Source organism: Chitinophaga sp. Hz27, assembly GCF_042263525.1.
Taxonomy (GTDB): domain Bacteria; phylum Bacteroidota; class Bacteroidia; order Chitinophagales; family Chitinophagaceae; genus Chitinophaga.
Window position 1 is genome coordinate 1 of sequence record NZ_JBHKFJ010000009.1, and the last position, 57,671, is coordinate 57,671.

Consider the following 57,671-nt stretch of genomic DNA (forward strand, 5'->3'; position numbering starts at 1 on the left):
CAACAGGACTCTTTTCCTGATATAACTGCCTTGACTATTATTAACTTTTGCGATGAACTGTATTTTATTCTTTTATCCATAAAAGTGCCCCCAAAAAGTGTCTAACTTTTTGGGGGCACCTCAATCTATTCAGTCCCCTTTGTTATTTAAAGAAAATCGTACTACTTTATTAGAATTTCACATTCAATTTTTCAGTAATTAATTTTCCGTCTTTATAATATTCAAAATACCACTCGCCATTATGTTTGAGCACAATTCCTTTATCGGTGCCGTTATCGGCGATAAAGTATTCAGCGGCAGTTGATTTGTATAAGGTCAGTACAATTTTCGGTGAAGTATCTACCAGTTGGTAGCCATTGGCAGTAGCTTGCGCATATAATGTTTTGCCATTGGTTTCTTTGTTCGACATTTCGGCGGGAGCAGGTGCTGGCTGCATCACAGGTGACTGGGCTGCAGGAGTAGTCGGAGCCGCCACCGGAGCGGTATGCGTTGACTGGACAGCTACAGATGGCTGCGGCGCCGTATAGGTGGTACCGTTATAGTCATAATGCAGGGTGTCCAGAGAGGAAAGTGCATCTCTCAACGCCTCATTGTATGACACGCCATAATCTTTCTCTCTGCTTTTTCCTTCCTTGCTCTTGAAAAGGATGTTGCCCTGGCAGTCTTTCAGGATTACCGTCAGATTGGTCACAAATAAGGCCTTGCGCTGGATCACATCAGCAGTAAGTGCGCTACATCTGTTACCTGCCAGCTCAGCAGGCATTTGTTTGTTGTCTAGCACGGCGTTGAAGCCTTTTCCTCCCAGCACCAACTGCGTGGTAGAGTTCAGGCCATACTGATTGTCGTCTTTCTGGAAACTAAACTTCTCAGGAACGATCACGTATTTGTAGTTATTTACCGAGTTTTGGGAAAAGCCCAAAAATGGCACAAATAACAGGAACAATAATGTAAAACCTTTCATATAATAATATTACCAGGGCAAAAGATACAAAATCCTTGGGAAAACCCATTTTTTATCTGGTGCCGGCTTCCCAAAGGCGGTAGTACCTGATATACCTAATATGTACCTGGTCTTACGAAATAATACAAATAACTCCCGGACGAATTTCGTACTGGAAATCAACTATCCAATGAAAGCCGCTGCCATCGGTCATTAGCACGATTTCGAGGTGTTGTTTGTGTTTGTGCGGCAACGTTTTACGGATATTCTTGCGGAAGAAATCCGTTTTGATAAACCGGTAGGGAAGAATTTTATTATTAATCGGAATTTGTTTCTCCCTGACTGCATGGTTACTGTGAGCTTGTGCAAACTAAAATACGATCAAATGAGGATAAACAAAAAAAGCCTGCGTGTACTTTTGAGTATTTACAGGCTTTTTAATGATCCACACTTTACTACTTAAAGAAGCTCACATCCCCGGATGAATTCACTCTTAAAATCATGGTTTGACTATCCTTGGACATTTCTACAAAGTAATTATCTTCATCATCAAACTGAACACCATAGAGTAACATATCGGTATCATTATATTCGTTGTCATCAAAGAAAATGACTGTACCGATTTGATATTCCGGATATTTTTTCATGATTAATCGTTGGGCATTTTCGGGAATGACTGTAAATGATTTGATCTGAGTAGTACCGACGAGTTGACCATCTGCATCATAATAAGCTTGTTTAGCCACGCCATTTTGCTTGAAGGATACTTCATCAAAATAATTGCTTCTGCTCCAGGATACATCTGTTACATGATCGAAGTCTATATTGAATCCTTCTTTAGAGAGGTAGCTAACATGCGCACCACGCAGCTCTCTCAATTGTTTTTTCTCTTCACGTTTTTCACGTTTATATGTTTTGGCTTCCAGCTTGTCTGTGTGGATGATATTTGTGAGTGCTACGTCTGTTTGGGCGCTGGCTGCGAGTGCAGCCATCAGCGCAACAGCAGAAACCATGACAACCTTTTTCATAGCATATCTTTTTGTAGTTAACAATATCGTTTTTGCAATCCAAAGTTAGCATAGGATAGCCTCATGAAAGTGTTATCTAGCGTTAAACTCTGCTAATGCAGTGGCTGGTAAAGCCTAAAATTAACATTCCTTTAGCGTGCTGATGTTTATTCAGATTTTATGATTTTGTACAATGTATTTTATAACGTCAGTGTATAAACGTTGTTTTAATTTTCTTGACTAAAATAGTCAAATGAGATACACATATGGTGGTGCGGTATTCAGGATTGGCAAAAGCTTGCATCCCATACTGCGGTGGTGTTTCAGTGGGTTTTGTTAAAAAATATTACGCAATCGTTCCCGATTACGATTGCGTAAATATATTCTTTGAAAAGCGAGTAAGGCCATGATAAGTTTTATAATTTCTGTGAAAATCTTACGTTATGAAAAATTGTTTACTCGCAGTTTTTTGCCTACTCCTTGTTAACCTGGCAAAAAGCCAACAAGTATTGTATGTTTCACCCACAGGAAGTGCCAGCAACCCAGGCACATCTGTCAGCGCACCAACCACCCTTGATAATGCCATCGCTACTGTAGCTGCTGGTGGCACTATTTATATGCGTGGTGGTACCTACAGTTACAGTACTACTATTGTTATTGCAGACAATAACAATGGCACATCAGCTGCACGCAAAAGTATTGTTGCCTACAACAGCGAAATTCCTGTATTGGACTTCAGTGGTCAGGCTACTGCGGATGCCAACAGGGGGGTGGTGCTGGATGGCGACTATTGGACGATCAGCGGCATTACTTTTAAGGGCGCCGGCGACAATGGTATGCTACTTTCTGGGAACAGTAACATTATCTCTAATTGCATCTTCACAAAAAACCGGGACTCCGGCTTACAGTTGAGTCGCTACAAAACAAGTAATGCCACCTTGGCTACATGGCCTTCTAACAATCAGGTGCTGAACTGTGAAGCTTTCGACAACCAGGACCCCGGCAATGAAAATGCCGATGGCTTTGCAGCAAAGCTCACCTGCGGCACGGGCAACGTTTTCAGAGGTTGCGTTTCCCATAACAATATTGATGATGGCTGGGACTTTTATGCTAAAACTGATACTGGTCCTATTGGCGCAGTGACCCTTGAAAACTGTATTTCCTACAACAACGGCGTACTATCTACCGGAAGTACTTCCGGTAGTGGTGACAAGAACGGCTTTAAACTTGGTGGTTCAGGCATAGCAGTGAATCATATCGTTCGCAGGTGCATCGCCTTTGGTAATGGACACCATGGCTTTACAGACAACGATAATCCCGGCAATATTGAGGTGACTAATAACACCAGTTACAACAATGCTGAGTCCAATTTTAATTTCCGCACAGGTAGTACAGCTACGTTTAAGAATAATATTTCCCTCAGCGCTGGTGCCAGCGACAAAAGCAATGGCACTGATGTGGGTAATACCAATGTATGGTGGAAAAATAATGTAAGCACTAATAGTGGAACCCTGGTTATTAGTAGTGCAGACTTTGTAACACTAACGCCAAATGTTACACGCAGTGCTGACGGAACTCCGCAGCTGGGCAATTTCCTGGCTCTGGCAGCAGGAAGCGATATGATCGATGCCGGCGTAACCACCACTGGCATCACCTTTAATGGCGCTGCTCCTGATTTGGGCGCCAGGGAATATTCCGGAACAACTGCCACTACTTATAGTCTGAGTACAAGTGTTACACCTACAAGTGCTGGCACTATTAGTATTTCTCCTTCCGGCGGGTCTTATACTGCTGGTACGCAGGTTACAGTTACAGCTACTGCCGCTTCTGGCTTTACCTTTAATGGTTGGAGTGGTAGCAGTACGGCCACCACTGCGGCAGTTACCATCACGATGGATGCTAATAAATCGCTGGTTGCCAACTTTACTTCAAGTGGCACTAACACTTATACATTAACCACTACTCCCTCACCATCGGCAGGCGGAAGTATAACACGTAGTCCTAACGCAACGTCTTACACTGCAGGTACAGTAGTGACCTTGACCGCAGTTCCCGCGAGTGGTTATAGCTTTTCTGGCTGGAGCGGTGGTGCCAGTGGATCATCTACAAGTACAACGGTTACAATGAATAGCAACCAAAGTGTGACAGCTGCTTTCAGTAGCACTTCTACAGGAAATACATTACTGATCGATGATGCGGCCACGGCTAGTGGTGGTTATTGTAGTGCAGACGGAAGTCGGCAGAACACCTATACCGGTGCTTACGGCGGCTATTATATCAACCTGTCTAACTCCGCATCCAAAGGCGTAAACTATGCCGTTAGTGTGCCTGCTGCTGGTACATATACTTTACAGTGGCGCTATGCCAATGGTGGCAGTACTGTTTCTACCACTGCCAGGGTATTGGTGAATGGCAGCACGGTGGTCAGCAATGTACAGTTTCCTGTAACCAGCAGCTGGAGCGCCTGGAATACCACTGCGTTGGTAAATGTTAGTTTGGCTGCTGGTAACAATATTATCCGTCTTGAAACTACCGAAGCTAAAGAATTCGCGATCATAGACTGGATGCAGGTAGGCGGAACCTCACCCGACGCTGGATCCTGCACTGCCAGCTCTCTTGCAGCCATAAGCAGTGATGCTATGACAGCAAGTGGTGAATACGCTAATGCATATGGTCAGACACATAATCTTAATGCTGCTACAGCGACAATTTATCCTAATCCGGCTATCGGCGATGCTACTTTGAAGTATACCAACCCTAAAGACGGTATGGTGTGGATAGGTTTATATAGCAATACTGGCGTGTTACTAAAGCTGGTGCAAAATAAATCGCTGCCAGCTGGCAACTACCAGGTATCGTTACCTTCTGCAGCATTAACTGCGGGTAGTTATGTAGTACGTTTGGTTGTCAATAAACAGCCACAGAGTGTACAGCTGATCAAGCAATAGATTTAAGCAATTCCTTCGCAGTGCATTTTTAATACTATACGTTATGCAATTTGTTCGTATTTGAAATATTATGAAAGACTATTGAATAGCTATGGTATCACCGTTTCTTTAGCTGTAGACCCGCAAGTGGGCATCATCTATTTAATAACTATGATGCCCTTGTTTGCAGGTATAAGCAGCATTATACCACTCCAACAAGCAATAATGGGAGTTTCAATTTTGGCTGACCAGGGAACTGGTCAGCCTTTTTTAACTACTAGAGATACACTGAAGAAATTATGGAATCCTTATTTAGTTTTGGAACTTCAGGATTGCTGGGAACCAGAGGCGTAGAGCAAAACCCCCTGGCCCCAGGTCCTGGACCTTAGCGTCACAGCCTTTATTACTTTTATTTATCGGGTATGAGGTAATTATCCTGTTCCCTTTTTTATTTTTTCACCAGCGTGTAGGTGAATCTGTCTCCTTTAGTAAGCGCATTTTCTACGTAGTAGACTAGCGTTTTACAATCATAACTGGCTACAGTACCAGACAGGATACCATCACTGGTAAGGGTTTTGCCGCTCACTGTCCAGGTACCTTGTTCCGTGCCGGAAGGACTGCACACGGTTCCCATATCGTCATATTTATAGGAGCCATTGCTATTCAGGGTCAGGATGTCATCTTTTTCACAGGCATCCATGGAAGCCAGGAAGTCTACCGGGCTGGCATTGGTGGCTGATTTATATTCCAATGCGGTCAGGCGGTAACTGCCGGCCAGGCCGTTCATACTAACTTCACAGGAAGGTGTAGTTGATTCACTTTTGTCTTTCTGACAAGAGAACATGATTCCGGATGCCAAGGCTACAAATGCCCATTTAATACTAGCTGTTTTCATACTTTTCGTTTGATGGATAAAACATGTGTTTGATAGTAGTACCCCTGATAGGTAGGAGATGGTTGGGGAAAAGAGAAAAAAAATATTTTTTTCTGTTGACCCAACCTTTGGGAAAAAATTAGGGTATTGGTTAATAGACAACCTATGCCGGGTATATGGATTGTTTGCAGCGATAACTATATTTACCTCCGCAAAGGAGAAATTGAAAGGTTGCATATATATTATACCGGTGAGGATTTTAAGAGACAATTAAAGTGAACCGCTAAATGTTGAGGTTAATTAAGAACGCTACTGTAGCAGGGCTGATGACTGGAGCTGCCAGTCTGGTGAGTTGTGGGACGTCCATGAAACTGGCGATACCCGCTGCCTTTAAAGAACAAGCCACCATGGAACATGTAAATGGTGCAAGGGGGAATAAAATGCAGGTATCCGGGATCACTACCTCCAAAATTAAAAGAGGCATCCATATCAGCTCCCCAGCACGGGGCCGCACCAGGAACTTTTTCCTGGAAAACCTCTTCCTGAACCAGGTCGGTGTACAGGTCTCCGAAACCATGCAACAGGAAAAGGCTAAATTCAGGTATAGTATCTCTGATGGGCATTCCGTTCTCAATGTATTTGCGCATGAAAGAGAATTAAACCGCAAAGTGGAATATGAGGCTACCAAGCCTCGGGATATCCTCAATGGCTTCGAAATGCTCCAGTACCATTCCTATGTATTTTCCGCCATCATCACGCCGGAAAATGAGAATGGCATTAACCACTGGGAACTATTGCTGTCTAATATATACGACCGCGAAGCCCAGCACGATAATAACCCATTTGCATATGCCCGTCAGGAAGATAGTGGCATCGCCACAGATGGTTCCGATACTATTTATCTGAAACCACTTAGCATTAAGAAAACAGCCCTTTCCAACGGTAAAGAAGGTAAATTGCCATTTAAACTTTTTTCAGGATATGAACTCAGTACCAAAGATGGGGTAGTGGCCATTATAGATCTGATAGACAGAAATATCTGGTTCTACAAAGAACTCGATGCCAGCGAAAGATTAAATATCAGCGCCATCGGTACCGCCATTTTTGCCAGAAAAGTAAAGGATGCAAAATGGTAGTGATAACCCTGAACAGAGGGAATAACCTGCCAAATGAAGCTTAGCCAAAGGCTTAGCTAAGCAGACTTTACAAGTCTAATAACATAAGTTAATTATTAAAAATAATTCTCGCAATGTCGGGGAAATTACCCCCCCGGCTATTGCATAACTACTAGAACCGCAACGCACATTCATCATGGATGATTTACGTTGCCGCATAGTATTAATTTAGCTATTAACCGCTATTAACTATTCAGAGGTACTGGAACAGGAGTTATACAATATTATTGTTGAATGCCGTAAAAACAATAGGAAGGCACAAGAGCAGCTGTATCGTCAGTTGTACGGATTCGCCATGGCCATCGCCATGAGATACGCCGTCGACGAACACGAAGCAGCTGATATCCTGGCCCATGCCTTTGTTAAAATGTTCCGTAGTATCAACACCTTCGATGAATCGAAAGGTAACGTGCATGGATGGTTGAAAAGAATCGTGATTAATGAAGCCCTGGACCACATTAAACAACGCAGCAAATTCGTTAGCCTGGAACTGGAAACAGTTGAAGAACCCGCCATCAGTAACGATGTCATAGAGAAAACCGATGCCGCTGCAATTTTACACCTGGTCCGGCAACTGCCACCCGCCACCCACGCCGTCTTTGTACTATTTGCCATCGATGGGCATACACATAAAGAAATAGCCGCCCAATTGAATATCAGCGAAGGTACCAGTAAATGGCACCTCAGTGAAGCCAGGAAAATACTACAACAAAAACTAATGCCGGTCAGAACAGAAAGAAAACCACCCGGTTGAGTTGTAAAACCTGGAACTACAGTTGAATCAGAAAAGAAGGAAAGTACCAATTAATATTAAACTGAATAGCCACCCAATTGAATAGAAGCAGAAACACAATTAGATGGCGCAAGACTGAAACAAAAGTTTTTTAATCAACGAAAATTAATATCGACATAAAACAACGTGAATAGTACCACACCATACGAAAAATTATTGGCCGCCAAACTGGATCAAGTGCCTGTCCCTAATATGGAGGACAGCATATGGGCTAGTATTGCAGCCCAATTAGATGCTGTGGCCGATGCTCCTGATACTGATCCTGAGTCCACTCCGCAGTCTCCTTCCGAGGCTGCCCCTGAGTCTACTCCGGAATCAATGCCTGCGTCCCAACCGAAACCAAACCCCTGGAATTGGTACGGATTGGGAGCTATTATCGCCATCGCCATTGCAGTATGGTTCTTCTATTCTCATTCAAATATATCATCTCAACCAATAAAACCAACAGATAGCACCCAACAAATCAATCCTCCTGTAATACCTCCACCGCCCGATTCCATACAGGAAATGGATACTATGCAAATCATTCCGGTAAAACCCCAACAGAAGCCTTCCCGTATACCAATACCCGACACCATCGTCGTGAAGGATTCCATAATACCGCCGCCTGCATTCGAATCTGGACCACTACGCGTAATGCCGATATTTATCCCAGACAGTGTTCCAACAAAACCTGCACAACAACATGTACCGGAAAATCCACCCGTACAAACAAAACCAGCTCCTCCCAAACCTCGCGGCGTAAAAGGAATCTCAGATGATGACTATAAAATCTCCGTGATCAAAGACTCCACAAAAGGTAAACAGTAATGGCAGCAGCATCACGCTGATGACATACGAATTAAGTATCATGGTTATCTTCTCACATCCCGGTTGAAATCATGCCCAAGCCTCGCGACGTAAAAGGAATACATCGGATAACCATAAACTTCCATACGCTACTATGTTATTTCTATCTTAACCCAACCCGACCACCAGCACCTGCCTGCAACGCTATCTCCCTGACTGTTAACATATAGCCTTTACCGTTAGCACAATTATCGTCCTCTGCTTAATACCGTTTTAATTAATTAGTCCACTAAAATTGTAGACTTTATGAAAAATATTGTATTATTGTACCGGCAGGCTTTCTTGCGAAAAGGGTAGGCCCTTGTCATTTTCATCCTCCATGCTGGCCCCTAACATGCGAACAACCAGAATTACCATGATAAAAAATTATTCCAACTCACATCTCAACTGTCTGCTGACAGACTTCCGATGTTGAACCAACACTAATCACAAATAAAAAAGCCGGAACTGTTGGCGCAGTTCCGGCTGGCAAAAAAGGCTGTCGGACATTTTACAGTGCGGTATCGTAATACCTGCACCGGCCTTATTTTTTAATACCAAAGTAAAGATAATGAAAATTGCTATTGCATGCAGTTTAGGACTGCTATTGCCCTACATCTCCATAGGACAGCAGCCACAAAATCAAACAAAAACAAATCAGGAAGGCATCATTCAACACAACATTTCCCTCTCAGGAAAAGTGATAGACGCGAAAACTTCTCAACCGCTGGAAGGCGCTACTGTGCACATTAAAGGAACTACCCATGAAGTGCAAACCAACCAACAGGGCGACTTCTTCTTTAGAACAGGACAGAAAGTTCCCGTGATATATATTATCTCCTCCCTTGGTTATCAACTGAAAGAAATTTATGTGGACAAAGCCAACGCCGGCAATATCCCACTCTCTGAGCTTTCACAGCAACTGAATGATGTAGTGGTAGTAGGATACGGTACTCAGAAAAGACGTGATCTCACCAGTGCTATTTCTTCAGTGAAAGGCTCCGAAGTGACCAACGTTCCTGTAGCCAGCTTCGATGCGCAACTACAGGGACGTGCCGCCGGCGTACAGATTAATTCCAATACCGGCGTTCCTGGCGACGCCGTTTTCGTAAGAGTACGTGGTACCACTTCCATCAATGCTGACAACAACCCGCTGTATATCGTTGATGGCGTGTTTATCAATAACACCAGCCTGCAATCGGTAAACACTGGTGGGCGAAGCACTTCAGTTCTCGCAGATCTCAATCCTGCGGATATCGAAAATATAGAAGTACTCAAAGATGCCAGTGCCACTGCCATCTACGGTTCCCGCGGCGCAAACGGCGTAATCATCATCACCACAAAACATGGTACCTATAACACAAAGCCAAAGCTTAACGTAGATGTTTCCGGAGGAACCGCCTGGGCGCCTAAACTCTGGGATCTCACTACCGGGCCGCAACACGCTGCATTGATCAATGAGTTTTATCGTAACTCCCTCGCCGACGCTAAAGCCGCTGGCGACGCTGCTGGTATCGCTAAATATAGTAATCTACCCTTCCGCGCAAAAACAGATAATCCTACTGCAAGTCCTGCCCCGCGTGGACTCCCGGAAGAACAACAAACCTACGACCGCCTTGGGGAAGTATTCCGACATGCCAGTTTACAGAATTACAATCTCTCCATTTCCGGTGGTAATAAAGAAACGAAATATTATATGGGTGGTGGCTATTCCCGCCAGGAGTCTATATTACAGCCCATGTGGTTTGATAGAGTCAGCTTTAAACTCAACCTGGACCAACGCCTAAACGATCGTATCACCGTCGGTACCAGCAACAGCTTCTCCAGGAGTTACCGCAACGAGGGACGCTCCGGAGACGGTCCACAGGGCGGACTTTTGCAGGCTGCCCTACATACGCCAACCTATCTGCCAGAAGTAAATGCAGACGGCACACCCGCCCGCTGGGCCGGTTTTGATAACGTACAAGTACTCATCAACAATTATGATGTAAACACCACCAGCTTGCGTTATATCGGTAATATTTATGCAGATGCCAACATCTTGCCCGACCTAAAGTTTCATACAACATTCAGCCTGGATTATAATAACTACAACGAATCTGAATACTGGAATAATCTTACCCAGCTAGGATCGGCGCCCACCAATGGTTTGGCTACTTCTGCCATCACGCAGAACACAGCATGGATAAATGAACAGACGTTGTCCTATCGCAAACAGATAGCCACCGGGCATTTCCTCGGAATACTTGTAGGTAATACCATTCAAAGTAATACCATCGCTGTTACTTCCGCCCAAGGTACTGGCTTCGCCAGCAATTCCTATAAGGATATATCGTCGGCGGCTATACGAACTTCAGGGCAAACATGGACTAAAGTAAACCTGTCCTCTTTCTTTTCCCGCATCGATTACAACTATGCTAGTAAATATTATCTCGAAGCCAGCATCCGAGCAGATGGCTCTTCCAAGTTCGGACAGGATAGGCGCTGGGGCTACTTCCCGGCAGTAGGAGCCTCCTGGCGTATCAAAGAAGAGAAGTTCCTGAAAGATGATTCACGCATCAGCGACCTTAAAATCCGGGCTAGCTACGGCGTTACCGGTAATCAGGCAGGCATCGATAACTTCGCCTCCCAAGGCCTCTGGAGCGGTGGTTGGGGATACCCCGATGGTAGTACCGGCGATCAGCCAGGAACAGCACCGCAACAACTGTCTAACCAAAACCTCCAATGGGAAAAGACCAGCCAGTCCAACGCTGGTATAGATCTCGGCCTCTTCAATGGTCGTATCACCCTTACCGCAGATCTCTATTATAAATACACGACCAACGTATTACTTCGCTTGCCCGTACAAGGCTCCACTGGCTTCAGTTCCTTCAATAGCAATGCTGGCGAAATCAGTAATAAAGGATATGAAGTAGGTATTAATTCCGTCAATATCTCCAATAAAAACTTTACCTGGAATACCAATTTCAGCATCTCTGGTAATAAAAACAGGATCGAAAAATTACCCACCCCAATATATCAGTATAACCGAGATTGGGTTATCATGCAGCAAGGCGCGCCGATGTACTCTTTCTGGTTATATAAACAATTAGGGGTAGATAGTAAAACTGGTGACGTGATTTTTGCTGGTGAACAAAATGGTAAACTGCCGGTATCTGCCAGACAAGTAATGGGCAATGCCATGCCTAAATTTTTTGGTGGTATCAGTAACACCTTCTCCTATAAAGGATTTGACCTGAGTGTGTTGTTCTCATATCAGTATGGCAACAACGTATATAACCTGAATAAATTCTTTGGTGAAGGCGGCGGTACCCGTGATGCCAACCGCGTACTCTTTGCGGACCAGCTTAATCGCTGGCAGAAACCAGGCGATGTTACTAACGTACCTCGTCTCACATCATATGGCCTCAATTATACGGTGGATCAGAACAGCCGCTTCCTGGAAGATGGCTCCTTCCTGCGATTGAAAACAGTAACGTTAAGCTACACCGTTCCAAAATCGGTCAGCCAGCGCCTTCGTATACATCAACTACGTGTATACGTGATCGGTAGTAACCTCTGGTTACTCACCAAATATACCGGCCCAGACCCTGAAGCTAATGTTACTTCTATTCAAACCATTCAAGGCCTGGACCTCGGAACTCCGCCACAGCCGCGCAGTGTACAGGCTGGTGTTAATCTCACACTATAATTCAACTGCATAACTATGAAACGAATTCTTCTATATAGTATACTCTTCGCGACATCTACGTGGATGATGTCCTGCAATAAATTCCTGGAAGTAAAGCCTAAGGATGCTGTTTCTGACGAACTTACCATCGTTGACAAAACCTCCGCCCAGACAGCTTTACGCGGTACCTATCGAAAGCTGGCAGCGGATAACTACTATGGTAGCCTCTTTCAGACTTTTGGCTATCTTCCTGGTGATAATATTCAATGGACAGGCTCCCAGTCTGTCATACAGCAATTTATCACTCACCAGATTGCTGCTGATAACGGCAACCTCGCCAGTGTATGGGCTGGAATATACGCCACTATCAATAGTGCTAATCATGTGATCACAAAAGTGCCGCTGGTAACAGATGCTACTTTCTCCACTGCAGACAGGAATCAGATCATAGGAGAGGCCCTGTTTATCCGTGCGCTCAGCTATTTCGACCTGGCCAGAACCTGGGGGAATGTACAGATAACGCTTACGCCTACACTGGCAGTGACGGATAAAGTAAACGTTGAACAGAGCCCGCAGTCTGCCGTATATGATCAGGCACTTACAGACCTTAACGCTGCTGAACAACTGCTGCAACTCCCTGCTGTAGCCAATCCTGTGAGAGCTAACCTCGAAACAGTATGGGCGCTCAAAGCCAGATACTACCTTTATCGCAGCCAGTGGGACAATGCAGCGGCCTATGCATCAAAGGTCCTGGCAGATAAAAATTTCTATCAGCTGTTAAAGCCTTTCTCTTCCTTCTTTTCGCCTGCCAGTGCCATAGCTACAAAAGAGTCCGTGTTTGAGCTGTCTTTCAGTGCCACGTATACTAACGGTCACCGTAACTACTGGCAGCCACCAGCAAACGGAGGTACACGCCAATGGGCGCCTAATGATGCTTTCGTAGCATTGGTAAATGATCCGGCTGTTGGTGGCAATAGAAATGTACTGGTAGCTAAAACTTCTGCTGGCCTCTGGTATGGCAATCTATATTACAGAAGCCCCGCTACAGATCCGGCATACATCATCCGTATTGCAGAGGTATACCTTATCTATGCAGAAGCGCTGGCGAACCAGAATAAACTCACAGAAGCAATAGTGCCGCTGAATGCAGTGCGTGATAGAGCGGGGCTGCCACCAACAACTGCAACTACGCAGGCGGATATTTTGCTCGCCATTGAAAATGAGCGAAGGATAGAGTTTGCGTTAGAACCACATCGATGGTTTGATCTGGTACGCACTAACCGCGCAGGTATTGTACTGGGTGTCGCCGATCCTAAAAAATATCTCTTCCCAATACCAGCTCAAGAAATTGTGTTGTCCAATGGTAAGCTCACCCAAAATCCGCAATGATCATCAAAAATCCAGCAATATGAATTCTTTTTCTCTCTCCGCTGAAACCCGCAGCTGGAAACATTTTGAGAAGCTGCTGTTCAGAGTGGTGTTTGTATATTTTTTGTTACAGATAATTCCCCTGGATGGTAATTTCTATCAAACATTATTTAAACTTGATTGGAGTAATATTCAATATCAGGATTTCTTTAACCTCGCGCATTACTCAACGCATATAGAACCTTCACCGGCAACTTTTTCGGACTGGGGTATCCTGCTGCTGCTGTCGTTAGTGGGAGCTGCCATCTGGACATACATCGATAATAACCGTACAGAAAGCTATCACCAACTTTGGTATTGGCTGCGTGTATTTGCGCGCTACAGGCTTGCCCTCGCTGTGTTAGCCTATGGCTATATTAAGTTCTTCCCTCTGCAGTCGCCATATCCTTCTTTAAGTAATTTAAACACTGCCTATGGCGACTTTAACCGCTGGAAGCTCTTCTCGCTGAGTCTCGGCATCGTGCCTGGATACGAATCATTTCTTGGATTAGTTGAGATCCTGCTGGCATTGTTATTATTGTATAGAAGAACAGCCAGCATCGCGGCATTCCTCTTCCTGATTTTCTGTGGAAATGTATTTGTCTCCAATATCGCCTATGATGGCGGTGATACTGTGTACAGCTTGTATCTCATTACTTTGGCGCTATTGATTTTTAGTTATGATGCATTACGCATTTTCAGGTTACTGGTGTTGCAGTTGCCAACCGCTGCTGGTTCCTACCAGCCAGTGTTTACAGGAGGTTGGAGAAATGTCCGATTAGGATTGAAAGGACTTTTTATTCTGCTGTTTATTGTCGTGTATGGCGTGAAAACAAGTAACGGCGCCAGGAATGATCCATATCAATATCCCGCAACAAAGGGTTTACAGGGATTAGCTGGCATCTACAATGTGCGCACATTTATATTTAATAATGACACACTGGCTTATGCTCCTGCCGACTCCATTCGTTGGCGGGACGTGGTTTTTGAGGAATGGAATACGCTGAGTGTTCGCACAAATCTTCCTGTAAAAATTGATGAAAATAACCAGCATCGTGTACCTAAAGCAGATGAAGTACGCACCTACGAATCTGAAGGTACTAATGGCAGACGCTATTATAGCTACATCGCTGATACGCTACACGATCGTCTTTACCTGACTAACAAAAATCCTCACTATCCAGCTGACAGCTTTGCCTTGCGATTGGTAAGGACAGGAGAACACCAACTGGGGCTCTCTGGTCGCACGGCTGCTGGTGATTCCATATATGTTGTATTAGATCAACTGCCGAAGAAATATCTGCTCAAAGAGGCTGCCGGTGGTCGTGTAAAGAAATTGAAACTCTAACTTATAAATAATTGCCTTATGGCTGATTCAACAACAAGCTTTGTGCAATCGCAGGAAACCGACACTGCTAAGCTTCCTCCGTTACCAACTGCAGCAGCGCCATGGAAGCTCTATCAACGGCTGCTGTTCAGGATTGCTTTTGTTTTCTTTATTGCCATCTCCATCCCTAATACACCAGAGTGGTATACGCAGCTGGCTGGATTAAACTGGTTGCATCTCAACTACCGCGATCTCTATGATATCGCCAGGTTTGGTTCTGGTATCAACTTCTTCGGTAATACTATTTTTGGTAGTCCGCTCTTAGGCTACGCCAACTGGATCATTACCGCATTGGTGGCTACTGCTGCAGGATTATTATGGACATCGGTAGCGTATATACGAAAATCACCCAGACAGGAATATACCACCTTATACTACTGGCTACGTGTAGTCGTTAGGTATAGAGCTGGGATCGGCATCATCGGCTTTGGCTTTACCAAATTATTGCCATTGCAAATGCCTTACCCTTCACTGGGCTTGCTCAATACCAACTTTGGAGATTTTACGGCACAAAAGATTTATTGGCTCTCCATAGGCATTGTGCCCTGGTACCAGGTATTTGCCGGCGTAGTAGAAGTAGCTGCGGGTACATTATTATTTTTTAGGAAGACGACCACCGTAGGTGCGATACTGTTATTCGCAGCCCTTGGAGATATTGTGTATGTCAACTTTGCCTATGATGGCGGCGTACATGTATATAGCAGTTATTTCGTACTACTGGCGGCATTCCTGTTAATAGAAGATGTGCCAAATATCTTCAGACTATTGATACTGGAGCGCTCAATAACGCCGCATCATTTTTATCCGAGTCTGTCCCGTGCTGCGACCATTGCCAGGATCACACTGAAATCATTTACCATCTTCCTGTTTCTGTTCGTATTATTTTATCTGCAATTAGTGAACTTCCTGTATGACCCTTATAAACAGCCTTCTGTGGCGGGTATAAAAGAATTACGTGGCAACTATAACGTGACCGAGTTTCGTATAAATGGCCAGGTACTGCCTTACAATCCGCTGGATACTACCCGCTGGCAGGAGGCTACTTTTGAAGACTGGTCTACTTTTACATTCAGGGTCAACAAACCACATAAGCTGGATCTCAGCAATGGTGGCGGTGATCCGCAACGCGATGTAAACCGGACCTTTGAAATTACAGGCGTTGCTGGTGGACAAAGAGCTTTCCACTATTATGCTGATGAAGTAAACCATACCCTTTATCTGGAAGATAAATACAAGGATATACCTGATAGAAGAAATAGAACGGCAGGTGTGGGGGGAGATGGTGGCACCGACTTCAATCTCGGTACTGGCTTACCTTCCAAAGATACTGTCACCGAAAATGCACAGCAACAAAGCTGGATACCTGACAATGCCAGAAAAAATATCGGTGATGAGTCTCTTAAAATAGATCCACGTGCGCTGAGTACCCGCCGTGCCAGGGATTATGCTGCCACGCCTAAAAAAGAGAAACGTAAACGTTTCGTGGTGAGCTACCAGACAACGGATGGTAGTAAAATTATTCTCACGGGCAAGGATGAAGAAAAGAACGATATATACGTAGTACTGGAGCGTGTAGACAGGCATTATGCTTTGACCGAACCAGGACTGAAAGCAGGGAAATACTAACGTAGATGAGTAAACGCTTTTTAATCATTGCTTGCCTAAATATTGCTGCATGCCATACTGCCCCGGAAAAGCCGGAGCGGTATGGGTTCGGCCGCCCAGCCACTCAGCACGAAATCGATTCCGAAAATATTGCTATCGCGATCGATGGTAAAGGGTTACCTGCTGGCGCCGGAAATGCTACGGCTGGCAGGGTAATCTTTATTGCTAAATGTGCGCCTTGCCATGGCCCTACAGGTACGGAGGTGGCCGAAAACAGACTGGTGGCTCCATTCGGAGATACTGCCCATGTAAAAGCCATTGGCAACTATTGGCCATATGCCACCACACTTTTTGATTATATCAGAAGGGCCATGCCTTTCAATGCGCCAGGATCATTGAGCAATGAAGAAGTATATCACCTAACTGCTTTTCTGTTGTGTAGTAATAGAATAATTGACAGCGTCACTATCGTTAATGCACAAACGCTGCCAGCAATTGAAATGCCGGCAAAGAAATTTTTTGTAGATGATGACCGTAAAGGAGGACATGAAGTACGTTAAAAATAGGTTTGGTTAGAGATGGAGAAAAATAAATTACCAAGAAGAACATTATTGAGAGCTGCCGCTGTTACCGCACTGGGTGCCATTATTCCCGGTGCGGTAGCACGCCAGACAAATGATGTCACAACGTCAGATCCTACCAAAATACCAGGAACGCCAGTAGGAAAACTCGGAACAAGATCTCCCTATGAAAAACCACAAAAGAAAGCGTCTGACATCTCAGCGCGTTCGCCACTGCAGGATTTTTATAGCATGATTACGCCCGCTGACCTTCATTTCGAAAGAAGTCATAACGGCGTGCCTTTAATCGATCCTGATAAGTATGAACTACTGGTCCATGGCATGGTTGAAAGGCCAATGATCTTCACGTTACGAGACCTGAAGCGGTTTCCGGCGTTATCACGCATTGCTTTTATTGAATGTAGTGGTAACTTCAGAACAGGAAAAGAAACAATGACGCCACAGGAAATCTGTGGGCTCACCAGTCAAAGCGAATGGACAGGCGTAATGCTCAGCACCTTATTCAGGGAGGTGGGTGTAAGTCCGAAGGCTACCTGGTTCCTGGCGGAGGGCTCCGACGCCGCCGTGATGACGCGTAGCATTCCTGTAGGCAAAGGCTGGAATGATGCCATGATTGCCTATGGGCAGAACGGAGAAGCCATCAGGCCGGAACAAGGCTACCCTGCACGTCTTTTTCTACCTGGATGGGAAGGCAATACCAACGTAAAGTGGATACGACGTATAGAGCTGACCGATAAGCCTTTCATGACCCGTGAAGAAACCTCTAAGTATACCGAAACGATCAAAGGTGGCAAAATAAGGCAGTTTAGTTTCGATATGGATGCCCGCTCCATCATTACTTCTCCCTCTTATCCGCAGCAAGTAGAGAGAGGCTGGATAGAGATCAGAGGCATCGCCTGGAGTGGCCGCGGAAAAATTGTACGCGTAGAAATAAGTACAGACGCCGGAAAACATTGGCAGCCCGCCACTTTGCAGGAGCCTGTACTCGACAAAGCACATACCTATTTTCGTTATGGCTGGAGATGGGATGGACATAACACAGAAATTCTTAGTCGCGCTATAGACGATACCGGTTATGTACAACCCTTTCTGCGTGAGCTAATAGCTGCTCGTGGCAAGGATATGGGCGGTTATCACGTTAACCCGGTTACTTCGTGGTTAATCCAAAGTGATGGAAAAGTATTGTTTAAACCAGAGAAATTCAGATGAACAAAACAGCTTACGCATATGATGCAGTGATAGTAGGAGCGGGTCCTAACGGCCTGGCTGCCGCTATTACTTTGCAGCAGCACGGCCTGAAAGTATTGGTGCTGGAGGCGAAAGATACTATCGGCGGTGGCACCCGAACGGAGGAGCTTACCTTACCGGGGTTTCTTCATGATGTATGTTCCGCTATTCATCCGATGGCGGTGATGTCGCCATTCTTTAAATCTTTGCCGCTGGAGCAATACGGGCTGGAACTGATTTATCCGGAAGTGGCGGCAGCGCATCCCTTCGATGACGGCAGCGCTGCGGTATTGCTTCCCAGTCTGGATGCCACAGCTATTGGTCTCGGGATAGATGCCATGGCTTATAAAAAACTGGTACAGCCCTTAGTAAAGGATTGGCCATTGCTTGCCAATGATATCCTTTCTCCGCTTAACTTTCCTGGTCATCCCATAAAGATGGCGAAGTTCGGATTATCAGCCATGCAGTCGGCAGCAAGTATTGCCAGACGTTTTAAGACCCGCGAGGCTCGTGGCCTCTGGGCAGGTATGGCAGCGCATTCTATGCTGCCACTAACAGCTATGAGCAGCGCGGCGATAGGCATCGTGCTGGGCGCCGCCGGACATATTGCCGGCTGGCCCCTCGCAAAAAATGGCTCTCATCAAATAAGTAATGCATTATCAGCTTATTTTATTAGCTTAGGCGGCGAGATAGAGACAGGCATAACAGTGAATAATATAGATAGCCTGCCTCCCGCGCGTGTTGTGCTTTTCGACACCGGGCCCAAACAGTTGCTAGCGATTGCAGGAACACGATTTCCTGCCAGGTACGCCACTCAGTTGAGGCGTTACCGTTATGGGCCGGGCGTTTTTAAAGTAGACTGGGCACTGGAAGGCCCCGTACCTTTTGAAAATGAAAAATGCAGAAAGGCAGGCACAGTACATCTTGGAAATACCTTTGAAGAAGTAGCCGCCAGCGAGGCTTTATGCTGGCAGGGGAAAACTGCTCAAAAACCTTTTGTACTGTTAGCGCAACAGAGTGTGTTTGATGATACCCGCGCTCCTGAAGGGTATCATACGGTTTGGGCTTACTGTCATGTTCCGAATGGTTCCACTGCGGATATGACAGCGCTCATCGAAAACCAGGTAGAACGTTTTGCACCGGGATTCAAAAAAAGAATTATCGCGCGCCATACCATGGGCCCTGCGGCCATGCAAAGCTATAACCCAAACTATATAGGAGGAGACATCAACGGAGGGGCTATTGATATCCGGCAACTGTTTACCAGACCGGTTACGAGCCTCACACCTTATCGTACTGCAGCAGCCAGCATCTACCTATGCTCTGCTTCTACACCGCCAGGAGGCGGCGTTCACGGCATGTGCGGCTACAACGCCGCCCGCCAGGTACTCAAGGACCTCCACATTGTCTGATTTACATAGTGTCTTTTAAATATTAAATAAGCGATTATCCATGAGCCAACAAGAACTCACAATTCCACAACCAAAGTCCATATTGGAAAAACTGACCGAAGACTGGTGGGCCGTTATCACCGGCGGTTTCATTGTATCATTGATACTAGCCTTTGCTTTAACTGTACCAGATTTTAAATTGCAGGTGCCTGTCTATGGCTGGAGCTCAGGAGAAGAGCTACTCACAAAAGTATTGAATCCTGCCAACCTATTGCTCATACTACTTATTGGCGGCTGCTTCTTCTTACTCTCTGCTATCGCAGTAAAGTCTATGGGAGATGATATGCGTTTATACCTCCCTGGTTTCGGTGTAATCTATATCCTGGCGGTAACTTCTCTCATCATCTCAGGAAATAAAACATTATCCTATTACGGATTAGAATACGTCATCTTCGCATTGGTACTGGGCCTCATCCTTGGCAATGCCAACGCTACACCCGCCTGGATCAAAAAGGCAGCCCGTTCTGAATTCTTCATCAAAACAGGATTGGTAATACTCGGAAGCAGCATCTTGTTTACCGATATCATCAAAGCTGGATTGCCAGGCATCATACAGGCGATACTGGTAGTAGCAGCCGTATGGTTTTTCGCGTTATGGCTAAGCCGTAAACTCAAGGTAGACGATGAATTTGGCGTGATCCTCGCCTCAGCAGTTTCTATCTGCGGCGTAGCTGCTGCTATCGTAGCCAGCGGCGCTATCCAGGGCGACAAGAAAAAACTCTCTTATGTAACTACCCTGGTGCTAATAGTAGCTATTCCTATGCTGGTATTGCAACCATGGCTGATTAAAGTATTTCATATTCCTGAAATCGTTGGTGGTGCGTGGTTAGGCGGTACGCTGGATACCACAGCTTCCGTTGCAGCAGCAGCGCAGATCGTAGGACCTAGCGCCGTAAAAGCAGGGGTGATCATTAAGTTCTCCCAGAATGTTTTGATAGGCGTAGCCGCATTTTTCATCGCCATCTGGTGGAGTTACCGCCCATCTAAAGAAGGTGCTGAAGTAGCTGGTACCACTGGCACACCAGGCTTTGGTATTGTTTGGGAAAGATTTCCAAAATTCGTACTGGGCTTCCTCGCAACTTCGCTGTTATTTTCCTTTGCTGTGTCTGCAGAAACTATCGGTCAGGTGAAAGATATCCTGAAAGCACTCCAAACAATTTGGTTTGCGTTAGCCTTCGTTTCTATTGGACTGGAAGCCCGCTTCAAAGACCTGGTACAGGTAGAAGGTGGTCGTCCGGCACTGGCATTTATCGGCGCACAGATCTTTAACGTTATCTGGACCCTGCTCTGGGCCTGGATCTTGTTCGGTGGATACCTGTTCGCTGTTCCTGATATTAAGTAAGCTAATCGAAATATTTGCACTGCCCGGGGCCAATGGCTTTCCGGGCAGTTTTCATTTTATATATTCCCTTTTACTTACCGGACCTTATTTTTATTTTTGAGAGATGATGAAATCGGTTTGCTTATTTAATAGATTTTAATTTTTGTAGATGATCCGCAATTTGTTATTGTTAATACTGTCTTGCAGCTTTGGTGCCGCCACAGCTCAAAACTTTACTACGCTTAGCTCAGAGCTGTTGTATGACAAGCCACCTTTTAATAACTGTCACGCCTCTACGTTGATAGAAACAAAAGACAAACAACTACTCGTAGCCTGCTTTGGTGGAAAATATGAAGGTGCTAAAGATGTAGTCATCTGGGCGGGAGCAATCAACGCCGCCGGAAAGATTACACCAGGCCCTGTTGCCGATGGTGTACAACACGACACACTCCGTTATCCTTGCTGGAACCCTGTTTTCTACAAAACCAGGAAAGGAGAGCTGGTGCTATTTTATAAGGTAGGCCCTAACCCCCGGGAATGGTGGGGGATGATGAAACGCTCCACAGACAATGGTCGTAGCTGGAGCGCCGCACAACGCCTGCCAGAAAATATACTCGGCCCCATTAAAAATAAAGCAATACTGCTGAAGAATGGCACAGTGCTATGCCCTTCCAGCATTGAAGAGGCATCGGGCCACTGGAAAGCATTCATCGAGAAAACCGATGAGTCGTTCCGCCGCTGGACGCTCATCCCAATTGACACCACTTCGTCCATAGATGTCATCCAACCATCCGTATTGGTTTATGAAGATAGTCGTCTGCAAGTATTATGCAGAAGCAAGCAAGGAAATGTAGCACAGTCCTGGTCTGATGATAACGGCGCCACCTGGTCGCCTCTCACTAAAACAGCTCTCCTCAATCCCAACTCCGGTACGGATGCGGTAACGCTAAAAAATGGGTTACAGCTAATCGTTTATAATCCCGACGTTCCAGGAAAAGACTGGTTCAACGGTCGCGCAAAACTTCGTGTAGCCTGCTCCGTTGATGGCGAACACTGGAAAGATGTGGCGACACTGGAAGATGGTACCACTGAAGAATTTAGCTATCCTGCCATCATTCAAACACAAGATGGCCTGATTCATATTACGTATACCTACGATAGGAAAAATATTAAACACGTAGTACTGAAGCAACAGTAATGACTATACGATACTACAAATTTTGTGCTGGTAAGATGACCCGCCGGGCTCACGGCGGGTTGCCTTGTCCATAATTTCCCAGGTATCACGGAAGAGTATATACGAATCAAAGCATGTAAAAAAATCCATAGTCATCAAACTACTTCTTTAACACATCCTTGTATTGCTCAAAATATTGATGCAGGAATAATACCTCGTATTGCGCCGCCTCCGACCAGTACTTGAAATCATGTGCTCCTGGTGACTCTACATAGGTATGCGCAATATGCAGTTCATTCAGCTTAACATCCAACGCCCTGTTATAGAGAAGAAAAGGATCAGCAGTGCCACAAGATAAAATAATCTCTTGTTGTGAAAACGCCAGCAGTCCTGCATTTTGCAGTACATCATACTGTTTCCATACCGTCGAATCATTCCCAATAATTTTGTTGATGCCAAAATCCTGAATGAATGGCAGGATCTCCACCGCTCCGCAAATACTACCAATGGCGCCAAACATATGGCTGTAATGCATCCCTGTATGCAATGCACCATAGCCGCCCATGCTCCAGCCCATAATGGCACGGCCAAACCTATCGGTGCGGGTAGTATAACGATTATCTATATACGCCGGCAATTCTTTACTCAAAAAGGTTTCATACTGCGCATCCACCAGCAGTGGACTATTCAGGTACCATTTATCGAAACCGCCATCCGGCAATACAAATACCATATGGTAGTCATCTGCTAGCCGTGGCAGGCTTGGTATGTCCAAAGCCAACGTCCTGGCAGGATTACCACTATAACCATGCAAAACGTAAACCGCCGGAAGCGGGTTTTCCTGTTTGCCTTCAGGCCTTACCACCAGCGTCGTAATATTCTTTTTCATAACAGGGGAGTAGACTTGCAAGGTGTCTACTACTGCTGCTTTTACCTGCATTGCCACCATTAGCATTACCACGGCAACGGCTAACTTTTTAAACATCTTTCTAAAACTTAAATTTTGTAAAATTATTCCTGCAATAATCAGTGTACATCCAATCATCTGAAGTGAGGTAATCGCTTCTTTTAAAACAAAATGTGCCAGCCCCGCAGATACAGGAATCTCAATAGCTGCCAGTACACTACCTAGCCCCATACCCACAATAGGAAACCCTTTGCTGAAAAGTACCGGAGGTAAAATAGTGCCAAACAATGCAAGTAATACTCCCCACTTAGGTATAACGGCCCACTGAAAATCCGTGACCAGTTGCTGGTTCCAATAAATTGCAATGGCAATCAATCCTCCTGTTACCAGCATTTTTGAGCGATAAAAAATAGGATATTCCGTACCCACATGATTGGCTGCATACATGGCGCCAGTATAACAAACCGCCGCCAGCAGGCCATAGAGGATACCTGTTATATTCCAGCTGATGCTGTTACCAATAATGCCAGTGGCTAAGAGGGTGCCTGTAAGCACGATGATAATGGCTGCAAGTTGTTGTATGCCTGGGGCAGTACGATTACGAACGCAATCGACCAGAATGCCCATCCAGATGGTTTGCATCAGGAGTATGATGGTAACCGATACCGGCAGATATTGTATCGATAGATAATAGAAGGTACTGGTAAGCCCCAGTGTGGTGCCGCCGGCGATTAAACGTAAAGTTATATTGCGGTTGTTACCCGCTGGTAGCCTGGTTTTGCGGAAGAAATCCAAAATAAATAAAGCAATAACGCCTGTTAAATACTGCCCCAAGGTAATGGCGGCCGTGCTGAATCCTTGCTGACCGGCGACCTTTACATAGGTAGCGAGTACGCCATAGCTGGCCGCGCCACAGGTGACCAGTATTACTCCTTTCAACTTATCCATGTCCGAAAAATTTATCCGGACAAAGCTCCGCAGGATTCCGCGTATGCTACTTTACATATGTTGAGTGAAATGATTATTTTTTCTTTTCAGCAGCGCGGATACGACTTAGCTGTGTAGGCGTAATGCCCAGGAAGGCAGCAATATGCTGCAGCTGCAGGCGGGATGCAACCTGCGGATAATTCTTTAAGAAGGCCTCGTAGCGGACCTTCGCAGGTAATACTTTATAATTGATCTCGTTGACTTCTTTTTCTATGACCCACCTTTTTTCTAAATAATTAATCCAGAAAAATGCAAGGTCGGTATGCTGATGCATCAGGTGTTTAAATTCTTTAAAATTGATTTCCACCACAATACTGTCTTCTAATGCCTGGATGGCGAACTTGCTCGGCAGATCCGCCGCCAGGGCTGCGGTAGATGCCACAAAACTTTGCTCGGGGAAAAACCGCTTGATAACTATATCTCCATTGTCTAATGTCAGATAGTACGAAAAAAGCCCTTTAAAAATGTAAGATACGAATACAGGTGTGGCGCCAGCAGCAAGATATAGCATGCCGGCAGGAATTTCCTTAATGCGTACCAGCTTCTCCATCGCAGCAAGGGTTTCAGCGGATAAATCCTGATATGGCCGGAAGGCATTAAAATAAGCAGTTATGATTTCCTGTTGATCAATAGTTTTCAAAACAACGGTGTTGAGATACGCAGGCATAATTGCCATACAACGAAATTAACTTAATTTCAAGAGATCCATGTTAACGCATATATTATGAATCAATATCCAGTACTGTTCACGGCGCAATTAATCCTTCGTAAACTAGACCCAGACGATATTCCAGCATTAGTGAAGTATGCTAATAACAGGAATGTTTCCCGATACATTCTCAATATTCCGTATCCTTATCAGGAGCCGGATGCGGTGTTCAGACTCAGTTATATCCTGCAAGGTTTTAAATCGAAGTCCAGATATATTTTTGCGATTATTTTAAAAGAGTCTGGAGAGATGATTGGAGAGATTAGCTTTCACCTGGATAGTGTGCGACCAGTGGCGCAGCTGGCCTACTGGGTAGGTGAGCCATTCTGGGGGCAAGGCATTGCTACAGCAGCCATTGCGGCTATGCTGAAATTTGGGTTTACTGTACTAAAGCTGGACCTGATCTTCGCTACCTGCGACCAGGAAAATACAGCCTCTGGAAGAGTATTGGAGAAGAATGGTATGCAGAAGGGAACCCCAGCAGGAACGGTTGATCAGTATACCATTACCCAACTATCTTTTCTCGGGTTGGAGAGCAATACAGAAAATGTATAGTGTACCAGGATACAACGTTGTTATGGTATTGCATCCTGGCCGATTCATATTATTGTATCCGATGTGCAGGCACGCCTTGTTTTGTGATGGTAACAGGCTTTATTAATCCGTTTTCATCGAATTGTAATTCTTCTATACAGGTTTCCCTGGAATTGGCCGCAGTTTCTGTCACTGGTCTTCTATGGTAGATGATATACCATTTATTTTCTTTAGGTAGATGAATGACTGAGTGATGACCTGCGCCATTGGCAATGGCAGGATCTTGTTGCAGTATCTTGCCGATGCGTTTGAAAGGCCCTGCAGGACTGTCGCCAATGGCATAGGCAACGCAGTAGTCGGGGCCTGTCCAGCCACCTTCCGACCACATGAAATAGTATTTGCCATCTTTCTTGAACATACAAGGGCCTTCTACATAATGTTCAGGTGTAATCTCATGGAATGTCTGGCCATCTTCATAGGGAATGAAGCCAGTAAAGTCGTTTTTTAGCTTCGCAATATTACAGTGCTGCCATCCGCCATAGATCAGGTAATATTGCTTGTCGCTATCCTGGAATACAAACTGGTCGATGGGTTGAGCCTTATTATAGAATTTATCTACCAATGGTTTTCCCAACAGATCTTTAAACGGACCTTGCGGCTTATTGGCTACTGCTACGCCTATACCGCCATTTTGCTGATCATTTTGGATATCATTGGCCCCAAAAAACAGATAGTACTTTTTATCTTTCTCTATGATAGCCGGCGCCCATATCGCATATTTCGCCCACTTAACTGCAGCCGTGTCCATGATACGGGCATGCTTGGTCCAATGGACAAGGTCAGGAGAGGAGAAGGCATCGAAAAATACCTGTTTCTCATAAGCCGCAGAGTAGGTGGGGTATATCCAATACTGCTTATTGAATACTACGCCCTCGGGATCGGCGTACCATCCCGGAAATACCGGATTACCAGAATACGTTACATTAGTTTTTACCTGTGCAGATACCATCCAGGTACTGCAGGCAGCTACAAAGCATAGGATCAGTTTCTTCATAAATAATTAGCTAAATCGGTTTTGTAAAATATAATATAATTACTGATTTATCTAGTCCTTGCTTTTTTTTGATGCATGCCGAATGCACGTAACAAAAGATCACAACCTTACCAAGCAAAAAAAATAATCTCTAAATTTGCAGCCTAAAAACAATCTACCATATGGACTTCGGCGCAGCATGGAAAAGATATGACGAGATGGACATCACTCTCCCTCCAGACGATCCTATAACCAGCAAGGTTTTACGCACCGCGGCAAAAAATCATACCCTGCACATTGGCTCCTCTGGCTGGACGCGCAAAGAATTTGTAGGCACCTTGTATCCCAATAATATCAAGGATGTCAATATGCTGTCTACCTACAGCGAGTTATATGATTGTGTAGAATTAAATGCAACCCATTATAAAATCTATTCTCCTGCTGAAGTGCGCAAATGGCTGGAAAAGGTGAAGAGTAATGAGTTTATTTTCTGTCCTAAATTTCCGCAGTCTATCAGCCATGATAGTACGCTGCTCAACGCCACAGAAGAAACCAAAGCTTTCTTGGATGGTATCAGCGCCTTTGGCAAGCAACTAGGCCCTGTGTTCTTGCAGCTCAGCGAACATTTTTCTCCTGCCAGAAAACTGAATCTCTATAAATATTTGGAGCAACTCCCGGAAGAAATAGACTTCTTCGTGGAAGTTCGCCACCAGGAATGGTTTGCGAACCGCTTCGAACGCAAGGAGTTCTTCAATACTTTAAGGGAAATGGCCATAGGCGTGGTAATGACCGATACGCCCGGCCGCCGCGATTGCCTGCACATGGGGCTTACCACACCACAACTATTCCTGCGGTTTGTTACGAAAGGCGACCATCACAATGATATAAAAAGACTGGAAGAATGGCTGCCACGCCTGGAAGAATGGAAGGCCGCCGGCCTCGAAGAGACCTGGTTTTTCCTGCATGTCCACGAAGGAGAGCATGAAGCCAATTTCTACAAAGAAGTACGCAGCCTCTTCGGCTTAGAGCCCCGCGAATCACAGGAATCGCAACTTTCCCTGTTTTAATAATGACTAACGATAGAATACTTCGTACCTTTGCGGCGACAAATCAGCTGAAACATGAGTGAGATGATTCGAACAGTACTGGAAAATGAGTTGGTGCGACTGCAACCACTAACCGCAGCTGATTTTGAAGGATTATATGCCGTAGCAGCAGATCCGCTGATTTGGGAACAGCATCCCGAAAAAGACAGATGGCAGAAGGCTATCTTCCGTCGCTTTTTTGACGCAGCCATCGCCAGCAAAGGAGCCTATAGCATCATCGATAAAACAACCGGTGAGATAGCCGGCAGCACCAGGTTTTACAAAGCGCAAGGTGAAGATGATACTATCCTGATCGGCTATACGTTTTTCGCTGTGAAATACTGGGGGAGTGGATGCAACAGCATCGTGAAAAAGCTGATGCTGGACCATATATTCCAGTACGTAACACAAATAAACTTTCATGTAGGAGAAGAAAATATCCGTTCCCAACAAGCCATAGCCAAGCTGGGCGCCGTTCGTATCGGAAATGAAACTGTCACCATCGCAGGAGAAGCGCCGAAACAGCGATTGGTGTACGCATTATATAAAAGTAACTGGCATTAGTGATGAGTATACATAACCTGATAATTGTTGATCCGGAGAAAATAAAACTCGATGATGTTTTCTTCAGTGATAAAAATAAAGCGATCCTCAAACAGGTGATCAAAGAACACCAATACATTGAAGAGCTGACAGCCTATGACCTGCCGGTAGATAATAAGATCCTCCTCCATGGCCATTCTGGCTGCGGTAAAACCACCACCGCTAAAGCCATCGCACATACACTCAACAAGAATATTGTTATTCTCAATCTCAGTACACTAATCTCATCCCGCTTAGGCGAAACTGCTTCCAACCTTAAACTTGTATTCGATAAGGCTATCAAAGAAAAGGCCGTCCTCTTCCTCGATGAATTTGACCAGATAGGGAAAGCCAGGGCCAATGATGATAAAGACTCTGGCGAAATGCGCCGCCTGGTAAATACACTCATCCAGCAGCTCGACTACTTCCCTGATTATTGTCTGCTTATCTGTGCTACCAACTTCTATGATCTCATAGATCCCGCGCTGCTGCGGAGGTTCCAACTGAAACTGCAATATGAGCTCCCCGCTGCCACTATACTGGATGAATACTACGATAAAGCACTTAGCCGCTTCCCAGACCATCTCCGTAATATCGACCGTAAATACAATATCTCTTATGCAGAAGCAAAAGATTATATCAATACCGAAATGAAAGCCAGGATCATCGCTGAACTGGAAAGAAAACATACATTAGCCACCGCAAACTAATTTACTGCACCGCCATAACCGAACAGTTCATGTTCATATTTGGACACGGATTTTAAATATATAATATGTAATTTATTGATTATTAATTGTATATTTATTGGTGTTCAATTTGGTTACTGAAGTTATCTTTATAACAAGGTAAATGCATTGAATATGTTTAGGAACTATTTCCGGGTGGCGATCCGAAACTTATGGAAGAATAAAGAATTCTCCGCAATAAACATCTTCGGCCTGGCCATAGGCCTGGCTACCAGCTTGCTCATAATCGTTTATGTACTGGATGAACTGAGTTACGACAAGTACAATAAACACGCTGATAATATTTACCGCATCGATGGCGACATCAACTTCGGTGGCACACACTATATCATAGCTACAGCGCCAGCGCCAATGGCCGCCGCCATTAAAACTGAAATTCCTGAAGTGGTTGATGCCACACGTTTTCGTAGTTATGATGGCTTCCTGGTAAAAAAAGGATTACAGAACATTCATGAGGATAGGGTGGTCTACACGGATAATAACGTGTTTAATGTATTCACGTTGCCATTACTCCAGGGCGACAGCGCCACCGCGTTGAAAGAGCCTAAAACAATGGTGATAACGGAAAAGACTGCACGAAAATACTTTGGTACAACGGACGTAGTCGGAAAAACCATGATCATCAATGATTCCATACCTTTCCGTATTACTGGCGTATTAAAACCTATTCCTGCTCAATCCCAACTACAGTTCGATTTCTTTGTCACCCTGGCCGGTATCAGGGAAGCAAAAGATGATAACTGGCTGAGTAATAATTTCAGCACCTATGCACGCCTCCACGATGGTGCAAACGTAGCTACCTTCCAGGCCAAACTTAGCGCCATGGCCGAGAAATACGCCAGTGTTCAGGTGAGTACTATCCTCAATGCCTCCATGGATGAACTTAGGAAAAACGGTAACTATATCCGTTATGAGTTGATGCCATTGACAAGAATTCATCTTCATAGTAATAAAGGATTTGAACTTGGTCCTAACAGTTCCATACAATACGTATATATATTCTCCGCTATCGCTTTATTTATTTTGCTGATCGCCTGCGTCAACTTCATGAACCTTTCCACTGCACGTAGTGCCAATAGGGCCAAAGAAGTAGGCGTACGAAAAGCGATGGGCTCACAACGTTCTCAACTCATTGCGCAGTTTATTACGGAGTCAATGCTGATCAGCACCATTGCCATGTTACTGGCCTTATGTGCAGCAGCAGTAGCAATGCCTTTCTTCAATCAGCTGGCAGGAAAAGAAATGAATATCGGACTGCTCGCCACTCCACAAATTGGTATACTCCTCGTAGCATTGGTGCTGTTCGTAGGCATCCTCGCCGGAAGTTACCCTGCTTTCTTCTTGTCGGGCTTTCGGCCGGTATCTGTATTGAAAGGTACGCTGGCGGCAGGTTTTAAGAAAGGTGCTTTCAGAAATGTATTGGTAGTGGGACAATTTGCCATCTCTATATTTCTCATCATCGGCACCATCGTTATCTATGGCCAGCTAAATTATATCCGCAACAAACAACTAGGATTTAATCGTGACCAGGTAATGGTGGTTCATAATACTTCTGCGCTGCGCAGTCAGGTAAAGGCGATTCGTGAGGAAATGAACGATATCGAAGGCGTTACCGGTACTACATTAACCGGGTATCTGCCTACTTCTTCCAACAGGAATGATGGTCCTATGTTTCTTAGTGCCGCCAAAGACCCGAAAACAGCTGTTTCCATGCAGAACTGGTTTGTGGACGACCAATATATTCCAGTGTTAGGTATGCAGATGAAATCTGGGCGCAATTTCTCCAAAGACTTCGCCACTGATTCTACCGCTGTAATCATCAATGAAGCTGCAGCACGACTCCTGGGCCTGAAAGACCCTATCAATACACAGATATATGGACTCGAAGGCATGCAAAATACTAACCTGGCTGGTTATCATATCATTGGGATAGTGAAGGACTTTAATTTTAACTCGCTTCGCCAGGAAGTTACACCAGTAGCGCTTTTTCTTCAGGAAGACAGAGGCAGCCTGGCACTACGTATACACAGCAACGATATTCCGAAATTATTATCCGCAGTAGAAAAGAAATGGCAGTCATTTATGCCTGGACAACCATTTACATACAGCTTTATGGATGATGATTTTAATAAGATTTACCAGGCCGAAAACAGAATGGGGGCGATCTCCTTAACTTTTTCTGTACTGGCAGTATTCATTGCCTGTCTGGGATTATTTGGCCTGGCCGCTTATGCCGCAGAGCAGCGTACCCGCGAAATCGGTATCCGTAAGGTATTAGGAGCTACTGTTACCAATATCGTACATCTTTTATCTAAAGACTTTATGAAACTGGTGATGATAGCCTTACTGATCGCTTTCCCAGTAGGATGGTGGGCTATGCATCGCTGGTTACAGGATTTTGCTTATCGCACCGATATCGGCTGGCAGGTTTTTGTTGGTACTGCCGTACTCTCCGTATTAATAGCACTTTGTACCGTTAGTTACCAGGCCATCCGGGCCGCTTTGGCCAATCCGGTCAAAAGTCTGAAATCCTGATAGCCTTTCTTCCGCCATAGCATGCTTCCTGGTGCTGTTGTTATTATTATGAAGCGATGATATATCACTTCATAAATTTGGATATCTTACAAATAACTTTTTTAAAAAGATTTCCTATGAGTCAACAGCATCCAGGTTTGTATGCACCCATTAATGGATTGCAACTGTACTACGAATTACATGGAAAAGGAACACCCCTGGTATTACTGCATGGCGGCGGATCTACCATTCAAAGTACCTATGGTCAGGTAATATCATTGTTCGCTGCACACCATCAGGTGATAGCAGTAGAACTCCAGGCCCATGGTCATACCTCCGACAGAAATACGGAACTCACTTTTGAACAGGATGCGGACGATGTAGCTGCGTTATTAGCTTACCTGAAAATAGAAAAAGCCCATATCATGGGCTTCAGCAATGGAGGTACTACTGCATTGCAATTTGCTATTCGTCATCCTGAACGGATAATCCGCCTCATAGCCGCTTCGGCACTATATCGCCGTGATGGTATGATGCCAGGTTTCTTTGATGGTTTTGAAGGCGCAGAATTGTCGCATATGCCAACACTGCTGGTAGAGGCTTACCTGGAGGCAAACCCCAACCAATCAGGGCTGCAAGCCATGTTCAACAGAGATGTTGCCAGGATGAAAGGTTTCAAGGATATTCCTGATGAACTGATCGCCTCCATTAAAGCTCCCACCTTTGTTGTCAATGGCGCAACGGATGTTGTTCTTCCTGAACATGCCATCCGATTGTCGCGTGCCATTAATGGTTCGGAGCTGCTTATTGCACCTGGCGGTCATGGTGATTATATCGCTGAAATATATTACCGGAACCCTGAAAATAAACTTGCAGCGCACATCGTCCCTATTCTCCTGGATTTCTTAGAGAAAGAATAACCTAGAGACTTATATCTTCCTGTACGGCTGCAATAGGTACGTTGCCACCGGCATCTACTACACCAATCAGTGAATATTTGCCTTGAGGCAGTTTACTCGGTATCTGGAAATACACGACGCGTTTCTGCCCCGGAAACATAGGGAATAACGGGAAATCAACTTTCGTCTTCTCATTGGTGGCTGTATTGGCTAGTTCAATATAACTGGTGATTTCTATTTGTGTTCTGCCGGTATTTTCACAAACGATCTGGCAGGTGCGTAAAGTATCTGTAGGTACTGGCGCACGGAAACCTATTATTTGTACGTCTCGCTCTGTAATGTTGGGAGGCGTTTGGTATACGTGTACGCCTACACGCATTCTGCCGTTGATGGTCGTTTTCACACCATCCGGACTTTCTACCACCTGTTCCTGGGTTGTTTCCAGGAATATCATGGCCCATTTCATTTCTTTATCTGCATCACCGCCTTCAGGTACCTGTAAATGAAAATCTAATTCTGAAACCTGACCCGGTGCTGCTTCAAAGTATGTTTTGTCCAGCTTAATCCAGTTGGCACAACTATGCGGCTGGCTGCCTGGCATGGTGTAAACATGCGTGCCGGTAGAATCTCGGATAAAATCATTTACATATACTGTAAACTGTTTTGTAATGGGGAGTGTATTGGTGATCAGTACCTTTCCTACAGACGATTGGCCATTACTTAGTTTGAAGTCGATGGTAGCAGGCCTGATAATCAATCCGGGAGCGGATTTGGTGCTGTCCCCAATAGGCTTTGGCGCTAACCCGGGAGGTGCTGGTAGCGTAGTACTGCCAGATGTCGCGGGCGCTGTTGTTGCTGGTTTTGTTGGGGTAGCCGGAGCAGGAACCTGCGCATATGCCGCAGTGGTATACACTGCCAACAGCAGGGTGAGTATTTTTTTCATAAGGGGTTACAATTTTTTATTCCTGAGAACGGATATCATCACTATAAATGATGCGCTCTAGTTTGTGGTGATCGAGAATAATTATTTTTCCATCCTGGATATTGATGATACGTTCATCCCGGAGATCACTGAGTGTGCGAATCAGTGATTCCTTTGCCACACCAGCAAGTGCGGCCAGGTTACAACGACTGATGTTCAGACTGAACTCAATCGTTCGGGTAGGATTGTATTTATGGTAGGTAAGCAGTAAGGCTTCACCTACTTTCTTTCGGAGGGAACTATATGCCATTCGTAGCATTTGCTCTTGCTTGTCTGCAATGTTGCTGGTCAATATCTGGATAATGTCCAGTAAAAAAGTAGTGTTATGCTGACAAAGCATGCTCAAATCATCCCTTGTAATAGCTACCAGGTCTGCTTCTTCAATCACTTCAGCAGTTTCGCGATAGCGGCCGCCCTCCATAAGGGCGTGGAATCCAAAAAAATCGCCTTCTTTATACAACCCGGTAATCAGTTCTTTGCCATCTTCATTCCATTTGCTGGTTTTTACTTTACCATGCAAGATGTAAAATATGGCTGTAGCGGATTTACCTTCGCTGTAAATGATCCGTTTTTTCTTTGCGTGCAGCAGATTACCATCTTCAATCTGCATTTTTATGAACTCATCAATAGTAGATAACGGATTAATGTGGGTATTTTCTGAATCCATGTCTTCAGTAATCATTACCTTTTTCATCATTTGAAATAGTTAAACACAAGTGGATACATTGCTGAAAAGGCAATCCAATAGCTGTGGGGATATGGTCCAAATTTTAGGATAAAAATAGAATGTCAAATTGGGGTTAGGATCAGCAACTTATTTAGTTCTCATTAAGGCTGTAAGTGAATAGTTTGGTAAATACATCAGGAATTGGTTTACGTTTATTTTGGATTTGGGGTGAAAAATTTTATTTCTCTACTCTTGTCAATGATCTCAAAATCTATCTTACTCTCCATATTCTTTGTCAGATCTGTCTGATATGACATTACCTTTGGCTTTACCTTATCTGTAAAGGCTTCTGGATTGAGAGATACGGTATACTTTCCTGCCGGAACATTCAAAAAGTAATTACCCTTAATATCAGTCAGCGTACTATACGTGACGCCCTCGACATCGGTGGCAGATACTTTGATGTTTTCAGGATGTAACCTGGAACTACTGATGGCATCCGTTTTAATGGATAATACACCAGATATCACACTACTTTTCTTAAAAGGCAGTGCAATTGTTATGTCTTTGCTAACTGGGATTGTCTGATATAATCCTGTCGCAGGAATAATTCCCTTAATTGTTTTGGTTTGACTAAAATCCAGCCTGTAAGTGCCCGGATCAATGTGTTTGTAAGCAATCAGACCATTTGCATCGGATATAAACGGAATATTGTTGATGATTATTTCCAGATTGGGGATTAAACGTTCACCAGGATCTTTGATGCCATTACCGTTAACATCAAAAAATGGTAAAAGGTTTAGTGTGAAATATTTTTGGTTAGTGAATATCGGTACATTGAATTTTTTGCTGAGAATCACATTGAAATATTTTTGGTTTATGCCATTAGGAGCCTGACTGGGGGCGCTTTCCAACGGAATAGTGGCATTGGCTGTAATGCTAAAACCATTATTCCTGTTATTGTAGGACAACATACCACCCACAAGGTTATATATCGAGTTATCATATAGTGATTTTGAGATATTGTAGAATAAGTTTGCTCTTATTCTTTTTAGTACAATTAGATTTACGAAAGGACCTGCTAATACGGTTTGCTGGTAATTGAGAAATTCTTTCGTATCAGTTCTGTCAAACTGTGGTTGTTGCTGATAATATCCCTTGATACCCATCCAGCGGTAGCTGGCCGTCAGGATAGTCGTAGTCAGGAAGATGGGTTTGTTGTTGTTACCGTAGGATGGATTATAGCCGTTTTCACTACTGAAATAAATACCGCCATCTGTTCCAAACCTTTGCTGGTAAACAACTTCGCCGAAGATATATTCCGGCAGGGTGTTGCCCCCGATCCCTGTTTGCTGCAAGCCGCCACCACTCAGCGACACGCTGCCATTATGCAAACTAAGGTTATATACCAGGCCATACTTTTCATAATTGTACGTTAGGAAGTCAGTATTATAAACTGTATCCCGGAGCGTAGTCACCGGGTTACGGTTATATTGGTAGAAAGCACCTATATTCCCGCTGCCCGCCTTCACCGTGAAGGTATGCGACTGTATCCTCAAACCTCTCATAATGCCTGGATAGTCGTCTGAATTGTATTGCATCTGGCTATATATACTCACTCTCGGGCCATTATACTGGAAGCTGTAACCACCAGCATATCCCATATCCCGTTCTCCAGGGCCTTTTAAAATATAGTCATGACCGATACCCGCGTTCAGCAATAACTTTAGGTTGTTTTTCCGAATCACCTGCGCCTCATTGGCAAAAACGAAGCTATTCATATTATAACCTGTATCGTGGTTGGCCGAAACAGCACTCAGGATCTGTACTTTCCCTGCCAGGAACTGCGCGCTGGCAGTGGCATTGTCGTTCGTATATCCAGGTATGTTGTTATGCAATGAACCACTCACACTAAATACTACACCCGAATCCGGCTTAAAACTCACCCGACCGCCGGTTCCGTAGGTATAGAAGTATTTATAATCTCCCATATGCCCGGCGTACAAGTCCCAGCGATGAGTCATGTAATCCACCCCAAATACGTTTCTTTCCAGGTTATTACCCAAGCCGTATTGCTTGGTCCTATAGAAAAACATCAGCTTACTGTTATCAAAGGTGACATCTCCCCGAACACCAGCATAATAAGTACTCTGGTTGCCCCACTGGGTAAATCCACCATCAATAATCAGAGGAAACGTATTGAACTTGCTGGGATGGTCTTTGAGTTCATGTTGCAGCTTCCTGACTTCTACCAGGTCCATGTAACTGGTGCCGGTGGTATCAGCTACGGTAATGTCTATCCGTTCTGAGGTAAGTCGGTTCCACTGTGCATCTGTCAATACGACGGTATGCGAAATAACGGTATCCATGCCGGGATGCAGCCGGAAAGGCACTGACTGACGCAAGTCCAGTTCATTACTTTTATAAGTGGTAATATATTTCCCGTCTACAGTACCGTTATTACGGACTTTGGTGTTGATCTTCACCAGCCTTTCTGTTCCTTGTAATTGCACAACACTGGTGAGAGAGGTTACACTAAAATCATTAATCGGATCAGCTTTTACATAAAAGACATACTCCTTATATTTATTCTGACTGCCAATGCTAACCTTTACGGGTAGCCATATAGCAGGAGAGGTCTGTTGTTTCATCATTACGATGGTTACAACAGTAGCGCCCAGCGAATCTACATGCTTCTTGATATCCTTTCCGGGGGCAAGTAAACGCCAGCCCTCAGGTGCGGATATACGGATGCTAAAGTCTGTAGCCAAACCTTCCAGGTTTGTCAGGCGGATATTATTATATAAAAACTGATCGGATTTGCCGGCGAATAAGGAGTCTTTCAGGGTAACTGCAAAGGGGAGTTTGTCCTGTGCAAATAATGGAGCACAGACGAGGATGAAGCCAAGCAACATCACAAAGCGGGGTAGATGGGTTAGATGATATTTCATGGAATATCAACTGAGGGGTAACACGAATACAATTGAATACCTTAAAGCACAGATAAGCCTTTTCCCGGAAAAGGCTTATCTGTAAAAGAAAAGACTGAATTATAACTGAGTCGCTGTCACAAGAACATTGATTCTGTAGAGACCACCAGCATAGCTCCAACCTGGTTCTGATCTGAATTTCAGGCCAAATGGTCTGAAAGCACCAGAAGTACCATTGTTGATCAAAGGAGCAGGAGCAGTAGTCAGCGCGTTCCAGAAGAATGGAGTTGCGTCAGTACCACCAGTACCGTTAAATGCCAGGTTGTATTTCAGTGTACCGCAAGGCATAACGTTACCACTTGTTGCTGGGCCTAAATAGGAAAAGTTAGGAGAAGCCGAATTGATAGTTACGTTAAAGTTTTTGTTAGAGCTAACAGTGAAGTCGGAAGTGGTGTGGCCGTGAATGTCACGCAGATCTTCACCAGTGTTGTAGTCGTGACCACTCAGGAAAGCAGCACCCATGATTTCCACTGGAGGGTTAATCTCAATAACGTTAGCCAGCAGTAATTCTACGTGTACAGCAGATTGATCTGATGCCTGGGCAAATACACCCATGGAAGCCATGGCTAATGCAGCCGATAAGAGCAATTTTTTCATTTTTTTGGGTTTTAAATCAGTGGTAAAAAACTAAGGCGAAATTGATAAAACGCAATTTCACGCGGTTTACAAGCACAATATTAGACCTAATGAATTTTCTGTATGGTGACGATGATCACCATTTGAAAATTTTGTTAAAATTTTTTCCAGTTGCTCTTGCTATGTTTTGTGGAATGCAGTGTGGTGGCTAATATTGCGGTAGAGTGCGTGAAAAACACCCGCAGGGTTTTTAATAAAAAGGGTGAAATAACGGGTACGCATACGTATAAGTACTTATGCTAAAAACGTATATTCCGTATGGTTTCCTAACAAAAAAAACTCCCGGCATTCTTTTGGAAGCCGGGAGTTTTCGTACATACTTAGTAGTTAGTTATGCGACAGGATGCTTGGCTGTGGCCTTTCTGAATGCAGCAGGACTCACTCCCTGGTACTTTCTGAACTGCCTGCTCAGATGACTCTCATCTGTAAATCCTAATTCATCTGCTATCTGCGACAACGTTAACTTACTGTGTGTAAGTCGCTGCCCAACCATCTTTATCTTATATTGTGTGATATATTGTTGTACGCTCTCGCCAGTAAACTTCCGGAAATATTCACTTACATAATTAGATGATAAATTAAATACACCTGCCAGATGATCGATACGCAGCTGCTCCGGATCCTGTATATGCTGGCGTATATGTTGCAACATGCTGCTGATAAGTGGCTCCCGCGCCGTAGATGCCTGCGGCAACAATTGCTCGGCAGTTGCTGCTACATTACGTGTAATAATATTAAGGATAAGCGTTACCAGGTATTGGCTGTTCTCTTCATAAAAGGCATCCCGCCGATTATATTCTTCCAGCAAATTTCCAATCAGCGATTTTATCATCTTGCAATCACCCTTGTGGGTGATCATCACCTCTTCAAATCTGTTATGATAATAAAAGATATGCTCCAACTGTTTCAGCCACTGGAAAATTCGTTCTTTCTCAGCAGCAGATCTTTGTTGCCCAAGAAAAACCTCTGAGAAACGTATAGAACAGATCTTTGTAGGAACATCACTATGGAACCCGCGGCAGTCCAATGGTGTATATAAAAAGATATGTCCCTCCTGGTAGGGAATCCTGTTTCTGTTCAGTTCACGCGTACCCGCACCTTCCAAAACCTGCACAATTTCAAAGAAATGATGTACCAATGGGCGTTCACTCCAATGTTCCAGGTCAGTAATATTTACTTCAAACGGACTATGTAAGGCAGTATTCATAACCTGTAAATGTACAAAACAAACCTTTCTTTGTCACTGGTTTACCGTACCCGCATAGGGTAATTTTGACACATAAATGATAAGAACATGAAAAACAACAACAGATTACTGGCGCCATTCTCCGCATACCACCTGGATTTGAAGAACAGAATTGTGATGGCGCCCATGAGCCGCAGACGTACCATTAATAATATCCCTGAGCCTTATGTGCAGGATTACTACGTACAGCGCAGTGGGGCCGGACTTATCATCGCTGAAAATGTAGCCGTAGCAGCCGAAGGGGTAGGGTACATGCAAATCCCCGGATTTTACAACAACGATCAATACGAAGCTTGGGCTGCTGTTGCCAAAGCTGTTCATGACAGCGGGGCTAAAATTTTTCTGCAGTTAGTTCACACCGGAAGGATAGGACATCCAGAAAACCACCAAGGGAAAGCATTTCCAGTAGCACCATCTCCCATAGCTGCCAGCGGTGTACTGTCCATACCAGGAGGAATTCAGGCGCCATATCCCATTCCGGAAGAATTAACAACTGTCCACGCAGTAAAAACCCGTATACAATATTTTGTGACTGCCGCTAAAGCCGCTATGGCCGCAGGTTTTGATGGCGTAGAAATACATGGCGCGCATGGATTCCTCCTCGACCAGTTTCTGAGTCCTCATACCAACAAGCGCAACGACGAATATGGTGGTAATATGATAAACAGATCGCGCTTTCTCCTGGAAGTAGTGTCTGAAGTGGTAAAGGCTATTGGTAAAGAATATACGGGCATCCGGCTATCTCCTTTCTCCCGCTTATATGATATGGCGGCCTTCCCGGAAGAAGCAGCCACGCATCTCTATCTGGCCGAAGAACTAAATAAGCTCGGCATCTTATATGTACACTTCTCCGACCAGCCTTCTGATGGACAACGTGCTATTCCTGTGGCATTTATCAAACAATTCAGGGAACGTTTTCAGCAGCTGATGATCTTGGCGGGAGGCTTTACCCCTGCAATGGCCACTGCTGCGCTGGAAGAAAATCTGGCAGATATGATCGCCTTTGGCCGCCCATTCATTGCCAATCCCGACTTGCCAGAACGTATCCGTCTGGATTTACCGCTGGCCGTTCCAGATTCGGAAACCTTTTACCATGGAGGTAAAAAAGGATTAATAGATTATCCAGTGCATCCGCAAGGGGTACTAACGGTATAGCATAATCGCCTATGGATACTGTACTGCAGAGACCATAGGCGGCTGCCATGTTTGAAACAGCTGGACATACAACAAAATTTTCGTAACTTCTCTGTATGCAAACACCGCATCCTGAAAGTAAGCATGCAGGCATCGCACCAGGACTTCCCCTGGAAGAGATGAAACAGCGTACAGGTTACCGGGAAGGCGGCCTTTCCAGCGAGGAGGCCGCGCAAAGACTCGACCAATACGGTTTTAATGAAGTCGCAAAAGAAAAACCTATATCCCCATTTTTACGGCTTTGGCGAAACCTGAAAAATCCCCTGGTCATCCTGCTTAGCATTCTTGGTGTCATTTCCTTGCTCACCGGTGATCTTCGTGCAGCGATCGTGATTTTTTTCATGGTGATATTAGGGATTGTATTACGTTATGTGCAGGAAATGCGTGCAGATAAAGCCGCAGAAAAACTAAAGGCCATGGTGAGCACCCATGCCACGGTTTGCCGCGATGGAAAAGACATAGAGATACCGCTTAAATTCCTGGTTCCTGGCGATGAAATACGACTCAGCGCTGGTGATATGGTGCCTGCGGATGTCAGACTGCTATCCGCAAAAGATCTCTTTCTCAACCAGGCCGCGCTCACCGGTGAATCCATGCCGGTAGAAAAAACAGTCATCACAATTACTGGCAATACCGAAAATCCTACCGATAACCCTAATCTATGTTTTCTGGGGTCCAGTGTGGAAAGTGGTACTGCCACTGCTATGGTCATCAACACCGGCGACCGCACCAGCTTTGGATCACTGGCTGCACATATTACCGGACAACAGGTATCTACCAGCTTTGATAAAGGCATCAATGGTTTCACCTGGCTGATGATAAAGTTTATCGTGGTCATGGTGCCTGCGGTATTTTTTATTAATGGATTCAGTCGTCATAACTGGCTGGAGGCTTTCCTGTTTGCATTGGCGGTAGCTGTCGGGCTCACCCCCGAAATGCTGCCCATGATAGTCACTGTCAACCTCTCCAAAGGGGCTATCGTAATGTCCCGCAAAAAAGTAATCGTAAAACGATTGAACGCCATCCAGAATTTCGGTGCCATGGATATCCTCTGTACAGATAAAACAGGTACACTAACGGAAGGAAGAATAGTATTGGAACAATACCTGGACCCGGACGGCGATGCCAGCAGCAAAGTACTGGAATATGCTTATCTCAATAGCTTTTACCATACCGGTCTGAAAAACATGATGGATGAGGCCATACTAGACCACGAGTCCCAGGCCACGCTATCAAAGATCTGCTCCCAATACACGAAGAATGATGAAATACCTTTCGACTTTGTCAGAAAACGTATGTCCGTGATCGTAGAAGATAAAACGGGGACGCATATACTTATTTGCAAAGGCGCCGTGGAAGGCATGGTTGACTTATGCACGCATGAAGAAATAAACGGGAAGGTGATTCCATTGACGGATGATCGCCGGCAGCATAGCCTTAAAATAGTCACCGATCTGAATGTACAGGGATTTCGCGTAGTGGCATTAGCCTATAAATCCATGGTGGCCAAGACAACAGGCTATACGGTCGAAGATGAGAAAGAGATGGTGCTGGTAGGTTTTCTTTCTTTCCTGGATCCACCGAAATCATCTGCAGGCAAAGCCCTGGCTAAACTGGCGTCATTAAGTGTTGACATTAAAATTTTAACGGGAGATAATGAAACTATCACGGCTTGTATTTGCAGAAAAGTAGGCTTGCAGGCCGACAAATATCTATTAGGTCCACAAATTGAAAAGATGGATGATGCAGCACTCGCAGATGCTGTCATGAATTATCATTTCTTTGCCCGCCTTGCACCAGTGCACAAACAAAGGATCATCAAGGCTTTCCAGCATCATGGCCATGTTACAGGTTTTATGGGAGATGGTATCAACGATGCACCCGCCCTAAAGGTAGCAGACGTTGGTATCTCCGTAAACAGTGCAGTTGATATTGCTAAAGAATCCTCAGATATCATATTGTTGGAAAATAGTCTGGAAGTGCTGGCGCAAGGCGTTGAAGAAGGACGCTGCATCTTTGGGAACATCATCAAATATATTCGGATGGCTGCCAGCTCTAACTTCGGCAATATGTTTTCTGTTGTGGGTGCCAGTGCATTCCTGCCATATCTCCCGATGTTGCCTATCCAGGTGCTGACCAATAACTTATTGTATGATTTCTCCCAAACCGCTATTCCTACTGATAATGTAGATCCTGAATGGCTGGTAAAACCGCGTAAGTGGACAGTTGCAGATATTCGCAGGTATATCCTGGTGATTGGGCCCGTGAGTTCAATATTTGATTATGTAACTTTTTTTATCCTCTGGCATTTTTATGATGCACGTAATAACCCCGCGCTATTTCATACAGGCTGGTTTATAGAATCATTGTTTTCACAAACACTCATTATTCATGTAATCCGTACTAACAAAATACCATTCATCGAAAGTATGGCCAGCTGGCCGTTGATGTTTACTTCTATCCTGATCGTGATTGCAGGGACCTGGCTAACAATATCGCCATTAGCGCCTACACTTGGTTTTGTGCCGGTGCCAGGAAGTTTCTGGGGGTGGCTGGCATTGATTCTTGTTGCATACGTTATCTTAACACAGCTGGTAAAAAACTGGCTGCAACGAAGGTATAAAATTCAATAACATACTTACCTGTAAAGCCTTTTCTGGATGATATTTGTCGAAACTGGGAATACGATATCATTATGGGTTGCTAATAATTTCTTGTCTTTTCCCGTATAATCTATTTGTTGGAGCAGATGACTGATGATTGCTTTATGGGCTGCATCTTTATCATCTGCATTTACGACAAACCAGGGCGCATGTTTGAAATTTGTTTCCAATAACATACGGTCGCGGGCCTCGGAGTAAGCATTCCAGCGTTTTAGTGCTACTTCATCGATAGGGCTTACCTTCCATTGTTTTAATGGATTCTCTTTTCTGTCTTCCAATCTGCTCTTCTGTTCTTTTTTACTGATATCTAAATAATATTTGAGTATAATAATACCAGCATCTGTTAGCATTTTCTCAAATAATGCTACTTCTGTAAAAAAGGAGATATATTCCTTTTCTGTACAAAATCCCATGACGTGTTCCACGCCTGCGCGGTTGTACCAACTGCGATTGAATAGAGTAAACTCTCCTGCTGCAGGTAGGTGAATGGTATATCGCTGAAAGTACCATTCATGTGCTTGTCGGTCGGAAGGTTTGCTCAGTGCTACTATCTTCGTTTCCCGCGGACTCAAATGTAAAGTGATCGCTTTGATAGTTCCATCTTTACCGGCAGTATCCCTGCCTTCCAATATCAGTAGTAGTTTTAGCTGAGATGAAATTATTTCTTTCTGAAGCTTGACCAGCTCTATGTATAGCTTATTAAGCTTTTTGTCCTTTTTCATAGCCTGTTGATTTTGTATACAATAAAATCAACAGCAATAAGCGTACTGAAATATGTCAGCCACGGCCATGTGCTATCAGGCTGATAAAGTAGACTGTGCCTCTGTTAGCGAGAAATTAGTTATTTTGCAGTGAGATATTTAAGCAACAATAAAAATATAAATATGTCTATAGAAGAAAATTTGAATGCCAATTTGAACGAAGATCCATATCAGAATTTACGCAGTTTATTACAACAGTCGCTAACCTTTCCGACTACTTATGTATTTAAGTTTATCGTGAAGGCAGAAGAAGACAAGATAGCAGCACTGAAGGCGATTTTTGCGAATAAGAAAAACACAATTACTACCACTGATTCATCGGGAGGAAAATATAAATCCTTTACTGTTAATGCATATGTGCAGGATGAAGAAGAGGTAATTGCATTTTACAAGGAAGCTTCGAAAGTAGAATCTGTGATTATGTTATAGGAATATGAGCTGGTGAGATAGGGTATAATCCGGAACGCTGAAAAGTGATAACAGCCGGCCTTCCCTCCGCAAGCGGAAGTAAAGGTTAGCACTAAGGATAATTAAGCCTACTATGATGAAAACCACTACCAGGAAGATCATTGGATTACTGACAGGGCTGATGTTGACGGTTTCAGTACATGCCCAGACAATCCCTTCAACAGGCAACAGCCCTAAGGCTTTTGTACCTGCAGGGTGGAAGATCATTCAGCAGTCGGCCGGCGATTTGAATAAAGATGGGCTGGCAGATGTAGCGATGATCATAGAGAATACTGACAAAAGAAATATTCATAAGAATCCTGATTTGGGTGCTGATACACTTAACCTGAATCCTCGTTGGTTGATCATCCTGTTTCAGCAGCCTGGTGGTAGCTATCAGCTGTCGGTGGTCAATAAAAAACTGATCCCTTCTGAAAATGATGCAGAGTCGCCTTGCCTGGAAGATCCGTTAGGCGAGGGAGCAGATACCCTTATTATGAAAGGAGTGCTCAGTATCAGTTTTCACTATTTCATGAGTTGTGGCAGTTACGAAAGCAGCAGCAGTACTTATGTTTTTCGCTATCAGCACCAGCATTTTGAGCTGATAGGGATGGATACCGAGTCTTATAGCCGTGCCAGTGGTGAAATGGAGCAAAACAGCATTAATTTTTCTACAGGAAAACGGAGCTATACCCATGGGGGCAATATGTTCGAGGAGTCTAAAAATAAGCCGGTAACAGAATGGCATACCCTCAAAGACCATGCTATACGGGTGTTGGATAATTTCAGTGCAGATGATTTGCAGGACCTACGTGAGCAATAATTATCTCCCTAATAGTATATGCTTCAAATACAATGATTTGTTAATATTTAGGACAATACTTGTCAATATTTGAGCGCTGTCTTAGATTGAGCAAAAATCGAAATTACAATTTGGTACGAACGGCGTCGATAGCAATACTTTTCATTTTCTTCTGCCTGGCGGCCAGAGCCCAGCAGGTGCAGATCAGCGGAACTGTTTACGAACGTACCGCACGTATAGGCCTTTCCGGAGTTAGTGTAAGATCTAATTCAGGGGTAGGCGCCGTTACCGATTCTAACGGCCGTTATACGATTAAATTGCCTGTTACAGACTCTCTGAGCTTCTCTTACCAGGGAAAGGCTACCCAGAAGTTTGCCGTAAATGAAATAAACCCTTACAGGGCCTTCGATATGAAGCTCCATGTAGATATTCAAACCCTGCCCACGTTTGAAATCATAACCAGGCCCAAAACATATAAGTTCGATTCCATCGAAAACAGGCGCGAATACCAGAAATACTTCGATTACCATCCGGAATGGCTTACCAGTGGAAATGGAGGCGCAGGTGTAAACCTGGACGCGCTCTTCAGCATTGGCAAGATCAAGCGTATGCAAAACTTCCGTAAGCTGCTGCTGCGTGATGAGCAGGAAAAATATGTGGATTATCGCTGGAATAAACCATTGGTAGCTCGTATTACCGGCATGCAAGCGCCTGCATTAGACGGCTTTATGCGCGAGTACAGGCCTACCTATGCCATGCTGCTCAGCTTTGAAAATGATTACGATTTCCTACGTTATATAAAGGAAATGGGTGATTACTACGCCAATTGGTGGGATAAGACGCATTTTGACCAGCCTGCCAGAAAACCATAATTATTCTGATAGTTATCTATTATTTATATTCTTTTTCTGATACTGAAAGGAGTGGTACTTTTGTGAAGCAAAAACAAAAAGAGAACTCGTGAAAAAGATATTTATAATCAACGGTGGTCAGCATTTCGGACATTCAGGAGGCCAGTTTAACCATACTGTTTCCCGCGAAACAGCCGCCTTTTTCCAGGATCAGCCTGGTTATGAAGTGAAAATGACTGATGTTTCCTCAGACTATGATCCCGATGAAGAAGTAAGGAAATATTTGTGGGCAGATGTTATCATCTATCATTTCCCGGTGTGGTGGTTTTCATTGCCGCACGGCCTCAAAAAATATATTGATGTGGTGTTTTCCGCAGGTCATGATAAAGGGTTATATAAAAGTGATGGACGCTCGTCTAAGAATCCGGATATAAATTATGGTACGGGCGGTACCTTGAAGGGCCGTCATTATATGTTTACCAGCAGCTGGAATGCGCCTAAAGCGGCGTTCACCTTACCAGGAGAATTCTTCCAGGAACGCAGTGTTGATGACGGCGTTTTATTTGGTTTCCATCGTATGAACGCATTCCTTGGATTAAGTCCGCTGAAAACTTTCCATTTCCATGATGTGGAGAAAAATGCAGATATACCAAGAGATATGGCGTTATACCGCCAGCACCTGCAAGAAGTATTCGCACCGAAAGAAGTACTGACTTCGGTTGCAGTATAAGGGCATTATCTGCATATATTTAATCTCAAATCAACAAACATGAAAATATATCTCACTGCGATAATTAAGAGTAAGCCGGAATTCCGGGAAGAAGTACTGGCACAGTTAAAGGTAATGGTAGAAGCTACAAGAAAGGAAGAAGCTTGTCTGCAATATGATCTGCACCAAGGTATTCAGGATGAAAATCTGTTTACCTTTTAAGAGATCTGGAAAGATGAGGCAGGATTGGCACTGCATAATGAACAGCCTTATATCAAAGCATTTGGGGCTTTGGCAGCAGATAAACTGGCCGCTACTCCGGAAATCTTATTGACAAAGCTGCTGTAAAGCGGTTAGTTACCGGTTGTTATAATCAAAAACTTTTCGTTCCATAAGAGCGAAAAGTTTTTTTCGTAATATCGTAGAAATATCGATGTGCCCATGAACCTTATTAAACGAATTAGCTGCTGCCTCTTTGTGCTATTTGCTACCACGACTGTAACCTTTGCCCAAAACGGGAAAGCGCCGGTTACCGATATTACGGTGGATATCCTTAACTGGGTGAAACACCTGGACAGTGGCCTCGATAAATACTATACTTCCGATAAAAGCCGTGACCTCTACGATAACTTCGGTTACCTCAAACAGGAGTTGACCGAATATCTCAACGACAGAAAAAAACTTTCTGACAGCCTCTTTAGAAATAATGTCAAATCCACTGGTAAGCAGGATCCTGCGGCGCTGGAATCGTTACGTAAAAAAATGACTTATGTGATGGGACGTATGCGTGATGTGACAGATCTCACCAATAATGACCTTAGAGCAGAAGGTGATAAGCTGAACGATAAGATATACAATATACTTACCAGCGAGCAGCCACAGTATTTATCCAACTTGGAGGCTTTTTTGGCGGGTTATGAAGTAACTCAGAAAGATATCGCGATTGATGGCAGCGCTAAAACACAGCGTTTAGCCGAAAGCGTTAACCTGATCACCAGTATTCAGGCACGTATCAACAGGAAAAAATAAGCTATTTTTTCCTGTTCTGCTCCTTGATATCATTAATGTCTTCATCGTGGAAACCGCCCAGCATCAATACTTGCGCGATGAAATCACTTTTACCTTCAACATAAGCATCAATGTCGTCATTCACGGTGGCGGCTAAACGTTCTTTAATAGCGGCATATGTTGCTCGCAGCTCCTGATTGTTGCGTAGTGTGTCGCGCAGTAGTAAGTGGTTCTGTAAACTTGGACTGCCTTTTACACAACAATATAGGTGATGGACTGGCCAGTGGCGGCCATCAGGAGTTTGTGGAATGTCGTCACGGTGACGCCCATACGCAAACCGTTGCTTAATGCCTAAATCTCCACGGAACGTATACCCCAGTTTTTCCAGTACTGCCGTAACAAACGGTAGTTGTTCCTCACTGTCAATCACAAGATCTATATCCAGTATGGGTTTGGCTGGAAGGCCAGGTACAGCAGTACTCCCTACATGTTCAATGCTGGAAATATGAGATCCTAGCGCTGCTCTGTAAACAGCGGCTAATGCTTCAAATTGTATGGGCCATTCTTGCTGGTAGGGTACTACCGTGATTTTATGTTGCATTTCGCAAAGGTACAGCATCTGAAATATCAGCCAAAGCTGGTATCTTGCAGTCAAATATGAAATTTTTCTCCACCCAGAAAATCGGGCAGTATCACACCAATTACTGCGAAGACGCCCTGATAACCGCTCCCATTGGACATTCTCATTACTTATTTGCTGTCATGGATGGTTGCTCTATGGGCACCGACAGTCACATGATTTCGACTATCATTGCCAAGCATTTGCGCGCTATCGCTGCTACCGCACAAACGGTAGATGCAGCCGATGCCGATAGCACACAAGTCCTGAAGGAGGTAATGGCACAATTATTTGCTGCTTTGCAGCAAACAAAAGCTCACCTGCAGCTGAAAACAGCAGAAATGCTGGCAACGGTATTACTTTGTGTTTTGGACCTAAGGAAATCGGCAGCAACCTTTATCTGCATAGGGGATGGCCTGATCGTGGCTGATGGCCAGGTATATGAGTATGATCAGGATAATAAGCCAGACTACCTGGGTTATCATCTGGATATAGCATTTGAAGAATGGTTTGCCAGGCAAACGCAGGTACTAACGTTAACGGGTATACGAGATTTTTCCATTTGTACGGATGGCGTTACTACCTTTTGTAAATACGATAACAAGAAATATGAAGAAGCCGGTGATGCCATGCAGTATTTATTAATGGATACTTCAGGAGCTGGCAGTGACCATATGCTCCAGGGCAAAGTAATAGAGCTGGAAAGGGAATGGGGATTACTTCCCGCTGATGATATCGCTATTATTCGTGTAATGATTTGATATACTGATATTTATGGATAGTATATTTGAGGTGTGTATAATAGCATTTATATTGTTTTTTCCTGATAAATAAATCTCACATTAATTTAACCGATCTATTTTAACCATTTTTTAGAAAGGATTGTTAGAATGTTTGTACTTCCATATTTCTGAGGATGTTCATGCATATTATCCGTTCAACTAAAAATGGTTTTTTATGAATGCTCTAGAGAAAAAAAATCGCGGACTCAGTTATGATCCATGGCGCGATTTCTTTAGCTGGGAGAGTTTTATTCCCTCTGAGCGAGGCGCCAGAAACCTGCCGGCGGTAAATATCAGTGAAGACGAAAAAAATTATGCCGTAGACGTTATTGCACCAGGGTTTAAGAAAGAGGATTTTAAAGTAAATGTAGATGATGATGTGATTACTATCAGTGCAGAAACCAAGCATGAGTCGGAAGACAAAGACGAGAAGAAGCACTATAGTCGTCGTGAGTACAGCTACAGTGGATTTACCCGTTCATTCCGACTACCTGAAAATACCAAGGATGACAGTATCACGGCCACTTATACAGATGGCGTGCTGAAACTATCGATTCCTAAAAGCAAGGAGCAGGTGAAAGCCTCTAAGCAAATTGCTATCAGCTAATCATTGATCTCGCAGGAAAAATGATACAGGGACTTCGCGTAATGTGAAGTCCCTGTTTATTTATAGTTTAGTGAGTACCGTCGCAGCGGCGCAGCATTATGAATTGTTTGATGCCTTTAAAGTGGCCAGGGGCGGCCCATTGCAGCACAAAATCTTTCAGGATGGCGAAACCTTCCGGCCATTCTTCATTATTGAGCAAACAGGTACTGGCACTGAGTTCGGCGGATTTATCCATCGAGAAATAAATCTTTATCCAATTGAACTGGCGGTTTGGGATGATGGCACTTAATGCGGGTGTGAGTAGCTGCAACATCGTGCTATCATCGGGCATATCGTCCCAGCTGCCCTGGAAGCCGATGTTGCCTGGTTTGGGATGCCAGTGAATATCATTTTGATCTGTGAAGTCGAGCTCCGGATAGTGCGAATCAGTAAGCGAATCCATGATTGGCGGGAGCGTGGTGCTCATGTAATTGCGGATGGCAGAGTCCAGTCGTGTGGCCACGGTATCGCCGATGCCTGCCACCATTTCGGTAATACCTTCCGGGAAGAGTTCATGGCTGGCTTGAAACATTACCTGCACCAACTGTGGGTGCATCCCCGGTGTAGGAATAATCTGTGCTAGCAGGAGTACCTGCCCGTCTGCCAGGAGTGCATGCTGACCATTGGCATTTACTTCTTCTGTGTGATAGTGCTGGGATAATAACTGTTCTTTAAAGCTACTGTACAGGTATTCATCCGGTGTGACTTCGTGTGCAGGCCCGGGTTCCGGCGCCGCATCCTTCTTCTTTAGAAAATCAAAAAATCCCATATCATTAATTGGATTATGTAGGAGGGGAAGATAAGGCAATTACTGATATATGCAGAAAACGCTGCCTACCGGCAGCGTATTTCTGGTTTAAACTATAAAGGACAGCGTTTATATGCGATGATTATCTACATAAAATTCCCGCGCCGGTGATTTCACCAGCAAATGCTTTTAACAATTTGTGCGCGGACTTTATACAATAGCGACGCTACTACAGATTTTAACAATGTTCCCCGTGTTGTTAAGCATAGTTTACCAGGACTAAATATTTCCTGGCAGTTTCCGTGGAAGGACGACAGGCTGAATACAGGATGTTTGCTCGATAATTTTAAAAGGCTTGTCGTCTATTCCGGAACAAAGATATATAGGCAATTGGAAATAAGATATATTTTAAACATATATATTAATTAATAACTAATTTATTAAAATGATTTGTAAAAAATTGATATTTAATACGATATAGTTATCTAGTTGATCAATGAGCCTGCGCTCGTTTTTAGGTTAGGGTAGATTACAACTAGCATAACAGGATAATTACAGCAGGCTGAGTGATTTGATGTAATCTTGCAACATCAGTTTTTTTAACCCAAAGAGGAATTGAAGATGGATAATCACAGCAAATGGTTTAGTGTAAATAAACAATTATGGAATAATAAAACCGAAGTGCATTTAGGCTCGGAATTTTATGCAGTGGATGCATTCAAGGCGGGGAAGTCTTCGTTAAATGCCATAGAATTGGAAGAAGTAGGCGCGGTAGAAGGCAAGCACTTGTTGCATCTGCAGTGTCATTTTGGAATGGACACGATTTCGTGGGCGAAGAATGGGGCTGTAGTTACCGGCCTTGATCTTTCAGATAAAGCCATAACAGCTGCGGAAGACCTGGCAGCACAATTAGCAGTTCCTGCCACTTTTGTATGTGCTAACGTATATGACACTACGAAAGTAATCAGTGGTGAATTTGATATCGTGTATACTTCTTACGGTACGATAGGTTGGTTGCCCGATCTGGATATATGGGCGAAGGAGATTGCGGCCAAACTGAAGCCAGGTGGTTTCTTTTATATGGTGGACTTCCATCCGATTGTATGGATGTTTGATGACCAATTCAAAGAAATCCAGTATTCTTATTTCAATCAGGCGCCGATCGTAGAAACGACCAATGGCACCTATGCCGACCGATCCGCTGACCTGCATGATACTTCCTATGGCTGGAATCACCCTACCAGTGAGGTCTTGAATGCATTGAAGAGAGCCGGGCTGACGCTGGAATTTTTCAACGAACATACCAGCTCTCCATATAATTGCTTTGCTAACACTGTAGAAGTAGCGCCGGGCCTTTTCCAGATCAAAGGCCTGGAAGAGAAGATCCCGATGTTGTTTTCCCTGAAGTTTACCAAGTAACGTGAACGGCTATATTATTTTATCTGGTATTGAAACGGTGAAGCCGGCAACCCTGCTCCATTGCTTAAGGTAGTGGCAGCAGGGGTATCGGCCCAGGCATAACGTATCATCACAGGCAGTTCTACGTTGTCTGCCCAAACAATTACCTGGTTGCCTTTCAGGACAGCGTTGGCCCAAACATAGCGATGATCGGTGCCGGCAACAGCAAATTGTTTAGGATGGTCCGCATTAAACTTCAATCCCTGTTCTGTATGGGCGAAAGTGAGAATCAACTGTTTCCCTTTTCTTTTCGCTTGCTGTAATACAGGTCCCTGGCAGGTTACATCATTTTCGCCATAAGCGGTATGCATAGCACATAAAGCGAGGCGTTTGCCTACATCTGCTTTGTTTAATGGATGTATATCATTCCATTCACCGATATCGATGGTTACTGCCATGCCGGTGGCGGGCAATGACTGCGTTTGTGCCTGGACTGCCCTGAGTGCAGCCCAATTGCTCTCTACGGGCTGGTCACGCGTTTCCATATAACTGGCTAGTTGCACAAAAAAGAAAGGCATAATTTTATCTGGCGTGTGGCCCTGCCAGTTAGTACGCCAACTATTGATTAATGCCGGGAATATTTTCGTATAGGCTTCAGGGTTGTTGGTATTGGCCTCGCCCTGATACCAGATAACGCCTTTCAACGCAATATTTTTCAGTGGTGCTATCATCCCATTATTCAAGCCTAGTGGCGGCAACCAATAGGAAATTGTGGCTGGCATAGCCGCGGAAGTACAGCCAATCTTGTAATGCCAGTCGCCACTGAGTTCTATGGTATCCTTGCTATTGAACAACTGGTATCTTTTATCTTTATAAAATCCTCCCGCACCGCTGTAATTGATAACGCGAACGACTATACTATTTTTTCCTTCCTGCAGCATACCCACAGGAATAGGGTATTTGCGGGGAGGATACTGATAGCCAGTGGTGCCTGCGAAGCGCCCGTTTACAAAAACTGAATCCCGGTCTATCATATTTCCCAGCCAAAGCTGTGCTGGTTGGGAAGCAAAATCTTTGCTGAGGGTCACTTCTTTCTGGAACCAGACAACGCCCTGGCTATCGGTGATGCCTTGCTCTTTCCAAAGGGAAGGAACTTTAAAGGTTTGCCAGGAGCTGTAATCATTTGCGGTCTCATACCATTTAACTGGTGCCTGAAGGCCTGCATCTGATTGCCAGAGGTGTGTGTACCAAACATCATTGACGTAGGTATCATGGGCTTTGAGACTATCAACATAATTCTTTTGCTGGAACTGTTTGGCGATGGAGAGCAGGTCCGGGAACTGTTGCAGGGTGTTTTCATCCAGCCAGGCTTCTGCGGTGCTGCCACCAGTCGCACATTTAATAATTCCGATTGGAATGTGATAGCGTTGGTATAGCTGGTCTGCAAAGAAGTATCCGACAGCACTAAAGCTGCTAATGCTTTGTGGTGATACAGTTGTCCAGGCGCCGGATTTATAATCTTCCTGGGGGCCATCCCAGGTAATGGTGGTGCTAACGTTGAATTGGCGGATATCCGGATTGCTGGCACTTTTGATGATGTCGGGGTATTTGTCTTTCAGCCTTTCCATGGATAGTTCCATATTTGATTGGCCGGAGCAAAGCCATACATCGCCAATCAGAATACTATTAAGCTGAATAGTGTTGTTACCGGTGATGGTCATCTGGAAAGGGCCGCCTGCATTCATCGGTGGCAGTGTAACTTTCCATTTTCCATCTTTACCGGTAACAATGTTGTAATGCTGCTGCATGAAATCTACTTGCACCTTTTCTCCAGGAGATGCCCATCCCCATATTTGTAATTTTACATTTCGTTGTAATACCATGTTGTCGCTGATGAGGCGTGGTAGTTTTACTTCTGCGAAGCAAAGCTGAGATAGCAGGCAGCAGGAGAGCAGGTACAAGCAGATTGTTTTCATAACGTGGAATTTTAGAATCCGATGGAATTGCCGCCATCGACGGGAAGGATAACTCCTGTGATATATTTTGCCGCATCGGAGGCGAGGAATAGCGCTGCGTCGCCGATATCGGAAGGTTGTCCGAGATGTCCCATGGGTGTGCGTCCCAGGGCTTTGTTTTTGCGTTCAGGGTCAGCATCCAGGGCTACTGCTGTCATGGCGGTGGCGATGAAACCTGGAGCGATTGCATTAATTCGTATACCCTTTGGAGATAGTTCTACTGCCATGGCCCTGGTGATACCATCAATGGCTGCTTTGCTGGCACTGTAGGCGATGACGCGGGGCATACCATATTGTGCAGCCATGGAGCTGATATTGATAATGCTACCTTTTCCTTGGGGCAGCATATGTTTGATTACTTCCCTTGATAATGCGAAAACCGCTGTCAGATTAGTATTGATGACCTTCTGAAAATCTTCGTCCGTAGTTTCCGTAAGATCTTTTTTCATGTTGATACCTGCATTATTTACCAGAATATCTATCTGTCCATACGTTTTAATTATATTTTCTACTAGTATTGGCAGTGTAGCAAGATCGCTTACATCATGGTTAATGGGATGGCATTTTTCACCGAGTTGTTGTCTTGCATCTGAGAGTTTTTTTGCATTCCGACCTATGACAATAGTTTGAATACCATTATCAACGAATTTCTGCGCGATAGCCAGTCCTATACCGGAGCCGCCTCCGGTTACTATTGCCACGCGCTTGTTGTTATCGTACATGTATTCCAATTTTATTAGTTTCAATTTCCGGGAGCAAAAGGAAATTTCAGTTGCTGATAATATTCCAGGTTATGCGCCGGCATAGGATATTGTGCTGGTACAGGCAATTTGTTTACCGATGAAAAATAGGCCAGGCAGGCATCTCGCCACCATATTGCTTCCTGGTGTTGAATGTCGAGCAGCATGCTTACCTGGTGGAATCTTTCTTTATCTATAAAGCCTGCTATGCTTGTCCATTGTTGCTGCATCTGCTCTATGCCTTTAACACCTGCATTGTATTGGTAGCAGAGTTCATCCCAGAGTGTTTTTCCAGACGGCATTTTGTGTTGCCAGCTTACATGATGGAACCAAAGTAAAAAGTGAGGATCGCATGTACTGCTATCGCTGTAGTGTTGTGCAAGTGCAGGCTGATATTGCGCAAGTGCATTGGAGCCTGTTGCTGTGCGATCGAAGCCGATACCGTAGCGGTCTGCCTTATGATAGTATACCGGGTCCCAATCGGGACGTGGCGCGTGATTACTCCATGGTGCAGGGCCGTAGTGGTGGCCGTTGCCCATGATATGATGGAGGCCTAATGGCGTCATGTATTGTACCACAGTTTCGCGGGATTGCAGCATCATTTGCTGGATGGTGTTCACCAGTTGTGGGTTACAACCGAAGGTCTGGCGAATCCATTCGGTGGCAATGCTATCGGCGTGTAGTTGCGGGTTCCATGCGAGCCTGCCGAGTGCGTACCAGTTTGCCTGTCCGAAAGGATGGTTGGTCCAGTTACGTTCATTACCAATGTTTGATACACCGGTAATACCTGATAATGTATGGTGGTAAAGTTCTCCATCTACGATACTGGCTACAGTGCTGTTTTTGCCGTTGGCGTAAGTATCTGTTTCCAGTACCTCTTTGAATAACGGCGCCTCATATACGAGGTGAGTGCCTTGCCCGAGGTATTCCTGTGTGAGCTGGTATTCCAGTAGCAGCGGGGTTTTAGGCATGGCACCTAGCAGGGGGGAGATAGGTTCTCTTGGTTGGAAGTCGACCGGCCCATTTTTCACCTGCACTAATATATTGTTATGGAACTTTCCATCTAGCGGAGTAAATTCTTCATAGGCTTGTTTAAATCTATCTGAGGCCTCGGGATTGTATACGAAGGCTCTCCACATGACGATGCCACTGTAAGGGGCGAGTGCATCGGCGAGGAGGTTGGCGCCATCAGCGTGGGTGCGGCCATAGGATTGAGGGCCTGGCTGTCCTTCGCTGTTGGCTTTTACAAGGAATCCGCCGAAGTCGGGGATGATCGTATAAATTTCTTTTGCTTTTTGCTGCCACCAGGTGCGAACAGAATCGTTCAATGGGTCGGCGGTATGGAGGCCTCCGATTTCAATAGGAGCACTGAAACGTGCGCTGAGATATACTTTGATGCCATATGGCCGTAGTACGTTGGCGATGGCTGCTACTTTGAGCAGCCAAGGGCGTGTAAGTATAGTGGCGCTGGCATTGACATTATTAAGGACGGTGCCGTTGATGCCGATAGAAGCGTTTAGCCTGGCATAATCCGTATAACGGGGATCTATATACGTAGGTAGCGTATGCCAGTTCCAGATGGATATGCCGGCGTATCCGCGTTCTACGTAGCGGGTGAGGTTATCCCAGTGGTTGAGCAGGCGTAGCTTTACGGTTGGGCTGCTTTGTTGTTGCAGGTTGCTGATAGGTTGCTGTTGCTGCATAATGCGCAGCAGGGCGAAGGTGCCGTATAATATGGCGATATCAGATTTGGCGGTGATGATGGTAATGTTTTTTCCAGCATAGGAGATGGTTTTAAGGAGATAACCATTGCTGTCCAGCGGCTGTACCAGGCTGCTGAGCTGCTGTTGCAGGCCGGTTGGTAATAGCTGCATGCGTGCGCATACGAGTGTATGGTTTTGTATGGAGTTGGTTTCCGAAACCGATTGCTGCAACATGCCTGGGAGGGCTAGTTTCAATTCATTTCGTATAGCGGTGTCCGTGGGTGATTTTCCGGGAACATAGCAGCTGGCTAATTGTGATCTGTAGGCGGAAAGTATTGCTGGTTGGGAGATAGGAGTGTATCGCAGCCATGCATGGTATCCGTCTTCTGCTTGAGCATGATGGTAGCAGAGGAATATAAATAATATAAGGAGTGCTTTTTTCATGACATAACGTGGAATTAAAAATTGCAAGAAAAAATACAATCGGTTGCGTAAAAATTGCAAAAAAATTCCCATTAAATGGAATTATTTTTTTGTGAGGAGTCGCGGATGATTAGTTCGGACCTCAGTACAATGGTATTGGTATTGATAATACTGGTTTCACCGTTGAGATGATTGGCCAGACTGGTTACTGCTGCTTGTCCCATGTTATAGCCGGGATAGTTGACAGTGGTGAGATTGGGTTCAATTACTTTGCTGATAGGATCGTTATTGAAGCCGGCGAAGGCGATCTCCTGTGGTATTTTTATACCAGCGGCTTTGATGGCGATCATACAGTATACGGCGGCGGTGTCGTTGGCGCTGAAGACGGCATCGGGGCGGTCTTTAGGTTTTAGTTTTAGTATATGTGCAGCGGCAGCGGTGCCAAAATCTTCGGTGAGGTTGCCGTTGAGTACGAGCTTTTCATCAAAGCTGATTTTATGATCGTGGAGGGCTTGTTTATAGCCTCTGAGTCGCTCCGCGTATACGCTTAGCAGCATATTGCCCCCCAGGTGTAGTATGCGTTTGCTGCCTTGTTTGATAAGATGTTCCGTTACCTGATAGGCGGCGGCGTAGTTATCAATAATGATAGAAGTGCTTTCCGGGTGAGCAGAAACGCGGTCAAAAAATATGACAGGAATTTTCTTTTGAAAGAAGTCGTCGAAATGCTGGAGGCTTTCGGAGCCATAAGCCAGTGACACCATGAGTCCATCTACCCGTTTGTTAAACATGGTATGGGCGTTCTCCATTTCTTTATCTGCCTTTTCGAGTGATTGCGCGATAATGAGGTTGTATCCTTCGCGACTGGCGGCATTTTCCATTCCTGCCAGTACGGACGACATGAAATTACTATTGAGTCGTGGTACAATAACACCCAGTGTCTGCGTGCGTTTACTTCGCAGGCTGCTGGCAAATGTATTGCTGCGATATCCCAGCTGGCGGGCCGCTTCCGCAATTTTTTTGCGGGTTTTGATATTGATAGTGGGATGATCTTTTAATCCGCGACTCACTGTGGTGGCGGATATATTCAGATGTTTGGCAATATCGTATATCGTAATTTCTTTCTCTTCAGACATAGATGAACGGGTTTCCCTATACAAATAAAGGTAGAAAATTTCTATCAAAAAAATACAATCGGTTGTATTTTTTAAGAAAAGAACACTATATTCGTTCTGTGAAATAGACCCTGAGAGATTCCACGATTATATTGCCATT

At 44.6% G+C, this 57,671-nt stretch carries 49 protein-coding genes; 31 read left to right on the forward strand and 18 right to left on the reverse strand.

The window, feature by feature from the left end; all coding sequences use genetic code 11:
• Positions 1-169 precede the first annotated feature (169 nt).
• The gene (locus tag ACE38W_RS21130) at positions 170-961 is read right to left on the reverse strand and encodes a hypothetical protein (RefSeq protein ID WP_375834335.1); all 792 of its coding nucleotides are present in this window, start codon (positions 959-961) and stop codon (positions 170-172) included.
• Between the two features lie 434 nt (positions 962-1,395).
• Positions 1,396-1,968 carry a hypothetical protein gene (locus ACE38W_RS21135; protein ID WP_375834337.1) on the reverse strand — a complete coding sequence of 191 codons (573 nt, stop codon included), beginning with the start codon at positions 1,966-1,968 and terminating at the stop codon, positions 1,396-1,398.
• Positions 1,969-2,390: 422 nt separating this feature from the next.
• Here ACE38W_RS21135 and ACE38W_RS21140 point away from each other — a divergent pair, with 422 nt between their 5' ends.
• Both ACE38W_RS21140 and ACE38W_RS21145 read left to right on the forward strand, forming a co-directional pair.
• Positions 2,391-4,895 carry a right-handed parallel beta-helix repeat-containing protein gene (locus ACE38W_RS21140; protein WP_375834339.1) on the forward strand — a complete coding sequence of 835 codons (2,505 nt, stop codon included), beginning with the start codon at positions 2,391-2,393 and terminating at the stop codon, positions 4,893-4,895.
• 60 nt (positions 4,896-4,955) lie between these two features.
• Positions 4,956-5,228 carry a hypothetical protein gene (locus ACE38W_RS21145; RefSeq protein ID WP_375834342.1) on the forward strand — a complete coding sequence of 91 codons (273 nt, stop codon included), beginning with the start codon at positions 4,956-4,958 and terminating at the stop codon, positions 5,226-5,228.
• A gap of 94 nt (positions 5,229-5,322) precedes the next feature.
• Here ACE38W_RS21145 and ACE38W_RS21150 read toward each other — a convergent pair whose 3' ends face one another.
• Positions 5,323-5,769 carry a lipocalin family protein gene (locus ACE38W_RS21150; RefSeq protein WP_375834344.1) on the reverse strand — a complete coding sequence of 149 codons (447 nt, stop codon included), beginning with the start codon at positions 5,767-5,769 and terminating at the stop codon, positions 5,323-5,325.
• 266 nt (positions 5,770-6,035) lie between these two features.
• Between ACE38W_RS21150 and ACE38W_RS21155 the strand changes: the two genes are divergently transcribed.
• The 12 genes from ACE38W_RS21155 (at position 6,036) to ACE38W_RS21210 (ending at position 22,391) form a co-directional block, all read left to right on the forward strand.
• Positions 6,036-6,884 carry a hypothetical protein gene (locus ACE38W_RS21155; protein ID WP_375834347.1) on the forward strand — a complete coding sequence of 283 codons (849 nt, stop codon included), beginning with the start codon at positions 6,036-6,038 and terminating at the stop codon, positions 6,882-6,884.
• A gap of 241 nt (positions 6,885-7,125) precedes the next feature.
• Complete coding sequence (locus ACE38W_RS21160) at positions 7,126-7,677, forward strand: RNA polymerase sigma factor (protein ID WP_375835088.1); 552 nt, start codon at positions 7,126-7,128, stop codon at positions 7,675-7,677.
• A gap of 165 nt (positions 7,678-7,842) precedes the next feature.
• Positions 7,843-8,526, forward strand: a complete 684-nt coding sequence (locus ACE38W_RS21165; protein ID WP_375834350.1) for a hypothetical protein — start codon at positions 7,843-7,845, stop codon at positions 8,524-8,526.
• 589 nt (positions 8,527-9,115) lie between these two features.
• The gene (locus ACE38W_RS21170) at positions 9,116-12,235 is read left to right on the forward strand and encodes a SusC/RagA family TonB-linked outer membrane protein (RefSeq protein WP_375834352.1); all 3,120 of its coding nucleotides are present in this window, start codon (positions 9,116-9,118) and stop codon (positions 12,233-12,235) included.
• A 15-nt stretch (positions 12,236-12,250) separates the two neighbouring features.
• A complete protein-coding gene (locus ACE38W_RS21175; protein ID WP_375834354.1) occupies positions 12,251-13,603 on the forward strand; it encodes a RagB/SusD family nutrient uptake outer membrane protein in 1,353 nt (450 codons plus the stop codon).
• Between the two features lie 19 nt (positions 13,604-13,622).
• Entirely contained in the window at positions 13,623-14,969 is a 1,347-nt protein-coding gene (locus tag ACE38W_RS21180; protein ID WP_375834357.1) for a DoxX family protein, read from the forward strand.
• Positions 14,970-14,987: 18 nt separating this feature from the next.
• On the forward strand, positions 14,988-16,634 hold the full coding sequence (locus tag ACE38W_RS21185; protein ID WP_375834359.1) for a hypothetical protein: 1,647 nt from the start codon (positions 14,988-14,990) through the stop codon (positions 16,632-16,634).
• A gap of 5 nt (positions 16,635-16,639) precedes the next feature.
• Complete coding sequence (locus ACE38W_RS21190) at positions 16,640-17,173, forward strand: c-type cytochrome (RefSeq protein ID WP_375834361.1); 534 nt, start codon at positions 16,640-16,642, stop codon at positions 17,171-17,173.
• Between the two features lie 18 nt (positions 17,174-17,191).
• On the forward strand, positions 17,192-18,403 hold the full coding sequence (gene soxC, locus ACE38W_RS21195; protein WP_375834363.1) for a sulfite dehydrogenase: 1,212 nt from the start codon (positions 17,192-17,194) through the stop codon (positions 18,401-18,403).
• Entirely contained in the window at positions 18,400-19,833 is a 1,434-nt protein-coding gene (locus ACE38W_RS21200; protein WP_375834366.1) for a phytoene desaturase family protein, read from the forward strand. The genes soxC and ACE38W_RS21200 overlap by 4 nt, the downstream gene beginning before the upstream one ends.
• Positions 19,834-19,873: 40 nt before the next feature.
• Entirely contained in the window at positions 19,874-21,214 is a 1,341-nt protein-coding gene (locus tag ACE38W_RS21205) for a YeiH family protein (protein WP_375834367.1), read from the forward strand.
• Positions 21,215-21,362: 148 nt separating this feature from the next.
• The gene (locus tag ACE38W_RS21210; RefSeq protein ID WP_375834370.1) at positions 21,363-22,391 is read left to right on the forward strand and encodes an exo-alpha-sialidase; all 1,029 of its coding nucleotides are present in this window, start codon (positions 21,363-21,365) and stop codon (positions 22,389-22,391) included.
• Positions 22,392-22,530: 139 nt separating this feature from the next.
• On the opposite strand, the gene ACE38W_RS21215 is transcribed toward ACE38W_RS21210, so the two are convergent.
• Together ACE38W_RS21215 and ACE38W_RS21220 are read right to left on the reverse strand one after the other, a co-directional pair.
• Entirely contained in the window at positions 22,531-24,225 is a 1,695-nt protein-coding gene (locus ACE38W_RS21215) for an alpha/beta hydrolase-fold protein (RefSeq protein WP_375834372.1), read from the reverse strand.
• 73 nt (positions 24,226-24,298) lie between these two features.
• Positions 24,299-24,940 carry a Crp/Fnr family transcriptional regulator gene (locus ACE38W_RS21220; protein ID WP_375834375.1) on the reverse strand — a complete coding sequence of 214 codons (642 nt, stop codon included), beginning with the start codon at positions 24,938-24,940 and terminating at the stop codon, positions 24,299-24,301.
• A 48-nt stretch (positions 24,941-24,988) separates the two neighbouring features.
• On the opposite strand from ACE38W_RS21220, the gene ACE38W_RS21225 reads away from it, so the two are divergent.
• Complete coding sequence (locus ACE38W_RS21225; protein ID WP_375834378.1) at positions 24,989-25,528, forward strand: GNAT family N-acetyltransferase; 540 nt, start codon at positions 24,989-24,991, stop codon at positions 25,526-25,528.
• Between the two features lie 49 nt (positions 25,529-25,577).
• Here ACE38W_RS21225 and ACE38W_RS21230 read toward each other — a convergent pair whose 3' ends face one another.
• Positions 25,578-26,561, reverse strand: coding sequence for a glycoside hydrolase family 43 protein (locus ACE38W_RS21230; protein ID WP_375834381.1), 984 nt, complete (start codon positions 26,559-26,561; stop codon positions 25,578-25,580).
• Between the two features lie 161 nt (positions 26,562-26,722).
• Between ACE38W_RS21230 and ACE38W_RS21235 the strand changes: the two genes are divergently transcribed.
• The 5 genes from ACE38W_RS21235 (at position 26,723) to ACE38W_RS21255 (ending at position 32,390) form a co-directional block, all read left to right on the forward strand.
• The gene (locus ACE38W_RS21235) at positions 26,723-27,607 is read left to right on the forward strand and encodes a DUF72 domain-containing protein (RefSeq protein WP_375834383.1); all 885 of its coding nucleotides are present in this window, start codon (positions 26,723-26,725) and stop codon (positions 27,605-27,607) included.
• A gap of 54 nt (positions 27,608-27,661) precedes the next feature.
• Complete coding sequence (locus ACE38W_RS21240) at positions 27,662-28,189, forward strand: GNAT family N-acetyltransferase (RefSeq protein WP_375834386.1); 528 nt, start codon at positions 27,662-27,664, stop codon at positions 28,187-28,189.
• 2 nt (positions 28,190-28,191) lie between these two features.
• Positions 28,192-28,917, forward strand: coding sequence for an AAA family ATPase (locus ACE38W_RS21245; RefSeq protein ID WP_375834389.1), 726 nt, complete (start codon positions 28,192-28,194; stop codon positions 28,915-28,917).
• Positions 28,918-29,070: 153 nt separating this feature from the next.
• Entirely contained in the window at positions 29,071-31,491 is a 2,421-nt protein-coding gene (locus tag ACE38W_RS21250; RefSeq protein WP_375834392.1) for an ABC transporter permease, read from the forward strand.
• A 116-nt stretch (positions 31,492-31,607) separates the two neighbouring features.
• Positions 31,608-32,390, forward strand: a complete 783-nt coding sequence (locus ACE38W_RS21255; protein WP_375834395.1) for an alpha/beta fold hydrolase — start codon at positions 31,608-31,610, stop codon at positions 32,388-32,390.
• Position 32,391: 1 nt separating this feature from the next.
• Here ACE38W_RS21255 and ACE38W_RS21260 read toward each other — a convergent pair whose 3' ends face one another.
• The 5 genes from ACE38W_RS21260 to ACE38W_RS21280 form a co-directional block, all read right to left on the reverse strand.
• The gene (locus ACE38W_RS21260) at positions 32,392-33,312 is read right to left on the reverse strand and encodes a hypothetical protein (protein WP_375834397.1); all 921 of its coding nucleotides are present in this window, start codon (positions 33,310-33,312) and stop codon (positions 32,392-32,394) included.
• Between the two features lie 16 nt (positions 33,313-33,328).
• Positions 33,329-34,048 (reverse strand): Crp/Fnr family transcriptional regulator, encoded by a 720-nt coding sequence (locus tag ACE38W_RS21265; protein WP_375834399.1) that lies wholly within the window; start codon positions 34,046-34,048, stop codon positions 33,329-33,331.
• Between the two features lie 182 nt (positions 34,049-34,230).
• Positions 34,231-36,969 (reverse strand): hypothetical protein, encoded by a 2,739-nt coding sequence (locus ACE38W_RS21270; RefSeq protein WP_375834402.1) that lies wholly within the window; start codon positions 36,967-36,969, stop codon positions 34,231-34,233.
• A gap of 99 nt (positions 36,970-37,068) precedes the next feature.
• On the reverse strand, positions 37,069-37,605 hold the full coding sequence (locus ACE38W_RS21275) for a hypothetical protein (RefSeq protein WP_375834405.1): 537 nt from the start codon (positions 37,603-37,605) through the stop codon (positions 37,069-37,071).
• Between the two features lie 370 nt (positions 37,606-37,975).
• Complete coding sequence (locus ACE38W_RS21280) at positions 37,976-38,851, reverse strand: helix-turn-helix domain-containing protein (protein WP_375834408.1); 876 nt, start codon at positions 38,849-38,851, stop codon at positions 37,976-37,978.
• An 87-nt stretch (positions 38,852-38,938) separates the two neighbouring features.
• On the opposite strand from ACE38W_RS21280, the gene ACE38W_RS21285 reads away from it, so the two are divergent.
• Positions 38,939-40,045: an alkene reductase gene (locus ACE38W_RS21285; RefSeq protein ID WP_375834410.1), complete on the forward strand. Its 1,107-nt coding sequence runs from the start codon at positions 38,939-38,941 to the stop codon at positions 40,043-40,045.
• A 95-nt stretch (positions 40,046-40,140) separates the two neighbouring features.
• On the forward strand, positions 40,141-42,717 hold the full coding sequence (gene mgtA / locus ACE38W_RS21290) for a magnesium-translocating P-type ATPase (protein ID WP_375834413.1): 2,577 nt from the start codon (positions 40,141-40,143) through the stop codon (positions 42,715-42,717).
• Positions 42,718-42,722: 5 nt separating this feature from the next.
• On the opposite strand, the gene ppk2 is transcribed toward mgtA, so the two are convergent.
• Entirely contained in the window at positions 42,723-43,469 is a 747-nt protein-coding gene (ppk2, locus tag ACE38W_RS21295) for a polyphosphate kinase 2 (protein ID WP_375834416.1), read from the reverse strand.
• Between the two features lie 162 nt (positions 43,470-43,631).
• On the opposite strand from ppk2, the gene ACE38W_RS21300 reads away from it, so the two are divergent.
• The 6 genes from ACE38W_RS21300 to ACE38W_RS21325 all read left to right on the forward strand — a co-directional run bounded on the left by ACE38W_RS21300 (position 43,632) and on the right by ACE38W_RS21325 (position 47,346).
• Positions 43,632-43,937, forward strand: a complete 306-nt coding sequence (locus ACE38W_RS21300; protein WP_375834419.1) for a DUF493 domain-containing protein — start codon at positions 43,632-43,634, stop codon at positions 43,935-43,937.
• A gap of 112 nt (positions 43,938-44,049) precedes the next feature.
• A complete protein-coding gene (locus ACE38W_RS21305) occupies positions 44,050-44,778 on the forward strand; it encodes a hypothetical protein (RefSeq protein ID WP_375834422.1) in 729 nt (242 codons plus the stop codon).
• A gap of 110 nt (positions 44,779-44,888) precedes the next feature.
• Positions 44,889-45,629, forward strand: coding sequence for a hypothetical protein (locus ACE38W_RS21310; protein ID WP_375834424.1), 741 nt, complete (start codon positions 44,889-44,891; stop codon positions 45,627-45,629).
• Between the two features lie 88 nt (positions 45,630-45,717).
• Entirely contained in the window at positions 45,718-46,338 is a 621-nt protein-coding gene (locus tag ACE38W_RS21315) for an NAD(P)H-dependent oxidoreductase (RefSeq protein ID WP_375834426.1), read from the forward strand.
• 39 nt (positions 46,339-46,377) lie between these two features.
• The gene (locus tag ACE38W_RS21320; protein ID WP_375834429.1) at positions 46,378-46,539 is read left to right on the forward strand and encodes a putative quinol monooxygenase; all 162 of its coding nucleotides are present in this window, start codon (positions 46,378-46,380) and stop codon (positions 46,537-46,539) included.
• 219 nt (positions 46,540-46,758) lie between these two features.
• Positions 46,759-47,346, forward strand: coding sequence for a hypothetical protein (locus ACE38W_RS21325; protein ID WP_375834432.1), 588 nt, complete (start codon positions 46,759-46,761; stop codon positions 47,344-47,346).
• Position 47,347: 1 nt separating this feature from the next.
• On the opposite strand, the gene ACE38W_RS21330 is transcribed toward ACE38W_RS21325, so the two are convergent.
• Positions 47,348-47,926, reverse strand: coding sequence for a GrpB family protein (locus ACE38W_RS21330; RefSeq protein WP_375834434.1), 579 nt, complete (start codon positions 47,924-47,926; stop codon positions 47,348-47,350).
• Positions 47,927-47,982: 56 nt separating this feature from the next.
• Between ACE38W_RS21330 and ACE38W_RS21335 the strand changes: the two genes are divergently transcribed.
• Positions 47,983-48,705, forward strand: a complete 723-nt coding sequence (locus ACE38W_RS21335; protein ID WP_375834436.1) for a protein phosphatase 2C domain-containing protein — start codon at positions 47,983-47,985, stop codon at positions 48,703-48,705.
• A gap of 196 nt (positions 48,706-48,901) precedes the next feature.
• Complete coding sequence (locus ACE38W_RS21340; RefSeq protein WP_375834439.1) at positions 48,902-49,333, forward strand: Hsp20/alpha crystallin family protein; 432 nt, start codon at positions 48,902-48,904, stop codon at positions 49,331-49,333.
• Positions 49,334-49,400: 67 nt separating this feature from the next.
• On the opposite strand, the gene ACE38W_RS21345 is transcribed toward ACE38W_RS21340, so the two are convergent.
• On the reverse strand, positions 49,401-50,141 hold the full coding sequence (locus tag ACE38W_RS21345) for a DUF6348 family protein (RefSeq protein ID WP_375834442.1): 741 nt from the start codon (positions 50,139-50,141) through the stop codon (positions 49,401-49,403).
• Between the two features lie 600 nt (positions 50,142-50,741).
• Here ACE38W_RS21345 and ACE38W_RS21350 point away from each other — a divergent pair.
• Positions 50,742-51,539, forward strand: coding sequence for a class I SAM-dependent methyltransferase (locus ACE38W_RS21350; RefSeq protein ID WP_375834445.1), 798 nt, complete (start codon positions 50,742-50,744; stop codon positions 51,537-51,539).
• 14 nt (positions 51,540-51,553) lie between these two features.
• On the opposite strand, the gene ACE38W_RS21355 is transcribed toward ACE38W_RS21350, so the two are convergent.
• From ACE38W_RS21355 to ACE38W_RS21370, 4 genes are all read right to left on the reverse strand, one after another.
• Positions 51,554-53,494, reverse strand: a complete 1,941-nt coding sequence (locus tag ACE38W_RS21355) for a sialate O-acetylesterase (protein ID WP_375834447.1) — start codon at positions 53,492-53,494, stop codon at positions 51,554-51,556.
• 11 nt (positions 53,495-53,505) lie between these two features.
• Positions 53,506-54,255, reverse strand: coding sequence for an SDR family NAD(P)-dependent oxidoreductase (locus ACE38W_RS21360; RefSeq protein WP_375834450.1), 750 nt, complete (start codon positions 54,253-54,255; stop codon positions 53,506-53,508).
• Positions 54,256-54,275: 20 nt separating this feature from the next.
• Positions 54,276-56,420, reverse strand: coding sequence for an alpha-glucuronidase family glycosyl hydrolase (locus ACE38W_RS21365; protein WP_375834453.1), 2,145 nt, complete (start codon positions 56,418-56,420; stop codon positions 54,276-54,278).
• A gap of 71 nt (positions 56,421-56,491) precedes the next feature.
• Positions 56,492-57,532 carry a LacI family DNA-binding transcriptional regulator gene (locus ACE38W_RS21370; protein ID WP_375834455.1) on the reverse strand — a complete coding sequence of 347 codons (1,041 nt, stop codon included), beginning with the start codon at positions 57,530-57,532 and terminating at the stop codon, positions 56,492-56,494.
• Positions 57,533-57,671: the final 139 nt, after the last annotated feature.

What these genes read in the sequence shown, in the direction of transcription:
- ACE38W_RS21300 (WP_375834419.1), top strand. Translation starts at nt 43,632, where the DNA reads ATGTCTATAGAAGAAAATTTGAATGCCAATTTGAACGAAGATCCATAT.
- ACE38W_RS21170 (WP_375834352.1), top strand. Translation starts at nt 9,116, where the DNA reads ATGAAAATTGCTATTGCATGCAGTTTAGGACTGCTATTGCCCTACATC.
- ACE38W_RS21175 (WP_375834354.1), top strand. Translation starts at nt 12,251, where the DNA reads ATGAAACGAATTCTTCTATATAGTATACTCTTCGCGACATCTACGTGG.
- ACE38W_RS21325 (WP_375834432.1), top strand. Translation starts at nt 46,759, where the DNA reads ATGAACCTTATTAAACGAATTAGCTGCTGCCTCTTTGTGCTATTTGCT.
- ACE38W_RS21350 (WP_375834445.1), top strand. Translation starts at nt 50,742, where the DNA reads ATGGATAATCACAGCAAATGGTTTAGTGTAAATAAACAATTATGGAAT.
- ACE38W_RS21235 (WP_375834383.1), top strand. Translation starts at nt 26,723, where the DNA reads ATGGACTTCGGCGCAGCATGGAAAAGATATGACGAGATGGACATCACT.
- ACE38W_RS21275 (WP_375834405.1), bottom strand. Translation starts at nt 37,605, where the DNA reads ATGAAAAAATTGCTCTTATCGGCTGCATTAGCCATGGCTTCCATGGGT.
- ACE38W_RS21180 (WP_375834357.1), top strand. Translation starts at nt 13,623, where the DNA reads ATGAATTCTTTTTCTCTCTCCGCTGAAACCCGCAGCTGGAAACATTTT.
- ACE38W_RS21285 (WP_375834410.1), top strand. Translation starts at nt 38,939, where the DNA reads ATGAAAAACAACAACAGATTACTGGCGCCATTCTCCGCATACCACCTG.
- ACE38W_RS21185 (WP_375834359.1), top strand. Translation starts at nt 14,988, where the DNA reads ATGGCTGATTCAACAACAAGCTTTGTGCAATCGCAGGAAACCGACACT.
- ACE38W_RS21225 (WP_375834378.1), top strand. Translation starts at nt 24,989, where the DNA reads ATGAATCAATATCCAGTACTGTTCACGGCGCAATTAATCCTTCGTAAA.
- ACE38W_RS21150 (WP_375834344.1), bottom strand. Translation starts at nt 5,769, where the DNA reads ATGAAAACAGCTAGTATTAAATGGGCATTTGTAGCCTTGGCATCCGGA.
- ACE38W_RS21280 (WP_375834408.1), bottom strand. Translation starts at nt 38,851, where the DNA reads ATGAATACTGCCTTACATAGTCCGTTTGAAGTAAATATTACTGACCTG.
- ACE38W_RS21155 (WP_375834347.1), top strand. Translation starts at nt 6,036, where the DNA reads ATGTTGAGGTTAATTAAGAACGCTACTGTAGCAGGGCTGATGACTGGA.
- ACE38W_RS21215 (WP_375834372.1), bottom strand. Translation starts at nt 24,225, where the DNA reads ATGGATAAGTTGAAAGGAGTAATACTGGTCACCTGTGGCGCGGCCAGC.
- ACE38W_RS21205 (WP_375834367.1), top strand. Translation starts at nt 19,874, where the DNA reads ATGAGCCAACAAGAACTCACAATTCCACAACCAAAGTCCATATTGGAA.
- soxC (WP_375834363.1), top strand. Translation starts at nt 17,192, where the DNA reads ATGGAGAAAAATAAATTACCAAGAAGAACATTATTGAGAGCTGCCGCT.
- mgtA (WP_375834413.1), top strand. Translation starts at nt 40,141, where the DNA reads ATGCAAACACCGCATCCTGAAAGTAAGCATGCAGGCATCGCACCAGGA.
- ACE38W_RS21345 (WP_375834442.1), bottom strand. Translation starts at nt 50,141, where the DNA reads ATGGGATTTTTTGATTTTCTAAAGAAGAAGGATGCGGCGCCGGAACCC.
- ACE38W_RS21245 (WP_375834389.1), top strand. Translation starts at nt 28,192, where the DNA reads ATGAGTATACATAACCTGATAATTGTTGATCCGGAGAAAATAAAACTC.
- ACE38W_RS21190 (WP_375834361.1), top strand. Translation starts at nt 16,640, where the DNA reads ATGAGTAAACGCTTTTTAATCATTGCTTGCCTAAATATTGCTGCATGC.
- ACE38W_RS21335 (WP_375834436.1), top strand. Translation starts at nt 47,983, where the DNA reads ATGAAATTTTTCTCCACCCAGAAAATCGGGCAGTATCACACCAATTAC.
- ACE38W_RS21340 (WP_375834439.1), top strand. Translation starts at nt 48,902, where the DNA reads ATGAATGCTCTAGAGAAAAAAAATCGCGGACTCAGTTATGATCCATGG.
- ACE38W_RS21200 (WP_375834366.1), top strand. Translation starts at nt 18,400, where the DNA reads ATGAACAAAACAGCTTACGCATATGATGCAGTGATAGTAGGAGCGGGT.
- ACE38W_RS21330 (WP_375834434.1), bottom strand. Translation starts at nt 47,926, where the DNA reads ATGCAACATAAAATCACGGTAGTACCCTACCAGCAAGAATGGCCCATA.
- ACE38W_RS21305 (WP_375834422.1), top strand. Translation starts at nt 44,050, where the DNA reads ATGATGAAAACCACTACCAGGAAGATCATTGGATTACTGACAGGGCTG.
- ACE38W_RS21355 (WP_375834447.1), bottom strand. Translation starts at nt 53,494, where the DNA reads ATGAAAACAATCTGCTTGTACCTGCTCTCCTGCTGCCTGCTATCTCAG.
- ACE38W_RS21130 (WP_375834335.1), bottom strand. Translation starts at nt 961, where the DNA reads ATGAAAGGTTTTACATTATTGTTCCTGTTATTTGTGCCATTTTTGGGC.
- ACE38W_RS21270 (WP_375834402.1), bottom strand. Translation starts at nt 36,969, where the DNA reads ATGAAATATCATCTAACCCATCTACCCCGCTTTGTGATGTTGCTTGGC.
- ACE38W_RS21240 (WP_375834386.1), top strand. Translation starts at nt 27,662, where the DNA reads ATGAGTGAGATGATTCGAACAGTACTGGAAAATGAGTTGGTGCGACTG.
- ACE38W_RS21260 (WP_375834397.1), bottom strand. Translation starts at nt 33,312, where the DNA reads ATGAAAAAAATACTCACCCTGCTGTTGGCAGTGTATACCACTGCGGCA.
- ACE38W_RS21370 (WP_375834455.1), bottom strand. Translation starts at nt 57,532, where the DNA reads ATGTCTGAAGAGAAAGAAATTACGATATACGATATTGCCAAACATCTG.
- ACE38W_RS21135 (WP_375834337.1), bottom strand. Translation starts at nt 1,968, where the DNA reads ATGAAAAAGGTTGTCATGGTTTCTGCTGTTGCGCTGATGGCTGCACTC.
- ACE38W_RS21230 (WP_375834381.1), bottom strand. Translation starts at nt 26,561, where the DNA reads ATGAAGAAACTGATCCTATGCTTTGTAGCTGCCTGCAGTACCTGGATG.
- ACE38W_RS21140 (WP_375834339.1), top strand. Translation starts at nt 2,391, where the DNA reads ATGAAAAATTGTTTACTCGCAGTTTTTTGCCTACTCCTTGTTAACCTG.
- ppk2 (WP_375834416.1), bottom strand. Translation starts at nt 43,469, where the DNA reads ATGAAAAAGGACAAAAAGCTTAATAAGCTATACATAGAGCTGGTCAAG.
- ACE38W_RS21320 (WP_375834429.1), top strand. Translation starts at nt 46,378, where the DNA reads ATGAAAATATATCTCACTGCGATAATTAAGAGTAAGCCGGAATTCCGG.
- ACE38W_RS21210 (WP_375834370.1), top strand. Translation starts at nt 21,363, where the DNA reads ATGATCCGCAATTTGTTATTGTTAATACTGTCTTGCAGCTTTGGTGCC.
- ACE38W_RS21220 (WP_375834375.1), bottom strand. Translation starts at nt 24,940, where the DNA reads ATGGCAATTATGCCTGCGTATCTCAACACCGTTGTTTTGAAAACTATT.
- ACE38W_RS21265 (WP_375834399.1), bottom strand. Translation starts at nt 34,048, where the DNA reads ATGATGAAAAAGGTAATGATTACTGAAGACATGGATTCAGAAAATACC.
- ACE38W_RS21365 (WP_375834453.1), bottom strand. Translation starts at nt 56,420, where the DNA reads ATGAAAAAAGCACTCCTTATATTATTTATATTCCTCTGCTACCATCAT.
- ACE38W_RS21255 (WP_375834395.1), top strand. Translation starts at nt 31,608, where the DNA reads ATGAGTCAACAGCATCCAGGTTTGTATGCACCCATTAATGGATTGCAA.
- ACE38W_RS21360 (WP_375834450.1), bottom strand. Translation starts at nt 54,255, where the DNA reads ATGTACGATAACAACAAGCGCGTGGCAATAGTAACCGGAGGCGGCTCC.
- ACE38W_RS21250 (WP_375834392.1), top strand. Translation starts at nt 29,071, where the DNA reads ATGTTTAGGAACTATTTCCGGGTGGCGATCCGAAACTTATGGAAGAAT.